This is a genomic window from Bacillus sp. MT94 (genome assembly GCF_058792475.1).
Genome location: NZ_JBXAEZ010000002.1, coordinates 880,987 through 937,100, shown reverse-complemented (window position 1 = coordinate 937,100; position 56,114 = coordinate 880,987). Strand labels below are relative to the sequence as shown.

Annotated in this window: 67 protein-coding genes, 1 pseudogene and 1 other annotated feature (2 of these 69 only partly in view); of the genes and pseudogenes, 44 read left to right on the top strand and 24 right to left on the bottom strand. The window is 36.1% G+C overall.

What is annotated here, in order from left to right:
• The 3 genes from AC1Q51_RS10605 to AC1Q51_RS10595 form a co-directional block, all read left to right on the top strand.
• Positions 1-544 carry the 3' portion of a HAMP domain-containing sensor histidine kinase gene (locus tag AC1Q51_RS10605; protein WP_000023857.1) on the top strand. Its footprint begins 911 nt before the window's first position, so only the last 544 of its 1,455 coding nucleotides appear in the window; its start codon lies beyond the left edge, outside the window; the stop codon is at positions 542-544.
• Between the two features lies 1 nt (position 545).
• Positions 546-1,235, top strand: coding sequence for a response regulator transcription factor (locus tag AC1Q51_RS10600; protein WP_090977622.1), 690 nt, complete (start codon positions 546-548; stop codon positions 1,233-1,235).
• Between the two features lie 122 nt (positions 1,236-1,357).
• A complete protein-coding gene (locus AC1Q51_RS10595) occupies positions 1,358-1,648 on the top strand; it encodes a hypothetical protein (RefSeq protein ID WP_090976884.1) in 291 nt (96 codons plus the stop codon).
• A 38-nt stretch (positions 1,649-1,686) separates the two neighbouring features.
• On the opposite strand, the gene AC1Q51_RS10590 is transcribed toward AC1Q51_RS10595, so the two are convergent.
• The 4 genes from AC1Q51_RS10590 to acuA form a co-directional block, all read right to left on the bottom strand.
• On the bottom strand, positions 1,687-2,574 hold the full coding sequence (locus tag AC1Q51_RS10590; RefSeq protein WP_369812828.1) for an alpha/beta fold hydrolase: 888 nt from the start codon (positions 2,572-2,574) through the stop codon (positions 1,687-1,689).
• A 142-nt stretch (positions 2,575-2,716) separates the two neighbouring features.
• Positions 2,717-3,883, bottom strand: a complete 1,167-nt coding sequence (acuC, locus tag AC1Q51_RS10585; protein ID WP_082187973.1) for an acetoin utilization protein AcuC — start codon at positions 3,881-3,883, stop codon at positions 2,717-2,719.
• Positions 3,880-4,524 (bottom strand): acetoin utilization AcuB family protein, encoded by a 645-nt coding sequence (locus AC1Q51_RS10580; protein WP_000634583.1) that lies wholly within the window; start codon positions 4,522-4,524, stop codon positions 3,880-3,882. Before AC1Q51_RS10580 ends, acuC begins: the two co-directional genes overlap by 4 nt.
• Before the next feature lie 17 nt (positions 4,525-4,541).
• The gene (gene acuA, locus AC1Q51_RS10575; protein WP_000581393.1) at positions 4,542-5,174 is read right to left on the bottom strand and encodes an acetoin utilization protein acetyltransferase AcuA; all 633 of its coding nucleotides are present in this window, start codon (positions 5,172-5,174) and stop codon (positions 4,542-4,544) included.
• Positions 5,175-5,350: 176 nt separating this feature from the next.
• Between acuA and acsA the strand changes: the two genes are divergently transcribed.
• The 4 genes from acsA (at position 5,351) to AC1Q51_RS10555 (ending at position 9,698) form a co-directional block, all read left to right on the top strand.
• On the top strand, positions 5,351-7,069 hold the full coding sequence (gene acsA, locus AC1Q51_RS10570) for an acetate--CoA ligase (RefSeq protein WP_000862049.1): 1,719 nt from the start codon (positions 5,351-5,353) through the stop codon (positions 7,067-7,069).
• Positions 7,070-7,151: 82 nt separating this feature from the next.
• Positions 7,152-7,712 carry a maltose acetyltransferase domain-containing protein gene (locus tag AC1Q51_RS10565; RefSeq protein ID WP_075718471.1) on the top strand — a complete coding sequence of 187 codons (561 nt, stop codon included), beginning with the start codon at positions 7,152-7,154 and terminating at the stop codon, positions 7,710-7,712.
• 176 nt (positions 7,713-7,888) lie between these two features.
• Positions 7,889-8,116: a binding site (T-box leader), on the top strand.
• A gap of 70 nt (positions 8,117-8,186) precedes the next feature.
• The gene (tyrS, locus tag AC1Q51_RS10560; protein ID WP_090976888.1) at positions 8,187-9,443 is read left to right on the top strand and encodes a tyrosine--tRNA ligase; all 1,257 of its coding nucleotides are present in this window, start codon (positions 8,187-8,189) and stop codon (positions 9,441-9,443) included.
• A 126-nt stretch (positions 9,444-9,569) separates the two neighbouring features.
• Positions 9,570-9,698 carry a hypothetical protein gene (locus AC1Q51_RS10555; RefSeq protein ID WP_000050940.1) on the top strand — a complete coding sequence of 43 codons (129 nt, stop codon included), beginning with the start codon at positions 9,570-9,572 and terminating at the stop codon, positions 9,696-9,698.
• An 87-nt stretch (positions 9,699-9,785) separates the two neighbouring features.
• Here the strand turns inward: AC1Q51_RS10555 and AC1Q51_RS10550 are convergent.
• Positions 9,786-9,905: pseudogene (locus AC1Q51_RS10550) on the bottom strand (type I restriction endonuclease); the annotation flags it as partial.
• Between the two features lie 176 nt (positions 9,906-10,081).
• Between AC1Q51_RS10550 and AC1Q51_RS10545 the strand changes: the two are divergent.
• The 3 genes from AC1Q51_RS10545 to AC1Q51_RS10535 all read left to right on the top strand — a co-directional run bounded on the left by AC1Q51_RS10545 (position 10,082) and on the right by AC1Q51_RS10535 (position 10,866).
• Positions 10,082-10,351, top strand: coding sequence for a hypothetical protein (locus tag AC1Q51_RS10545; RefSeq protein ID WP_090976890.1), 270 nt, complete (start codon positions 10,082-10,084; stop codon positions 10,349-10,351).
• A 61-nt stretch (positions 10,352-10,412) separates the two neighbouring features.
• On the top strand, positions 10,413-10,535 hold the full coding sequence (locus AC1Q51_RS10540; protein ID WP_258375778.1) for a hypothetical protein: 123 nt from the start codon (positions 10,413-10,415) through the stop codon (positions 10,533-10,535).
• A gap of 4 nt (positions 10,536-10,539) precedes the next feature.
• Complete coding sequence (locus AC1Q51_RS10535) at positions 10,540-10,866, top strand: hypothetical protein (protein ID WP_090976892.1); 327 nt, start codon at positions 10,540-10,542, stop codon at positions 10,864-10,866.
• Positions 10,867-11,143: 277 nt separating this feature from the next.
• Here the strand turns inward: AC1Q51_RS10535 and AC1Q51_RS10530 are convergent, their stop codons facing one another.
• The 6 genes from AC1Q51_RS10530 to rpsD form a co-directional block, all read right to left on the bottom strand.
• Positions 11,144-12,058 carry a hypothetical protein gene (locus AC1Q51_RS10530; RefSeq protein WP_098236704.1) on the bottom strand — a complete coding sequence of 305 codons (915 nt, stop codon included), beginning with the start codon at positions 12,056-12,058 and terminating at the stop codon, positions 11,144-11,146.
• A 310-nt stretch (positions 12,059-12,368) separates the two neighbouring features.
• Positions 12,369-12,821, bottom strand: coding sequence for an SMI1/KNR4 family protein (locus tag AC1Q51_RS10525; RefSeq protein ID WP_090976896.1), 453 nt, complete (start codon positions 12,819-12,821; stop codon positions 12,369-12,371).
• Positions 12,822-12,835: 14 nt separating this feature from the next.
• Positions 12,836-13,288: a YrhA family protein gene (locus AC1Q51_RS10520; protein WP_492331487.1), complete on the bottom strand. Its 453-nt coding sequence runs from the start codon at positions 13,286-13,288 to the stop codon at positions 12,836-12,838.
• A gap of 24 nt (positions 13,289-13,312) precedes the next feature.
• The gene (locus AC1Q51_RS10515; protein ID WP_255288284.1) at positions 13,313-14,626 is read right to left on the bottom strand and encodes a WXG100 family type VII secretion target; all 1,314 of its coding nucleotides are present in this window, start codon (positions 14,624-14,626) and stop codon (positions 13,313-13,315) included.
• Between the two features lie 196 nt (positions 14,627-14,822).
• Positions 14,823-15,251: a GNAT family N-acetyltransferase gene (locus tag AC1Q51_RS10510; RefSeq protein WP_098250727.1), complete on the bottom strand. Its 429-nt coding sequence runs from the start codon at positions 15,249-15,251 to the stop codon at positions 14,823-14,825.
• Positions 15,252-15,458: 207 nt separating this feature from the next.
• Positions 15,459-16,061 carry a 30S ribosomal protein S4 gene (rpsD, locus tag AC1Q51_RS10505; RefSeq protein WP_000135315.1) on the bottom strand — a complete coding sequence of 201 codons (603 nt, stop codon included), beginning with the start codon at positions 16,059-16,061 and terminating at the stop codon, positions 15,459-15,461.
• A 400-nt stretch (positions 16,062-16,461) separates the two neighbouring features.
• Here rpsD and megL point away from each other — a divergent pair, with 400 nt between their 5' ends.
• A complete protein-coding gene (megL, locus tag AC1Q51_RS10500; protein ID WP_098211551.1) occupies positions 16,462-17,637 on the top strand; it encodes a methionine gamma-lyase in 1,176 nt (391 codons plus the stop codon).
• Positions 17,638-17,699: 62 nt separating this feature from the next.
• Here the strand turns inward: megL and AC1Q51_RS10495 are convergent, their stop codons facing one another.
• On the bottom strand, positions 17,700-18,179 hold the full coding sequence (locus tag AC1Q51_RS10495; RefSeq protein WP_000494340.1) for a GAF domain-containing protein: 480 nt from the start codon (positions 18,177-18,179) through the stop codon (positions 17,700-17,702).
• 147 nt (positions 18,180-18,326) lie between these two features.
• Between AC1Q51_RS10495 and refZ the strand changes: the two genes are divergently transcribed.
• Positions 18,327-18,965 carry a forespore capture DNA-binding protein RefZ gene (gene refZ, locus AC1Q51_RS10490; protein ID WP_075718479.1) on the top strand — a complete coding sequence of 213 codons (639 nt, stop codon included), beginning with the start codon at positions 18,327-18,329 and terminating at the stop codon, positions 18,963-18,965.
• 11 nt (positions 18,966-18,976) lie between these two features.
• On the opposite strand, the gene AC1Q51_RS10485 is transcribed toward refZ, so the two are convergent.
• Complete coding sequence (locus tag AC1Q51_RS10485; RefSeq protein WP_098447193.1) at positions 18,977-19,921, bottom strand: DMT family transporter; 945 nt, start codon at positions 19,919-19,921, stop codon at positions 18,977-18,979.
• A gap of 124 nt (positions 19,922-20,045) precedes the next feature.
• On the opposite strand from AC1Q51_RS10485, the gene AC1Q51_RS10480 reads away from it, so the two are divergent.
• The 8 genes from AC1Q51_RS10480 to AC1Q51_RS10445 all read left to right on the top strand — a co-directional run bounded on the left by AC1Q51_RS10480 (position 20,046) and on the right by AC1Q51_RS10445 (position 29,614).
• The gene (locus AC1Q51_RS10480; RefSeq protein ID WP_090976905.1) at positions 20,046-20,885 is read left to right on the top strand and encodes a LysR family transcriptional regulator; all 840 of its coding nucleotides are present in this window, start codon (positions 20,046-20,048) and stop codon (positions 20,883-20,885) included.
• 210 nt (positions 20,886-21,095) lie between these two features.
• A complete protein-coding gene (ezrA, locus tag AC1Q51_RS10475; RefSeq protein ID WP_000377315.1) occupies positions 21,096-22,808 on the top strand; it encodes a septation ring formation regulator EzrA in 1,713 nt (570 codons plus the stop codon).
• Between the two features lie 230 nt (positions 22,809-23,038).
• The gene (locus AC1Q51_RS10470) at positions 23,039-24,181 is read left to right on the top strand and encodes a cysteine desulfurase family protein (RefSeq protein ID WP_000638982.1); all 1,143 of its coding nucleotides are present in this window, start codon (positions 23,039-23,041) and stop codon (positions 24,179-24,181) included.
• Between the two features lie 6 nt (positions 24,182-24,187).
• Entirely contained in the window at positions 24,188-25,402 is a 1,215-nt protein-coding gene (gene thiI / locus AC1Q51_RS10465; RefSeq protein WP_492331486.1) for a tRNA uracil 4-sulfurtransferase ThiI, read from the top strand.
• An 80-nt stretch (positions 25,403-25,482) separates the two neighbouring features.
• Entirely contained in the window at positions 25,483-25,680 is a 198-nt protein-coding gene (locus tag AC1Q51_RS10460; RefSeq protein ID WP_000091640.1) for an alpha/beta-type small acid-soluble spore protein, read from the top strand.
• Between the two features lie 173 nt (positions 25,681-25,853).
• A complete protein-coding gene (mbcS, locus tag AC1Q51_RS10455) occupies positions 25,854-27,440 on the top strand; it encodes an acyl-CoA synthetase MbcS (protein WP_098447192.1) in 1,587 nt (528 codons plus the stop codon).
• A 102-nt stretch (positions 27,441-27,542) separates the two neighbouring features.
• Positions 27,543-27,974, top strand: coding sequence for a VOC family protein (locus AC1Q51_RS10450; RefSeq protein WP_000600350.1), 432 nt, complete (start codon positions 27,543-27,545; stop codon positions 27,972-27,974).
• Between the two features lie 71 nt (positions 27,975-28,045).
• Entirely contained in the window at positions 28,046-29,614 is a 1,569-nt protein-coding gene (locus tag AC1Q51_RS10445; RefSeq protein WP_097821768.1) for an amidohydrolase, read from the top strand.
• A gap of 193 nt (positions 29,615-29,807) precedes the next feature.
• Here the strand turns inward: AC1Q51_RS10445 and AC1Q51_RS10440 are convergent, their stop codons facing one another.
• Positions 29,808-30,611, bottom strand: a complete 804-nt coding sequence (locus AC1Q51_RS10440; protein ID WP_065229433.1) for an NAD kinase — start codon at positions 30,609-30,611, stop codon at positions 29,808-29,810.
• A gap of 205 nt (positions 30,612-30,816) precedes the next feature.
• On the opposite strand from AC1Q51_RS10440, the gene AC1Q51_RS10435 reads away from it, so the two are divergent.
• The 5 genes from AC1Q51_RS10435 to ackA all read left to right on the top strand — a co-directional run bounded on the left by AC1Q51_RS10435 (position 30,817) and on the right by ackA (position 35,177).
• Positions 30,817-31,455 (top strand): DUF2953 domain-containing protein, encoded by a 639-nt coding sequence (locus tag AC1Q51_RS10435; protein ID WP_002094156.1) that lies wholly within the window; start codon positions 30,817-30,819, stop codon positions 31,453-31,455.
• A 12-nt stretch (positions 31,456-31,467) separates the two neighbouring features.
• Positions 31,468-31,863: a GerW family sporulation protein gene (gene ytfJ / locus AC1Q51_RS10430; RefSeq protein ID WP_000350007.1), complete on the top strand. Its 396-nt coding sequence runs from the start codon at positions 31,468-31,470 to the stop codon at positions 31,861-31,863.
• Positions 31,864-31,997: 134 nt separating this feature from the next.
• Positions 31,998-32,498 carry a thiol peroxidase gene (gene tpx / locus AC1Q51_RS10425; RefSeq protein WP_000024527.1) on the top strand — a complete coding sequence of 167 codons (501 nt, stop codon included), beginning with the start codon at positions 31,998-32,000 and terminating at the stop codon, positions 32,496-32,498.
• 199 nt (positions 32,499-32,697) lie between these two features.
• Positions 32,698-33,684, top strand: a complete 987-nt coding sequence (locus AC1Q51_RS10420; protein ID WP_000084365.1) for a class I SAM-dependent methyltransferase — start codon at positions 32,698-32,700, stop codon at positions 33,682-33,684.
• A gap of 299 nt (positions 33,685-33,983) precedes the next feature.
• Positions 33,984-35,177 (top strand): acetate kinase, encoded by a 1,194-nt coding sequence (gene ackA / locus AC1Q51_RS10415; protein ID WP_053563553.1) that lies wholly within the window; start codon positions 33,984-33,986, stop codon positions 35,175-35,177.
• Between the two features lie 23 nt (positions 35,178-35,200).
• Here ackA and AC1Q51_RS10410 read toward each other — a convergent pair whose 3' ends face one another.
• Positions 35,201-35,635, bottom strand: coding sequence for an NUDIX hydrolase (locus AC1Q51_RS10410; protein ID WP_016080077.1), 435 nt, complete (start codon positions 35,633-35,635; stop codon positions 35,201-35,203).
• 70 nt (positions 35,636-35,705) lie between these two features.
• A complete protein-coding gene (locus tag AC1Q51_RS10405) occupies positions 35,706-36,341 on the bottom strand; it encodes a DUF1796 family putative cysteine peptidase (protein WP_090976914.1) in 636 nt (211 codons plus the stop codon).
• A 137-nt stretch (positions 36,342-36,478) separates the two neighbouring features.
• Here AC1Q51_RS10405 and AC1Q51_RS10400 point away from each other — a divergent pair, with 137 nt between their 5' ends.
• Positions 36,479-37,312: an EcsC family protein gene (locus tag AC1Q51_RS10400; protein ID WP_001256853.1), complete on the top strand. Its 834-nt coding sequence runs from the start codon at positions 36,479-36,481 to the stop codon at positions 37,310-37,312.
• A 32-nt stretch (positions 37,313-37,344) separates the two neighbouring features.
• Here the strand turns inward: AC1Q51_RS10400 and AC1Q51_RS10395 are convergent, their stop codons facing one another.
• Positions 37,345-38,007 carry a YitT family protein gene (locus tag AC1Q51_RS10395; protein WP_043935401.1) on the bottom strand — a complete coding sequence of 221 codons (663 nt, stop codon included), beginning with the start codon at positions 38,005-38,007 and terminating at the stop codon, positions 37,345-37,347.
• Between the two features lie 855 nt (positions 38,008-38,862).
• On the opposite strand from AC1Q51_RS10395, the gene AC1Q51_RS10390 reads away from it, so the two are divergent.
• Positions 38,863-39,057 (top strand): hypothetical protein, encoded by a 195-nt coding sequence (locus tag AC1Q51_RS10390; protein WP_000910273.1) that lies wholly within the window; start codon positions 38,863-38,865, stop codon positions 39,055-39,057.
• A gap of 28 nt (positions 39,058-39,085) precedes the next feature.
• On the opposite strand, the gene AC1Q51_RS10385 is transcribed toward AC1Q51_RS10390, so the two are convergent.
• Positions 39,086-39,403, bottom strand: coding sequence for a hypothetical protein (locus tag AC1Q51_RS10385; RefSeq protein ID WP_000417218.1), 318 nt, complete (start codon positions 39,401-39,403; stop codon positions 39,086-39,088).
• A 166-nt stretch (positions 39,404-39,569) separates the two neighbouring features.
• Between AC1Q51_RS10385 and AC1Q51_RS10380 the strand changes: the two genes are divergently transcribed.
• Together AC1Q51_RS10380 and argH are read left to right on the top strand one after the other, a co-directional pair.
• Positions 39,570-40,775, top strand: a complete 1,206-nt coding sequence (locus tag AC1Q51_RS10380; RefSeq protein ID WP_000412315.1) for an argininosuccinate synthase — start codon at positions 39,570-39,572, stop codon at positions 40,773-40,775.
• Positions 40,772-42,160: an argininosuccinate lyase gene (gene argH, locus AC1Q51_RS10375; RefSeq protein WP_090976916.1), complete on the top strand. Its 1,389-nt coding sequence runs from the start codon at positions 40,772-40,774 to the stop codon at positions 42,158-42,160. Before AC1Q51_RS10380 ends, argH begins: the two co-directional genes overlap by 4 nt.
• Positions 42,161-42,232: 72 nt before the next feature.
• On the opposite strand, the gene AC1Q51_RS10370 is transcribed toward argH, so the two are convergent.
• Positions 42,233-42,412 carry a hypothetical protein gene (locus tag AC1Q51_RS10370; protein ID WP_000342760.1) on the bottom strand — a complete coding sequence of 60 codons (180 nt, stop codon included), beginning with the start codon at positions 42,410-42,412 and terminating at the stop codon, positions 42,233-42,235.
• Between the two features lie 95 nt (positions 42,413-42,507).
• Between AC1Q51_RS10370 and AC1Q51_RS10365 the strand changes: the two genes are divergently transcribed.
• Complete coding sequence (locus AC1Q51_RS10365) at positions 42,508-43,203, top strand: hypothetical protein (protein ID WP_090976918.1); 696 nt, start codon at positions 42,508-42,510, stop codon at positions 43,201-43,203.
• A gap of 41 nt (positions 43,204-43,244) precedes the next feature.
• On the opposite strand, the gene AC1Q51_RS10360 is transcribed toward AC1Q51_RS10365, so the two are convergent.
• Positions 43,245-43,703 (bottom strand): universal stress protein, encoded by a 459-nt coding sequence (locus AC1Q51_RS10360; protein WP_001066673.1) that lies wholly within the window; start codon positions 43,701-43,703, stop codon positions 43,245-43,247.
• Between the two features lie 147 nt (positions 43,704-43,850).
• Between AC1Q51_RS10360 and AC1Q51_RS10355 the strand changes: the two genes are divergently transcribed.
• From AC1Q51_RS10355 to AC1Q51_RS10315, 9 genes are all read left to right on the top strand, one after another.
• Positions 43,851-44,642: an SDR family oxidoreductase gene (locus AC1Q51_RS10355; protein WP_090977626.1), complete on the top strand. Its 792-nt coding sequence runs from the start codon at positions 43,851-43,853 to the stop codon at positions 44,640-44,642.
• 213 nt (positions 44,643-44,855) lie between these two features.
• On the top strand, positions 44,856-45,989 hold the full coding sequence (ald, locus tag AC1Q51_RS10350; protein ID WP_001219401.1) for an alanine dehydrogenase: 1,134 nt from the start codon (positions 44,856-44,858) through the stop codon (positions 45,987-45,989).
• 141 nt (positions 45,990-46,130) lie between these two features.
• The gene (locus AC1Q51_RS10345; protein WP_090976919.1) at positions 46,131-46,532 is read left to right on the top strand and encodes a hypothetical protein; all 402 of its coding nucleotides are present in this window, start codon (positions 46,131-46,133) and stop codon (positions 46,530-46,532) included.
• A gap of 44 nt (positions 46,533-46,576) precedes the next feature.
• Entirely contained in the window at positions 46,577-46,909 is a 333-nt protein-coding gene (locus AC1Q51_RS10340; protein ID WP_000450933.1) for a cupin domain-containing protein, read from the top strand.
• A complete protein-coding gene (locus AC1Q51_RS10335) occupies positions 46,906-47,694 on the top strand; it encodes a GNAT family N-acetyltransferase (protein ID WP_078400665.1) in 789 nt (262 codons plus the stop codon). Before AC1Q51_RS10340 ends, AC1Q51_RS10335 begins: the two co-directional genes overlap by 4 nt.
• Positions 47,695-47,696: 2 nt before the next feature.
• Entirely contained in the window at positions 47,697-48,041 is a 345-nt protein-coding gene (locus AC1Q51_RS10330) for a DUF6176 family protein (RefSeq protein ID WP_001100204.1), read from the top strand.
• Positions 48,042-48,161: 120 nt separating this feature from the next.
• On the top strand, positions 48,162-48,671 hold the full coding sequence (locus tag AC1Q51_RS10325; RefSeq protein WP_089171831.1) for an RNA polymerase sigma factor: 510 nt from the start codon (positions 48,162-48,164) through the stop codon (positions 48,669-48,671).
• Positions 48,652-49,665, top strand: coding sequence for an anti sigma factor C-terminal domain-containing protein (locus AC1Q51_RS10320; protein WP_071731420.1), 1,014 nt, complete (start codon positions 48,652-48,654; stop codon positions 49,663-49,665). Before AC1Q51_RS10325 ends, AC1Q51_RS10320 begins: the two co-directional genes overlap by 20 nt.
• Before the next feature lie 63 nt (positions 49,666-49,728).
• Positions 49,729-49,935 carry a hypothetical protein gene (locus AC1Q51_RS10315; RefSeq protein ID WP_001248905.1) on the top strand — a complete coding sequence of 69 codons (207 nt, stop codon included), beginning with the start codon at positions 49,729-49,731 and terminating at the stop codon, positions 49,933-49,935.
• A 13-nt stretch (positions 49,936-49,948) separates the two neighbouring features.
• On the opposite strand, the gene AC1Q51_RS10310 is transcribed toward AC1Q51_RS10315, so the two are convergent.
• A complete protein-coding gene (locus tag AC1Q51_RS10310; RefSeq protein ID WP_075718711.1) occupies positions 49,949-50,776 on the bottom strand; it encodes a DUF2785 domain-containing protein in 828 nt (275 codons plus the stop codon).
• Between the two features lie 191 nt (positions 50,777-50,967).
• Here AC1Q51_RS10310 and AC1Q51_RS10305 point away from each other — a divergent pair, with 191 nt between their 5' ends.
• Complete coding sequence (locus tag AC1Q51_RS10305) at positions 50,968-51,342, top strand: hypothetical protein (RefSeq protein ID WP_000816700.1); 375 nt, start codon at positions 50,968-50,970, stop codon at positions 51,340-51,342.
• 20 nt (positions 51,343-51,362) lie between these two features.
• A complete protein-coding gene (locus tag AC1Q51_RS10300; protein ID WP_090976921.1) occupies positions 51,363-51,728 on the top strand; it encodes a DUF3221 domain-containing protein in 366 nt (121 codons plus the stop codon).
• Positions 51,729-51,757: 29 nt separating this feature from the next.
• Here AC1Q51_RS10300 and pepQ read toward each other — a convergent pair whose 3' ends face one another.
• Positions 51,758-52,855: a Xaa-Pro dipeptidase gene (gene pepQ, locus AC1Q51_RS10295; RefSeq protein WP_000994037.1), complete on the bottom strand. Its 1,098-nt coding sequence runs from the start codon at positions 52,853-52,855 to the stop codon at positions 51,758-51,760.
• 149 nt (positions 52,856-53,004) lie between these two features.
• Here pepQ and AC1Q51_RS10290 point away from each other — a divergent pair, with 149 nt between their 5' ends.
• Positions 53,005-53,688, top strand: coding sequence for a metal-dependent hydrolase (locus tag AC1Q51_RS10290; protein WP_000868922.1), 684 nt, complete (start codon positions 53,005-53,007; stop codon positions 53,686-53,688).
• Positions 53,689-53,727: 39 nt separating this feature from the next.
• Here AC1Q51_RS10290 and AC1Q51_RS10285 read toward each other — a convergent pair whose 3' ends face one another.
• The gene (locus tag AC1Q51_RS10285; protein WP_000976017.1) at positions 53,728-53,889 is read right to left on the bottom strand and encodes a hypothetical protein; all 162 of its coding nucleotides are present in this window, start codon (positions 53,887-53,889) and stop codon (positions 53,728-53,730) included.
• A gap of 244 nt (positions 53,890-54,133) precedes the next feature.
• On the opposite strand from AC1Q51_RS10285, the gene AC1Q51_RS10280 reads away from it, so the two are divergent.
• Together AC1Q51_RS10280 and AC1Q51_RS10275 are read left to right on the top strand one after the other, a co-directional pair.
• Entirely contained in the window at positions 54,134-55,447 is a 1,314-nt protein-coding gene (locus tag AC1Q51_RS10280) for a CBS domain-containing protein (protein ID WP_000201579.1), read from the top strand.
• Between the two features lie 209 nt (positions 55,448-55,656).
• Entirely contained in the window at positions 55,657-55,920 is a 264-nt protein-coding gene (locus AC1Q51_RS10275) for a DUF3949 domain-containing protein (protein ID WP_000093046.1), read from the top strand.
• A gap of 7 nt (positions 55,921-55,927) precedes the next feature.
• Here the strand turns inward: AC1Q51_RS10275 and AC1Q51_RS10270 are convergent, their stop codons facing one another.
• Positions 55,928-56,114, bottom strand: the 3' portion of a protein-coding gene (locus AC1Q51_RS10270) for a YtpI family protein (protein ID WP_001144766.1). The gene runs 119 nt beyond the window's last position; 187 of the gene's 306 nt are visible here — the last part of the coding sequence; its start codon lies off the right edge, out of view; it ends in the stop codon at positions 55,928-55,930.

Sequence of the window (56,114 nt, the reverse complement as noted above, 5' to 3'; positions counted from 1 at the left end):
TATGGACACACTCATTGATGAACTCTTTTTGTTTTCAAAGCTCGATTTGAATCGAGTTCCATTCCAATTTGAGACAGTTGAATTAAATACGTTTATGCAAGAATTAATAGAAGAGATGCAGATGGATTTAAGTGAAGAAGGTATAGAAGTTAACTTACAATTACATTCATCGCCATTATATGTAACGGCTGATTGCGAAAAGATAAATAGAGTTATATCAAATTTAATTCATAATAGTGTGAAGTACATGGATAAAGAAGAGAAGAAAATTACTGTAACAGTATCGAGTGATAACAATAAAGTTATTGTGAAAGTGATGGACAATGGATCAGGTATAGAATCTGATACGCTACCGTATATCTTTGAACGTTTTTATCGTGCAGAACAATCGCGAAATTCTAGCACAGGTGGAAGTGGACTTGGTTTAGCAATAGCGAAGCAAATTGTTGAAGAACATGGCGGGGAAATTTGGGCGGAAAGCGAGCTTGGTAAAGGCACAAGCATTTTCTTCTCATTGGAAAAAGTAGAGGAATGTGGTGAGTAAATTGAAAAGAATTTTACTAATAGAAGATGAAGTAAGTATTGCAGAATTACAGCGAGATTATTTAGAAATTAATGATTTCCAAGTTGATGTAGAGCATTCAGGAGAAACAGGTTTACAAATAGCCCTGCAAGAAGAATATGATTTAATTATTTTAGATATTATGCTCCCGAAAATGAACGGATTCGAAATTTGTAAACAAATACGTGCTGTAAAAGATATTCCGATTCTACTTGTTTCAGCAAAAAAAGAAGATATAGATAAAATTCGCGGACTCGGATTAGGAGCGGATGATTATATAACGAAACCGTTTAGTCCAAGCGAATTAGTTGCAAGAGTAAAAGCACATATTGCCCGTTATGAAAGATTATCAGGAAATGTAAGTAAGCAACGTGATACGTTATATATTCACGGAATTTCTATCGATCAACGATCGAGGAAAGTTTTTATAAACAATGAAGAAGTGGCATTTACAACGAAGGAATTTGATTTATTAACATTCTTTGTAACACATCCAAACCAAGTATTAAATAAAGAACAGTTATTTGAACGCATTTGGGGATTAGATTCCGCTGGTGATTTAGCCACTGTTGTCGTCCACATTAGAAAGCTACGTGAAAAAATTGAAAGAGATCCTGCCCACCCGCAATATATTGAAACAGTATGGGGAGCTGGTTATCGTTTTAATGTGTAGGGAACCTGCCGAGTAATTGGCAGGTTTTTTTGTATGTTATTCGAATGAAAAGGAAGGAATAGGTAATTTATGTTAAAATGTAAAGAGAAACAAAACAGAGGAGAGCATGAGGGGCGTGCTATATGTTGGGGGATATATTAAAAGATAATAAATCAAACAAGGCTTTAAAGATTGGAACTAATATCGTACTTATCTTATTGATTATTGGTGCAATACAAATGTTTTATGATGAAGATTCTACGAATGATCATTTTGGTTGGTTCTTTTTTGTGATCTTTTGGGTAATTAAAAGCATTTCTAGCTCTAAGGTAAGTTTAAAAGATAGAGATAAAAAGTCGGTATTACTTGATGTGGGTTTAGTTGTTATTTCTTGTATTTTTTTAGTTGTTTTTAGTGTGAAATATTTCTTTTGAAAAAAGCTCATAGTCTTATAGAGGCTGTGAGCTTTTTGTCAGTGTTTAGGTTTTCTTAATAATAACGGTACTAACGATTTATAAAATGTTTGAGTAGTAGAAGTAAACTGAGTAGCCTCTTCTAAAAAAGGATAATGGTTGCTGTTTTCAAATGGAATGAAGATAGAATTACGTATCCCATCATGCATCTTGATAGAATACTGAATTGGGCACTGTACATCATATCTTCCGCATATAATAAGTGTCTTTGTTTGGATGGAAGGTAAATACTCTCTTAAATCAAATGAAGGATATTCATTGACGAAAGCATTCATCCGGCTAACGGACATTGTTTTTTTGATTGGTTTACAAAAATAAGAGTTGTAGTTTTCTGGTTTATACAATGATAATTTTGTTCTCTTAGTAGATAGTTCTTTCCGTTCTTCACTTGTAAGGTGAGGGCTTTTTAAGTTTTCGATGAGCTCTTGCATATAATGAAATTGTGAATGTTCGGGATGATAAATGCAAAATGGTGTTTCGGTATAGTTACTTGCTGCAGCTCCTACTACGGCTAATGATTGTAAGGAATTTGGATATGTAATCGTATATAAAAGTCCAAGCATACCACCTGTTGAATGGCCAGCGAAATGCCATGTTGGAAGTTGTAATGCTTCTCGTATGGCTTCCAAGTCGTGGATTGTTTCAATCATGCTTAATTCGTTTTCTGACTGGGCGGTTACAGAGCTACCAGTATCTCGTAAATTAATGAGAAATACACGATGCGTAGCAGTAAAAACATCCGCAAAGTAATCACCAGTTTCATTAAATTGTGAATAGTGATGTGTAATACAAAGCGATTCGCCATCTCCTTTTGTAAAGAGTTCAAATGTGCCACGTTTCGTGTGGATCATTTGTCGTTTCCACATAATATCACGACCTTTTCTCATAAAAGTTGGGCCAGGCTGTTATGAAATGAAAATATATCGGCGCATCTCGAAATATATCAGCGATTATTAAAATATATCGACTTACCGACAGAAACCGACAATAAATAAAAGGAGGCTATTCAAAAACGAGCCTCCTTTTCGTTTAGTACAAAGATTTTGTCATATTATTCCGAATAATTTCAAGGGATTTCGCTACAGTTAATGCGTTTTTTTCTTCAATTTCTGGTTTACGGGGGATAGGTTTATACATGTTGTCTGGATCTTCCCATGTGAGGGGAAGTTCTGTTTCTGCTTGTCCTTTCCAAGCTTCAATCCATTCTGGAGGGAGATAACCTGAGATGTTTTGGATGTTGTTCATTTCGAGCCAAATGAGTGCCCAAGCTCTTGGAACGACGCGCCAATGGTCATAGCCACCACCGCCGACAGCGATCCAGCGACCGTCGCAATATTCATTAGCAATTTCACGAGCGAGTTTCGGTATTTCGCGGTAAATATTCATGGTCGCACAAAGGTGTGTAAGTGGGTCATAATAATGTGCGTCAGCACCATTTTGCGTTAAAATAATATCCGGTTTAAAGTACGCTGCAACTTCTTTTACAACAGTTCGATATGATTCTAAGAACGATTCATCTTCTGTAAAAGCATCGAGTGGAACGTTAAAAGAATAACTATAACCATTACCTTGTCCACGTTCGTTTACAGCGCCAGTTCCAGGGAATAAATAGCGACCAGTTTCATGTAATGAAATGGTGCATACGTTAGGGTCATCATAAAATGACCACTGTACACCATCACCGTGATGAGCGTCTGTATCAATATATAGGACGCGTAAACCGTATTTCTTCTGAATATACTTCATTGCGATAGAACTGTCGTTATAAATACAAAAGCCAGATGCTTTACCACGGAAGCCATGATGTAAGCCGCCTCCTAAGTTAAGCGCGTGTTTTACTTTTCCGGAAAGAACAGCATCGACAGCTGTTAATGTACCACCAACGAGCAATGCGCTTGCTTCGTGCATATTTGGAAACATCGGTGTATCTTCTGTTCCAAGTCCATATGTCATCGCAATTGATTTTTCTAACTTTCCTTCTCCAGCACGTTTTACCGCATTTATGTACTCCTCTGTATGAACGTAGGCAATCTCTTCATCTGTAGCCATCCGTGGTGAGATGATTTGGGAAGAAGAGATGAAACCGCCCTTTTGTAATAAATCATACGTAAGTGTGACGCGCAGTTGGTTAAAAGGATGATCAGGGCTAAATGAATAGCCCCGAAAGTCATCCGAATAAATAAACGCGCTACTCATGCTTGCATCCCCATGATGTTCGGCCATAATACGCGATAGCCTTCTGCTTCAAGTGCATCAATCACTTTTAGAGGATTCATCGTTTGAATGCGGAAAACAAGTACTTTATCATTCTCATCTTTTGCTGGATAGACGAGAACGCTCACGATATTTATTTGTAAATCACTAAAAATAGCAACGACTTTTCCAAGAATACCAGGTTCGTTTTTTACTTGAATTTCAATTTGTGAACTCGGTTGATGTGCCCCTGTTAATTTCACTAACGTGTGCAGTACTGTAGATTCTGAGATGATACCAACTAACTTACCAGCCTTTGTAACAGGAAGGCAGCCAATTTTATTTTCAAAAAATAAAGTAGCAATTTCCTCAACGAAATCGAGAGGGTGGCAAGTCATTACAGGATGTTTCATAATAAGTTCAAGCGGTTGCTGTAGCATATCGAGTGAAACTTGTTCATCTAGAATAGACGGACTTGCATCTCTTACATCCCGATCAGAAATAATGCCTACGACGTGATTATTTTGATCGACAATTGGAATGTGCCGAATGCCTTTCGTGCGAATCGTTCGGATTGCTGTTTCGATTGTATCGTTTGGATGTAGTGTAACTACATTTTGATTCATAATTTCTTCTACAATCATTCCAGTTGCCCCCTTTATTAATACATAAAACGATTGTGAAAACGTAGACGATCAAAAGCTTGAATAGAATCCGTATCAACGCGTTTACCGATGCGGACCATTAAACAGTTGGCGGGATGTGAACAAATTTCAGGATCGTCTGTAGCCATCCATTGTAGCCCGCCGGCATTCATCATCTTTTCCATTACTTTTCGGTATTCCCACACATTCAATCCTGTTTGTTTCAAATCCCAGTGCCAATAATATTCAGTCGTCAATATAATGTAATCTTCCATATAATCGTCCATCATAGAAACCTCTAGTAAGTTCTTTCCGACAGAACTCCCGCGGAAGGCTGGGACTACTTCAATTGCCCCGAGCTCAATTAAGTTTTCCATTTTTCCTTCTGACCATCGTTCAAGTGGATCAGGATATAAATATGTAACATATCCAACAATCATTTGGTCATGTCTAGCAATAATGAGTCGAGCTTCTGGTAATTTAGAAATTTCGACAATTGCTTTATATTGCTGTTCAGCAGGACGAAATGCAACTAAATCTGGATGAAATTCATACATTTCAAGATTATGTGTAGAGACAGGACCTTCAATAATTAAAGTGCCTTTCGCTGTTTTTAAGTTTCTAGCATTGTATATTTTTTTATGAATCAATGTATTGCTCACCACCTTGAGGGTTTGTGAATCTATTAATATCGTACTTTATAATATATGCGATGTGAATCGAATTTTGTCATTAAAAATTTGTCTAAAAATCAACAAATATACTGAAAATTTTAAATAATATCATTATAATAGATAATAGAATACATAGGAGGGGGATGTAAAGTATGAAAGTAGAAACGCTTCCTGTCATTAAAGGAGAAAATAATTTGCCGAATTATGATGAGGCATACGCGAATTTTAACTGGGAAGAGGTTAATAAAAACTTTACTTGGAATGAAACAGGCCGAGTAAATATGGCGTATGAGGCAATTGATAAGCATGCGAAATCCGATCGAAAGAATAAAGTAGCTCTTTATTATCAAGATGGATCGCGAAAAGAGAAATATACATTTAAGGAAATGAAGGATTTTTCTAATAAAGCAGGGAATGTCCTGAAAAATTATGGCGATGTAGAAAAAGGCGATCGCGTTTTTATTTTTATGCCACGTTCTCCAGAGTTATATTTCGCACTTTTAGGTGCAGTGAAATTAGGAGCAATTGTTGGACCGTTATTTGAAGCATTTATGGAAGGTGCGGTTCGCGATCGTTTAGAAGATAGTGAAGCGAAGGTGTTAATTACAACGCCTGAGTTATTAGAGCGTGTACCATTAAATGATTTACCTGCTTTAAAAACAGTTTTCCTTGTTGGAGATAATGTAGAAGAAGGCGGTAAAACGGTAGCGTTCAATCCTTTATTTGAACAAGCTTCAAAAGAATTACATATTGAATGGTTAGGCCGTGAAGATGGTTTAATTCTTCACTATACGTCTGGTTCTACTGGTAAGCCAAAGGGTGTGCTTCATGCGCAAAATGCAATGGTTCAGCATTATCAAACGGCGAAATGGGTATTAGATTTAAAAGAAGATGACGTATATTGGTGCACAGCTGACCCGGGCTGGGTAACGGGAACTGCTTACGGTATTTTCGCACCGTGGTTAGTTGGAGCGTCAAATGTTATTTTAGGTGGACGCTTTAGTCCAGAAGCTTGGTATGAAGCACTGCAAGATTACGGTGTGACGGTTTGGTACAGCGCACCAACAGCGTTCCGTATGTTAATGGGAGCTGGACAAGACGCAATTAAAAAATACGACTTATCACAAGTTCGTCACGTATTAAGCGTTGGTGAGCCGTTAAATCCAGAAGTAATTCGCTGGGGTATGAATGCATTTGGACTTCGTATTCATGATACGTGGTGGATGACAGAAACAGGTGGACAAGTTATTTGTAACTACCCTTGTATGGAAATTCGCCCAGGCTCAATGGGTAAACCAATTCCAGGTGTGAAAGCAGCGATTGTTGATAATGAAGGAAATGAAGTTCCTCCATACACAATGGGTAACTTAGCAATTGCGAAAGGTTGGCCATCTATGATGCGCGGGATCTGGAATAACCAGCAAAAGTATGAATCTTATTTCATGCCGGGAGATTGGTACGTATCAGGTGACTCTGCCTATATGGATGAAGATGGATACTTCTGGTTCCAAGGACGTATTGACGATGTAATTATGACTTCAGGTGAGCGCGTTGGTCCGTTTGAAGTAGAAAGTAAATTAATCGAGCATGCTGCTGTTGCAGAAGCAGGTGTAATTGGTATTCCTGATCCAGTGCGCGGCGAAATTATTAAAGCATTTATCGCACTTCGAGCAGGATACGAACCATCTGATGAATTAAAAGAAGAAATTCGTCAATTTGTAAAGAAAGGCCTAGCAGCTCATGCAGCGCCAAGGCAAATTGAATTTAGAGATAAATTACCGAAAACGAGAAGTGGTAAAATTATGCGCCGCGTATTAAAAGCGTGGGAGTTAAACTTACCAACAGGTGACTTATCAACGATGGAAGATTAAGAGAGGAAGGTCTGAACGAAACAACGTTCAGACCTTTTTTTATGTTATTATTAACTTATATATATAAGTTGAAGGGGGGAGTATGATGAAAACAGAAAAAGAAAAGATGATACTAGGAGAAATGTACATACCGGCTGATCCAGTTTTAGTACAAGAAAGAGAGCAAGCACGTATATTAACGAGAAAATTAAATGATACGCCAGAAGAGCAATTAAAAGAGCGTAGCGAAATCGTAAAAGAATTATTTGGAACGACAGGAGATAATATTCATCTTGAATCTTCTTTTAGATGTGATTACGGTTATAACATTCACGTTGGCGAAAATTTTTACGCGAACTTTGACTGTACAATTTTAGACGTATGCCCGGTAACAATCGGAGTGAACTGTATGTTAGCTCCAGGTGTTCACATTTATACAGCAACACACCCGCTTGATCCAGTAGAGCGCATAAGCGGATCAGAATACGGAAAACCAGTTACAATTGGCGATAACGTATGGATTGGCGGAAGAGCAATTATTAATCCAGGTGTAACAATTGGAGACAATGCGGTGATCGCATCTGGTGCTGTCGTAACGAGAGATGTACCTAATAATGTAGTAGTTGGCGGGAATCCCGCAAAGATTATTAAAAAAATAAAATAATATGTGAACGAAGTGCCTTCCTCGTCTGTATACATTTGTGAAAGAATAGATGAGGGAGGCTTTTTTATGTCTAATAAATTACTTCTTGCGACGTTGTAAAGGATTGACAAGAAGAGAAACCGGACCTCTATTTGACACGCCTATATAAATGATGGTATAAAGAAAAGTATATGAATAATTGAGCGTGGAAAGGGAGAAGTAGTGATCATTTCCCTGTTTTAGAGAGCTGATGGTCGGTGAAAATCAGCACATAGATGATCGCGAATTACGCCCCTAGAGCATCTTTTTTCGATTGAATTGTATTCAAAAGGGAAAAGACGGTGCTAAGCCGTTATGTAAATAAGGTGGTAGGCTTTTTTGCCTGCAACTAGGGTGGTAACGCGATAATCAAAATCGTCCCTTATTTGAAGGGGCGATTTTTTTATGTTTTCAACCTTCACGCCAGTAATGAACTTAAAGGAGAGTATGTAGGATATGGGTATTTTACAAGATCTTGAATTTCGCGGTCTAATTAATCAGCAAACAGATGCTGAGGGCCTTGAGCAATTATTAGAAAAAGAAAGCGTTAAATTATACTGTGGTTTCGATCCGACAGCAGATAGCTTACACATCGGTCATATGTTACCAGTATTAATGTTACGTCGTTTCCAATTAGCTGGTCACCAACCAATCGCACTTGTTGGTGGTGGTACTGGTATGATTGGTGACCCAAGTGGTAAAAAAGCAGAGCGTACATTAAATACGAAAGATACAGTTGCTTACTACACAGAAAGCATTAAAAACCAACTTTCAAACTTCTTAGAGTTCGAAAACGTGGACAACCCAGCAACAATGGCTAACAACTATGACTGGCTTGGTAACTTAGATGTAATTTCATTCTTACGCGATATCGGTAAAAACTTCGGTTTAAACTATATGTTAGCAAAAGATACAGTAGCATCTCGTTTAGAAACTGGTATTTCATTCACTGAGTTCAGTTACATGATTTTACAATCATACGACTTCTTAAACTTATACCAACACCATAATTGCCGTCTGCAAATCGGTGGTAGTGACCAATGGGGTAACATTACAGCTGGTCTTGAATTAATCCGTAAATCAGAGGAAGATGCGAAAGCATTCGGTTTAACAATTCCACTTGTTACTAAATCTGACGGTACGAAGTTTGGTAAAACAGAAGGTGGCGCAATTTGGTTAGACCCAGAGAAAACAACTCCTTACGAGTTCTACCAATTCTGGATTAACACAGATGACCGCGATGTTGTTAAATACTTAAAATACTTCACATTCTTATCTCATGAAGAAATTCTTGAGCTTGAAAAGCAAGTAGCTGAAGCGCCAGAAAAACGTGCAGCACAAAAAGCATTAGGTTCTGAAATGACAAAACTTGTTCACGGCGAAGAAGCATTAGAGCAAGCAATCAAAATTTCAGCTGCACTATTCAGCGGTTCTGTAGCAGAACTAACTGCAAGCGAAATTGAACAAGGATTCAAAGACGTACCATCTGTAGAACGTACTGTAGAAGATACAGTATTAATCGACTTACTTGTAGAAAGCAAAATCTCTCCATCAAAACGTCAAGCACGTGAAGATGTAACGAACGGCGCAATCTACGTAAACGGTGAGCGTACACAAGCGTTAGACTACGTTGTAACAGAAAACGACCGCATCGAAGGTAAATTTACAATCATTCGCCGCGGTAAGAAGAAATATTTCTTAATTCGTTACTAATAAATAAAAAGCTTTGGGGAAATTCCTCAAAGCTTTTTGTTTTAATCTCCTTTTCGAGTTCATACGGAAATCACATGTAAGCGGTATGATAAATGTATAACAACTAGAAAGGAGTGGTAAAACAAAATGTCACTAGAAGCGCTCATTATTTTTTCTTTGCTAAATGCGGGTCAGCTTGCAGAGAATTCGAAGGTTGATATACATAAAGAGCAGAAAGATGCTTATGTATATGTTCAAAAAGAGGAAAATAAATAACTTTATTTTATATATAAACTTCAAAAGCCAATCCATTGGATTGGCTTTTTGTCAGGTTGTTGGAAAAAGAGCGTACATTTTTCTCTTTTAAACATTAGCTAAAATTTGATCATAGCACGAAGTAATAAGTGCTTCCAGATCTTTTAAGTCATTAACGTTATCAATAAAAATTCTACTCACTCCCTGTGATTTTGGGGCTTGCCGGATGCCCTTAAAAAGAACAAGAAGGCAATATTGAGTATCAGTTTAATGGTCATAGAGATGTTAATGGGCATGAACAAGAATACCATTGCAAAGATGGAGATGTGAAGTTTTGTCTTTATGATAAAATAAATCAAAAAGCGTTGTTTTCTATGGACTTCTTTAAAAAGAGGCCTCCAATTATGAAAAGTAAAGAGGATGAAAGGGCAATAAAATTAAATTTATTATATGTTATTGATGATTCGTTGAGAGACAAAAGAATATCCACTTTTTATGTTAAAAAACTTCAGAAGAATGCGCTTGATAAGGAAATGAATTGCATTCATGTAGACCCAAACGTTAAAGTTGATATATTTGAAAATAACATGGCTAACGCATTAAGTCTAAGGAAATCAGAAAAATTTTACGACAACTTAAGCACTCCCGAGATGCCTATTAAACGTAAATATTAGTAAAATAAAATAATATTGAAGCAATACGAGAGCATCTATTTGGTTGCTCTTTTTATTATGTATGGAAGATAGAAGCTGGAAAGTAGAATTAAACAAAAAATCTTTTTTTGAAAAAAAAGAAGGAGTCTACTTTTTTTCTGTAAATAGAAAGGGGCAAGTAATTTTATTTATAGAAAAGGGGTAATTACATGGAAAGTTTATTAGAAGGGTTTTACATGTCTTTATGGACAATAGCTTTTGTCTCATTTTTGGTTTTGACACTTTATTGCTACGGAACTAAACAAAAGGCAGGTATCAAGTTTCGAGAATACATGGATGTAATGGGAAGTTTGTTGACTAGCGGTGGAGGTACAATTACTGTAATTATTTCAGTAGTACAAAATAAAGGTGCTTTATTGATTTATGTTGGTTTAATCGGATTATATGTAGGGGCTTTTAATTCGTTTAAGAAAATGATGGACATGTACGATAAAGTATCAACGGTAAAAGAGGAAGAAGAGGAAAAGGGTTTGTAAGTAAAATAAAAAGCATCCATAACGGGTGCTTTTATTTTGGAAGGATTGAGATAAATGACATGGTGAACATTCTTTATAGGATGTAGCGTTGGTATGACATTAACTGTATTAATCATGAAAGGTGTTATCGAAGCGAACTCATCCATATTAAAAATGAAATGTGCAGGTGATGATAAATTTAAAACTCATATCCAAGGTTATGGGATGTGAATTCGAAGGTTATAAATAAAAAAACAGGCTCATGAAATCTTCAAGAGGGGGAGCATTTGAACTTTTATTAATCTGATAAAATAACAAGTTGATTTTTATGATACAAATGGGCATTAGTATTTAAAAATTCTCTAACTTTCCCGCCATTCATACGAGGTGAACATAGTGAGCATACCGCAATATGTTGTCCGGCTTTTATATCGTCTGGTGAAAGTGTTCCAGCATCGAAAAAAATAGATGGTGAAGGAATTTGTTCTATTCCTTTGCTGTTAATTCCCTTTTTTCCCCAGCGAAGGTTTATAGCATATTTATCTGATATTTCTATATACCGCACACTGTCTACAATACCCTCTATGCAAATAGGGTGTCTGTTTTTCCATTCTAGTTGTTTTATGTAATTGAATGCTTGTATATAACGATTTGGTTCGTAATAAAAATCACTCCACTTTATTCTTTTTCCATGCATTTCAATTTCAATAATAGAGTGTAGTTCGGTTTGTTTTTCTAGAATATTCCGTAACTCAATTATCTTTTTCATGGTTGATAAGTATGAGTTTAAGCTCCCGCTAGAATGATAAGTTCTATCTTTTTTATTCAGTGCCTTGTTTTGATCATTCTTTGGCTTTGTAGTTTGATTTTTCAATTCTTCTAAAGGCTCATGGATCATATTTAAGCGAAATAAAAAAGTTTTATCCTCTACACTTTTTAAAATGTCATCATCGGAATCACGTGCGATAACTTTAATCTGACCGAGTGTATTGTATGAACAGAATTCCTCGTGGTTTATGCCGCCTTTTCGGTAAAAAAGCGCTGGAATATCTACTTCATTTCTCATATGTCTTGTGCGATGCGCCACAGGTATTCTACAAACTCCACATTCTAATTCTTGTTTTAAATGCTTATTTACAGGTTCATCTATTTCTTGCGCTGAAACCTTTTCATTCAAAATTGTCGAGTAAGCTTCTTTCATTGTTACTGCCATTTTCCTCTCCTCCTAATAAAGAAAATTTAACACCATCATAAATTGTATTTATATAGGATATTTTACCATTATCAGCATTCGAAGTGGCTAAGTTTGGAATTTAATATTTGACGTATGAAAGAAATTTGGTATCTGAAGATAATCTGATTTTTATTACGTTATTTTGAAAAGAGGGGGGTTATTTAATTATAAGTAGATTCTTTTTGCGCTTTTTTTAGGGGTATTAATATAACTCAAAGAAAACTTATCCATATTCAAAATGAAAAAGAAGAACGTTAATCCTTATAATAAGGCGTTCTTCTTTTATTTTTTATTCCTCGTCTTCTAAATCGCGTAAGCTATTAAGTAATTCGGTAAAAGACGAACAAACAGGATAAATTGCTTTTTCGATATCTTCTTCTTCGTGTTCCCAAAATACAACAGTTGGTGATTCAGGATTGTTTCGATAGTCAAAACATAAGTGATTTCCAAATGAATCTTTACCAAAAGGATATGTTTTATTTGCTAATCGATCTTTTATATCTTCATAAACTTGAATAATTGAATTTCTACTTTCTAAATCAAAAGTTAAAAGCTTACTAAATACATTTTCATCCCGTCCAGGCACATCAAATATTTTAGGTCTCGGATAACCTCCATCGTATTTCTTTACACATGCAATGAAATCTTCAGGAAATTTAATACCAAAATATTTTTCTGCTTTTTGGATTTCTTCATCTGTAATTGGTGTTTTACTCATAAAGGACCATGTAATATTCTTCATTTTAATACTCCATATTAAAGGAGGGCTGTTTTCAATGCTTCTTCAAGCATTGTATTGAAATCATTATATGTGTTCATCACTGTTCCAGATGGTTTATCAAGTTCTAAATAAGTACTGTCAGATAAGTTTTTACAAAACCACGCAATATTTGAATCTCCAAAGAAAAGATACTCTTTTTGAAATTCATTTTCATACCAAATCTCATTCGTTTCTATAAAGCCGCAAATTTGTTCATCTTTTTCTGTTTCTAGTAAAGAAGAATCGACTCCATAAAGTACCAGCCCATTAAAATCTAAACCATTTACAGTTTTAAGAAACTCTACGTATTCACGCGGTAAATCAATACTAATTTTCTCTTTTGCATGTTCTCTTAATCTCTGAATTTCAGTATCCATTGCGGGTGTATTCAATTTATCATTAAAACTTTTCTCTATTTTTTCAATTTCTAAAACTAGATTTTTCCACATACAAAAACCTCTTTCTAAATTTATTTATTCCCCTTTAGGATAGATGTTGTATTTTGGGATAGGCCAGCTTATGTCTACACTATCTCCTGGTTGCAAGCCTTTAGTTAATGTACGTTGTGTATTAGTTATAACTTTATGATATGGATGATTTTGTATTAAAGTTAAATTTTCAAATGTATTTGTTCCTCCATCGTCTAAGGGGAGGTTATGATGTACCTGCCACCCTTTTGGGTTGTTTCCTCTTTTCATCCTTTCTATATCAGCATCTGTTATCCCCGCTTTTTTGAGTTCTTCCAATTTAACAGGGTCATTTACCAATGCATTAAGAAAATCTTTTCTCACACTTCTATCAAATTCCTTCCGAAGTTGTTCAGCTTCTTCTCTAGTTCTCTTAGAATAAGTAATATCTGCAACTTTGACATCGTCGAGATGTACATCTTTTCCATATAATTTACCAACAAAAGTGTCTCCATCTGTGTTGCTTTTAGTATATTGATAAGGCGATAGTTTATCCTTAGCTGTTTGATAAGTATCAACAAGGCTAGTTTTTAAAGAATTCCCCCCAACACCAGCATAAGCAAAACGGTTTCCGGTGTTCAATTTAAAATTATTTAATGTATACAATGCATCTCTGTATGCAGGGGCAGTAGTTAGAAGCGATTTTCCTTTTGTAAGACTTGTAACAGCTGCTATTTTTCCTACTTGTCCAACTTTATCCAGACCTTTGCTACCAATAAAACCTGTGAGTAGCGAGGTGACCGCATAAGCTGCATAATGTTCTCTACTTTTCATATCCCCATTCCATAATTCATTCATGAATGAATCGGATAGGGCATTCCATGCCACAGGTAGGGTTTCTTTATAATTTACGATTGCATCTTTCATGTTTAACCAGGTCTCTTTATCTCCTAAAGCGACAAATCCGTCCCATGCGTCTACAACCCCATCTACAACCCCAGTAGAAATCCCAGTCCACGCATCATTCAAGTCCTTTTTATTTCTATCCCAAAAGGTCTCTTCTGATTTTGGCGGAATTTTGCTACACATTGCACCTTCTTCTAGTGTAACATCTTGATTATCCGCATTGCGGAATTTTTCAGCAATCCTTTTCAATTCTTCTTCCACATTTGTGATTGCATTGATAGAGGTAAATGCTTTTGGTCTTGCATCATTGAACATTTGGATGAAATTTTGATTAGAAGCACCTATCCATTGATAACATAAATAATCAATTTGATTACATAAGTCGTTATGTATGGATTCTAACGCGTTTCTAGTGTTATTTGCACGGTTTGCAACTTCTTCTAGCATTTCGGGTGTTACTTTGATTTGAACCATATAGCCCCTCCTCTCCCTAAAATTTACCAATGAAATTATACCATATAGGCATTTTTCTGTTACAGGGATTTTGGGTGAAATCTAGTATGGCTCTTTATTATGTATTGGATGTAGAAGGAGCCGGCGATATTAGATAATTCACCTAATAAAAAAGTGAACGAGTGTGAAAAATATTCGTTCACTTTTATTTTACCCTTTATAAATGCAATTCATAATTTCCGTCCGTACTATCGGGCTTTCTAAAAATTTCCTCGAATGGATCAATCTTTTTTGAGAAACCATTTTTTAATGCAAAGTGGTAACCTTCTTCAGTTATAACTTCTTGTAATACTAATCGTTCGAATCCTTTTTCTTTAGCGAATGTTTTAAACCATTCAAGAACAATACTTCCCTTACCTTGATTACTTGGTGTAATGTTTATAGCAGTAATCGCCAAGTATGGATCGGGGAAAAATTCGCTTCTAAGGTTAATGGTGACTTTAGATTTTTTAGAAGAAATATCTAAAGAATACTTAGAAAGGCCTTCTATGAACATTATTTCATCTTGCACTAATTCTTCTAATAACAATTTAAATTTTTGAAAGTCTTGTACATGGAGAGGGATCTTGTTGGATTTTTCTTTCAAAACAAGTAACTCCTTTTACCATCTATTTTGTGTACTTATCCATTTCTATACACACGCCAGCCTTTTTTATTGTGACCCCAAACTAGCCCCAATTACATTCTTTTTTATGCCTTATCTTGCATTATTAAATAAAATAAAAAAAGCCCAGGCTCCTTGATAAACAAGGTTCCTAAGGCTTTTAATAATACTCTTTGCAGAGTACCGAGATTAACGAGAGTAGAACTCTACGATTAATGCTTCGTTGATTTCAGCTGGTAACTCAGCACGCTCAGCGTGACGAGTGTAAGTAGCTTCTAATTTGTCAGCATCGAAAGTTAAGTATTCTGGTACGAAGTTGTTAACTTCGATCGCTTCTTTAACAACAACAAGGCTGTTAGATTTTTCGCGAACGCTGATAGTTTGACCAGGTTTTACACGGTAAGATGGGATATCTACGCGAGCGCCATCAACCATGATGTGACCGTGGTTTACTAATTGGCGAGCTGCACGACGAGTGCGAGCTAAGCCCATACGGTAAACTAAGTTGTCAAGACGAGCTTCAAGAAGGATCATGAAGTTTTCGCCGTGCTTACCAGGCATTTTACCTGCTTGGTCAAATGTGCGACGGAATTGACGCTCAGTCATGCCGTACATGTGACGAAGTTTTTGTTTCTCTTGTAATTGTAAACCGTATTCTGAAAGTTTCTTACGTTGGTTAGGACCGTGAGGACCTGGTGCGTAAGGGCGTTTTTCTAATTCTTTTCCTGTGCCGCTTAGAGAGATTCCAAGACGACGAGACAGTTTCCAAGCTGGACCTGTATAACGAGCCATAGTTGACTCCTCCTTTAAAAATGTTTTTATTTACGTAAAATAAAAACAGACGTAATCGATATTTACGGGCATTTTGTTTTCATGTACCTTCGCTCCAGCAGCAGGGAGTTACGAGATACACCTCCGTAGAGGAACAAAATACAAACGATAAACTCACATTACAAGGCTGCCTTTTTATTTTACACAAACGCTATTATATCTTTTACCCAGAGTTTCGTCAAGCGAGTACGTTTTTGTTTTATGCATATAAATTTTGGAAATTAATATAAGAAGGAATTTAAAACAATATAAAAGAAGAGATAGAAACACAAATAAAACGCTTACATAAAATGTAGTAAAAACGTTCATCAGTTTTTTACTGGTGAATATGCGGTAATAAAAACATAAAGGGGATGTTTTTATGAAAAAGAAGCATATGGAGACAGCGTTAATTCATCACGGTTATACACCTGAGGAACATAAAGGAAGTTTAACACCACCTTTATTTCAAACCTCTACGTTTACATTTGAGACTGCGCAGCAAGGAGAGGCGAGTTTTGCGGGAGTGGATCCATCTTATATTTACTCAAGGCTTGGAAATCCGACTGTGAAATTATTTGAAGAACGTATGGCGGTGTTAGAAGGAGGAGAAGAAGCACTTGCCTTCGGATCTGGTATGTCAGCTATTTCAGCAACTTTAATCGGTTTTTTAAAGGCTGGAGATCATATTATTTGTTCAAATGGATTATATGGGTGTACGTACGGTTTTTTAGAAGTGTTAGAAGAAAAATTTATGATTACGCATTCGTTTTGTGAGATGGAGACAGAGGTTGATATTGAAAATAAAATTCGTCCAAATACAAAGCTTATTTTCGTTGAAACACCGATTAATCCAACAATGAAATTAATCGATTTAAAACAAGTTATTCAGGTTGCGAAGCAAAATGGTTTACTTGTCATTGTTGATAATACGTTTTGTTCACCTTATTTACAAAGACCGCTTGAGCTTGGCTGTGACGCTGTTGTGCATAGTGCGACAAAATATATTGGTGGCCATGGTGACGTTGTAGCGGGTGTAACAATTTGTAAAACGAAAGCGTTAGCTGAAAAGATTCGCCCGATGCGAAAAGATATCGGCGGCATTATGGCGCCGTTTGATGCATGGTTATTATTACGCGGGTTAAAGACGTTAGCGGTAAGAATGGATCGTCATTGTGATAATGCAGAAAAAATTGTATCGTTCTTAAGAAAACATGATGCGGTAGAAGGTGTTTGGTATCCAGAAGGGGAGTTAGCATCTCGTCAAATGAAGCGCGGGGGCGGTGTTATTTCTTTTTCAGTAAAAGGCGGAAAAGAAGAGACGCAAGCATTTATTAATGACCTCCACTTTATTACAATTGCGGTGAGTTTAGGAGATACAGAAACGTTAATTCAGCATCCAGCAACGATGACGCACGCTGCGATTCCAGCTGAACTAAGAAAAGAAATGGGCATTTTCGATAATTTAATACGCTTATCGGTCGGTTTAGAATCTTGGGAGGATATCGTTTCTGATTTAGAGCAAGCATTAAAGAAAATATCTACTGTTAATCAATAAAAAAAGAGTGAGCTATCGGTTTTGTACAGGACGTACTAAATCGATAACTCGCTCTTTTCTTTTTACATATGTTTTAGGAGTGTTTCCACAAACTTTTCTAAATAGCGCTGATCTACTTCATCAAAACGATTCTTTTCAGGACTATCAATGTCAAGTACACCAATGACAGCTCCTTCTTTCACAATCGGTACAACGATTTCTGAATTAGAAGCACTATCGCAAGCGATGTGACCTGGGAATTGGTGAACGTCCGCTACAAGCTGAGTTGTTTTCGTTTCAGCTGCTACGCCGCAAACGCCTCGTCCAAATGGAATGCGTACGCAAGCAGGCATTCCTTGGAACGGTCCAAGGACAAGCTGATTTCCTTCTGTTACGTAAAAGCCAACCCAATTAACGCGATCTAAAAATTGGTTTAATAATGCGGACGCATTTGATAAGTTTGCGACTACGTTTGATTCGCCAGTTAATAACGCATCCAGTTGTTTAATTACTGTCTCATATTGCTGCACACGAGATCCTGCATAACTTTCTTTAGTAAACATGGAAACAGCTCCTTTTTTATCGAGATGTGTAAAATATTAGCAAAATACGATGTATTTCACATGACTTTGTCGATAGAAAATTAAAGGAATTTGTCTTAAAAGTCAAGAAATTTAAACTATAGCTGTTCATTGAGAGGAAGTGAGCGCATGAAGCAGACGAAACAAAAAGTAATTGATGCGGCAATATCGTTGTTTAATACGAAAGGTTATGATGGAACGTCGGTGCGAGACATTGCAAAGCGAGCGGATGTGAATGTAGCGAATATTTCATATTATTTTGCTGGGAAGCAAGGTTTATTAGAACAGCTTATTACTGATTTTTTAGAAGGGTATATTCATGTGATTGAAATTTCGTTTGAACAGAGAGAGTATTTGTCGGCTAAAGATGTGATGGTGCAAATGGTGCGTGGGATGTTACGATATCAATTTGAAAATAGAGAACTAACACGTTTCTTCTACCGAGAGCTTTCGCTTGATACGACATTAATTCGTGAAGTGATGACCGTTTATTTTTCTAAAGAAAGATATTATATAGAGCAAATTATTAGACAAGGACAAATGAAACAAGAATTTCAGAAAGTATCATTTACAATGTTTATGACGCAATTAAAAGGCATGATAAATATGCCGTTTTTATATCCACAATATATATCAGAAGTACTGCATTCTTTCCCGTCCGAGACATTTTTCATAGAAATGTACACGAAAGAGATTGAGCAATGGATGGAACAAGCATTATGTAAAGTGAATATGTACCATGAATGGCCAAGAGCTGTTCATATGTGAAGAATCCCCACCTAACGAACTGAGGTGGGGATTCTTATGTTTACTTTTCTTTGCCATAAATTGTTACATAATAGCGCGATAATTGTTAATGCAGCTCCAGCAATTTCAATTTTATCGACTGTATAACCTCGAAACATAGAACCAATCAGTGCAAGGATAGGAACTAAATTCATAAATAATATGCCGTTAATAGATGAAATATAGCGATTTCCCATATTCCAGCAAAATACAGCGATAACCCCTGCGATAATCGACATATAAAAGAGCTCAAAACGAACACTCACAACTGTACGCAGTGACGGCATAGTAACTATATTTGTATACGTTAAGAAAGTAACAATAACGATGAGTGAAATGGAGCCAAATAAACAAGTTAATGTCGTATATCGAAGTGGTGACCAAGATTGAAAACGAGCACCCCCGTTTGTATAAATGACCCAGCAAGTAACGCCGCATAGCATCAATATATTTGTCGATAAGTGGCTTGCAGCTCCAAATAATAAGTGAATATTTCCTTTTGAAATGACGAGCATAACACCGAGTAATGCAACGAACATACAAAGGAATGTGTAGTTTTGTGGGCACTTGTTTTTTGTTATCCATTGTAATGATAAGGCAATTAGTGGCATGAGAGACTGAATCATCGCTGCATGGATTGCTCCAGAAGGCCCGGCAAGTTGTTGTCCGTAGAAAACGAGAAAACCATATCCTGCGAAACCGACTGTCCCGTAAAAGAACAGAGAAAGTGTTCTTTTTTCTAAGCGGAGTGAAGTCTTCCCTTCAGTAATTAATAGCAAAATAAGAAAAATAATAGCTGCTGATCCATAGCGAATCGTTGTGAAGAAGAACGGATCGATAAATTGCAGGGCATTTGCCATTACAGGAAACATAAATCCCCAGGCAGTGACGGCGAGTAAGCATAGAAAGGATCCGAGTAGCATTTGTTTTTTGTTCAAGAGTATCTTTCCCCTTTACATTTCGTTATAGTAAGTTGATGAAATAAGTATAAAGAGTAATTGTTTATAGGAGGAAATATCGATTTCTTATAACGGTTATAACTTTTTGTTAGAGGTGTGTACGATGGATTTGGAGGCAGTACGATCTTTTATCGAAGTGAAGCATACGCGAAGTTTATCAAAGGCAAGTAAGATTTTACATATATCTCAACCAGCGCTTAGTAAGCAAATTCAAAAGTTAGAAGCGGATTTAGAGGTTACTTTACTTAAGCGTTCTGCGCAAGGAGTGGAGTTAACGGAGGCAGGAGAGTTATTTATAAAAAGAATGCTACCGATTTTGGAACAAATAAATGAAGTGAAAACAGAAATGAGGGGGTATCAAGAGAACCGAAAGTTTTCAATTGGTATACTACCGAGTTTAGCAGAGCATTACATATTAGAGTGTAAAGATGTATTAGGTGATGAGTTCGAAGTAGAGTGGCAAATCGGACATACGGAAGTATTAAGAGATTTATTTAAAGCGCGGGAGATCGACGCGATGTTCATCGATTCAGTAGTAGAAGGTGCTACGTATATAAAAGAAGTGCAACAAGAGAAAATTGTTTGTGTCATTTCAAATAATCATCCGTATAAAGAGAAGAAAGTCATTCAAATAGAAGAGCTGCAAAATGAAAAATTAATTGTATATCCAGAAATATGCGATGTAAGGAAAATGATTATGAACATGTTTCATGAGAAAGGTGTAAAACCAACTATAGCTGTGGAAACATCTTACGCAGAACCGATGCTTGCAATGGTAAAAGCTGGCCTTGGCATCACTTTACTTCCAGAAAGGGCAGTAGAGCAGTCTGTAAGGCAGGGAAATGTACATGGAATTTCTGTTGAACCACCACTCATGCGGAAAATTTATTTCGTATCTCATACGAAAGATTGTTTGTTATTACAATCATTTGAGGATAGGTAGTGAGGTAGGCGGAATATTGAGAAAGATTACAATCGCATTGAAAGAAACATGAAATTTTAAAAAAAACTAGGTCAAAAACAAGCCATTACATGGTATGATTAGTACATTGTTAGTTGTTAAATATAGGGGAATTCCCTTTTTATACATAATGCCTTCCATTTCATAAACGGAACGGACAAAAAAAGAGATATAACTAGGAGGCTTTTTTGCATGGATTCTATCCTGACGATCGTTATCATTGTAGTAAGCTCTATTCTAGTGCTGCTCATGATAGAGCTTGTGATAAGAAATCGTTCATATAAAGATATTGAAGCACTGGAGCAGTGGAAACAAGAGATAAAAGATAAACCTGTGGCAGATGAACTAAAACGGGTAAAAGATTTAAACATGACGGGTCAAACAGAAGAACTGTTTGGTAAATGGCGTGAAGAATGGGATGAAATTGTATCAACAACCCTTCCGAAAGCTGACAAAGATTTAGCGCAAGCGCGAAAATTCGCCTCGCAATTCTCCTTCCGAAAAGCAAAGCATGCGATGAACGAATCCATAAGTGGTTTAGATGACGCTGATAATCGTATTACAGGTGTTTTAAATGAATTACAGCAATTGTTAGAAAGCCATGAGAAAAATAGCTCGGAAATTGAAGGGTTACGTGATACATATCGTAGTATGAAAAAGAGTGTTCTTGCTCATAGACATATGTATGGTGCAGCAGAGCAGAAAATCGAAGAGATGCTAGACGCTGAATCTAATAAATTTAAAAGTTTTGAAGAAGCAACAGATAATGGTGACTACTTAAAAGCGAGAGAAATTGTTATTAGTTTAGAAGAAGGTTTAGCTGGTTTAGAAATCATTATTCACCAAATTCCAGATTTATTAGTAGAGTGTCAAGCGACGCTACCAGTTCAACTGGAAGATTTATTACAGGGTCATAATGATATGGTAAGACAAGGTTATGTATTAGAGTATTTGGAAGTCCCTAAAGAAGTTCGTGATATGACGACACAACTAAACACATGTTTAATGGATATACAGGAGCTTCATATAACAGAAGCGGCTGAAAAAGTGGAAGACTTAAAAACTCGTTTAGATGGTTTCTATGATCAACTTGAGCAAGAGGTGCATGCGAGACATTATGTGGAGCAAAAAACACTTTCTGTTTATGAAGACTTAGAAGAAATACGTATCGAAACGATTGAAACGAAAACAGAAACACAACTTGTGAAACAAAGCTATCAATTGCAAGATAAGGATATTGAATCTCAAAAAGTAATTGAAAAGCAAATGCACATTTTAACGAAACGTTTTGAAATGCTACAATTACGCGTTGCTGAACAAGATATTGCCTTCTCTATTATTCGTGAGGAACTAGAAGAGGTTTATGAGCAATGTGAAACATTAAAAGTACTTCATGCAGAATATAAAGAAATGCTGCAAACGATGCGTAAAGAAGAATTTGAAGCGCGTGAGAAGTTACAAGAAATGCGAAATACTATTTTCGAAACGAAACGCTTTATGCAAAAGTCGAATTTGCCAGGTCTTCCAGAGAGTATTATGGAAGATTTAAAAAGAGGGCAAATGGCAATGCAAGCTGTATATGAACAATTAGAAGTGAAGCCGTTAAATATGAACGCTGTAAATAGCAGTTTAGAAGAAGCATACACAACTGTGAACGGTGTAGCTGAAATGACAGAAGAGTTAATTGGACAAGCGTATTTAGTTGAAAAATTAATTCAATACGGTAACCGTTACCGCAGTCATGATGAAAGCCTTGCAGAAAGCTTAAATTATGCGGAGAAATTATTCCGTGAATATCAATACGATGCAGCTTTAGAACAAGCAGCTTCTGTACTAGAGCAACTTGAACCTGGTGTTGTTCAAAAAATAGCTGAATATGTAGACAATGAACAAACCCTTTCATAAAAGGGTTTGTTTTTTTGTGTAATTTTGCAGGCGATGTTGCTATAATGAATAGCGGAATACAGTAAGGTTATTCGTTTCAAAATAAAGTGAAACTGTAATCAGTGGGGGTATCTCACTAATTATTATTATTCACTAATCGGGATAAAACGGAACCTTTGCGTAGTCTTAGCGTAATGACACGTATTTATGATATGATTATATGATGTGATAGCGCTGAAAGGGGAAGAACGATGATCTATTTTGATAATAGTGCGACGACGAAGCCATATCCAGAAGCTCTTCAATCGTACGTGACGGTTGCTGGGAAATATTTTGGTAATCCTTCTTCTATTCATTCGCTTGGAGGAGAGGCAGAGCGTCTATTAACACAATCAAGAACGATTGCAGCGCAGCTTCTTCACGTTAAACCTTCTGAAATTATTTTCACATCAGGTGGAACGGAAGGGAACAACCTTGCGATTAAAGGGATAGCGATGAGGAATCGTTCGCGCGGCAAACATATCATTACAACAAATATTGAACACGCGTCTGTGTTTGAGGCATATAAGCAATTAGAAGAACTCGGATATGATGTAACATATTTACCGGTTAACGAGCATGGTGTTGTATCGGTAGAGGATGTAAAACGAGCACTTCGTGAAGATACGATTCTTGTATCAATTATTCATGTGAACAACGAAACTGGAGCAATTCAGCCCGTTGCTGAAATTGGAACGTTATTATCGAATCATCCGAAAATAAGATTCCATGTAGATCATGTACAAGGGATAGGAAAAGTACCGCTTGATTTATATGCTTCTCATATTGATCTTTGCTCAATATCTGGACATAAATTCCACAGTGTAAAAGGAACGGGTCTTCTTTATATACGTGATGGCGTAAGATTAGATCCGATTTTATCAGGTGGTCAACAAGAGCTTAAGTATCGCTCTGGTACAGAGAATTTACCTGGCATTGTAGCAATGGTGAAAGCACTTCGCATGACAATGGAACAAGTGAAAGAAAAGGTAGCTCATTTGCAAAGTTTACAAGCAGAGCTTGTCAGCTTCTTTAAAGAGATGGAAGATGTGACGATTAATACATCGCTTGCATATGCAGCACCGCACATTTTAAATGTATCATTTGTTGGTTTAAAACCAGAAGTAGTCGTTCATGCTTTAGAAGAGCACGGTGTATATGTATCGACGAAGTCTGCTTGTTCTTCAAAAGCAAATGAAGTGAGCAGAGTGTTAGTGTCAATGGGAGTGCCGCATGCAGCAGCTGCAAGTGCTATTCGTATTAGTTTGGCACCAGACAACACGATGGAAGAAGTAAAACAATTTGAAGGTATTGTGAAAGAGACGATGCCAAAATTATATGAAGTGATGAGGTAAAGAAATATGATGACATATGAATATATTTTAGTGCGTTACGGAGAAATGACGACAAAAGGTAAAAACCGTTCTAAATTTGTAAGCACATTAAAAGATAACGTGAAGTTCAAACTGAAAAAGTTCCCAAATATTAAAATTGATGCAACGCATGACCGTATGTACATCCAGTTAAACGGTGAAGATCATGAAGCAATCTCTGAAAGATTGAAAGACGTATTTGGTATTCATAAGTTTAACTTAGCGATGAAAGTACCATCAGAATTAGAAGACATTAAAAAAGGTGCATTAGCAGCGTTCTTACAAGTAAAAGATGATGTGAAAACATTTAAAATTACAGTGCACCGTTCTGATAAGCGCTTCCCAATGAAGACGATGGAGTTACTTCCAGAAATCGGTGGGCACATTTTAGAAAATACAGAGGATATCACAGTAGACGTCCATAATCCAGATGTGAATGTACGTGTAGAAATTCGCAGTGGTTACAGCTATATTATGTGTGGTGAGCACATGGGAGCTGGCGGTTTACCAGTTGGCGTTGGCGGAAAAGTAATGGTACTTCTTTCTGGTGGTATTGATAGCCCAGTAGCAGCGTACTTAACGATGAAACGCGGCGTATCTGTGGAAGCAGTTCACTTCCATAGCCCACCTTTCACAAGTGAGCGTGCAAAACAAAAAGTAATCGATTTAGCACAAGAGTTAACGAAATACTGTAAACGTGTAACGCTTCACCTTATTCCGTTTACAGAAGTGCAAAAAACGATTAATAAAGAAATCCCATCTAGCTATTCAATGACGGTTATGCGCCGTATGATGATGCGTATTACAGAGCAGATTGCTGAGGAGCGTAACGCACTTGCAATCACAACTGGTGAAAGTCTTGGACAAGTAGCAAGCCAAACATTAGATAGCATGCATACGATTAACGAAGTAACAAACTACCCAGTTATTCGTCCGCTTATTACGATGGATAAATTAGAAATTATTAAAATTGCTGAAGAAATCGGCACGTATGATATTTCAATTCGTCCATACGAAGATTGCTGTACAGTATTCACACCAGCTAGCCCGGCGACGAAGCCGAAGCGTGAAAAAGCAAATCGATTTGAAGCGAAATACGATTTCACACCGTTAATCGAAGAAGCTGTAGCGAACAAAGAAACAATGGTATTACAAGCGGTTGAAGTAGTGGCGGAAGAAGAAAAATTTGAAGAACTTTTCTAAAACCATAAATTACCATATTTAAAACGTGTATGAAGTCATGTTATTTATCACACTCTATACTCACAAGGAGGTGATATAACATGTCACGTAGCACAAATAAATTAGCGGTTCCTGGTGCTGAATCAGCATTAGACCAAATGAAATACGAAATCGCTCAAGAGTTTGGTGTTCAACTTGGAGCTGATGCAACAGCTCGCGCTAACGGTTCTGTTGGTGGTGAAATCACTAAACGTCTAGTTTCACTAGCTGAGCAACAATTAGGCGGTTACCAAAAATAATCCCATATGATGGCTTAGAAAGAGCGGGTTCTCCCGCTCTTTCTTTTTGTTGTTCATATTAGTATAAATTCATTTCGACAAAAGCATAAAAAAATTGTCAAAAGAAGAGGGTTCAAAATTTACTGAAAATTCTTTATTATATAAGGGAGGCATAAAGAAAAAGGAGGATGTTTATGAAGAGAGAGGAATTGTTGGCACCACCATCTTATAATTTAGTTTCAGAAATAGAGAAATATACAGAAGATAAAGAGAAGCTTGCTTTAATTTGGCAAGATGATAAAGGGAATAGACGAGAAGTTACATATTTTGAATTAATGCAAGGGGCAAATAAAATTGGAAACGCTTTTATAAAAAGTGGCTTACAAAAAGGGGACAAGCTCCTTATTATGATGCCGCGTTTAATTGAAGCGTACATGACGTATATCGCTGCGATTAAAGCGGGATTTGTCGTAATTCCAAGTTCGGAAATGTTGCGTAAAAAAGATATTGAATATCGAATTGGACATGGCGAAGTAAAAGCGATAGTAAGCTATGAGCCGTACATTGGACAGTTTGATGATATAGAAGCAATGGAATCCCTTCAAAAATTCGTCCTGAGTGAGCAGTCAGTAGACGGGTGGATCAATTTAAAAACAGCATTAGAAACAGAAAGTGACATGTTAGAAATGGCGAAAACAGATAAAGAAGATATGGTCTTTTTATCTTACACGTCTGGGACGACAGGAAACCCGAAAGGTGTTGTTCATACGCACGCGTGGGCATACGCTCATTTACGTACAAGCGCCCCGAATTGGCTCGGAATTGAAGAGAATGATGTTGTATGGGCAACGGCTAGTCCAGGGTGGCAAAAATGGATTTGGAGCCCGTTTTTAGCAACTCTCGGTTCAGGGGCAACAGGATTTGTGTACAACGGTAAGTTTGAACCGAAAACGTATTTAAATTTATTAGACGATAATAAGGTGAATGTGCTTTGTTGTACACCGACTGAGTATAGATTAATGGCAAAGGTAGAAGATTTAAGCGAGTACAATTTAGAGGCGTTACATAGCGCTGTATCCGCAGGTGAGCCGTTAAATAGAGAAGTCATTGGAACATTCCAAAAGCACTTTGATATTACAGTAAGAGACGGCTATGGGCAAACGGAAAATACACTACTTGTTGGTGTAATGAAAGGGATGGATATTAGACCAGGATCAATGGGGAAACCAACGCCAGGTAACCACGTCGATATCGTAAATGAGGAAGGTATTCCAGTTAAAGTAGGCGAAGTTGGTGATATTGCAGTTCACATTGAAACGCCGGCACTCTTTAAACAATATTATAAAGACGATGAGCGTACAGCGATGCAATTCCGCGGTGATTATTATATTACAGGTGATAAAGCGAAGAAAGATGAAGATGGCTACTTCTGGTTTGAAGGGCGTGGTGATGATATCATTATTAGCTCTGGTTATACAATCGGGCCGTTTGAAGTAGAGGATGCGCTTGTAAAACATCCTTACGTAAGAGAATGTGCGGTTGTCGCAAGTCCTGATGAAATTCGCGGAAGTGTCGTGAAGGCATTTATCGTATTAAGAGAGAATATAGAAAAGAACGAAGAAACATTAATTCCAACACTCCAACAACACGTCAAAGAACTCACTGCACCATATAAATACCCTCGCAAAATTGAATTTGTAGATGAACTACCAAAAACGATTTCTGGAAAAATTCGCCGTATTGAACTTAGAAAACAAGAGATGGAGATTCCGTCAAAATAATTTTGAAAACAGTGAAGTAAATAGTTGAATGAAATGCAAAACAATGATAATATAAAAACGAACACAAGTTCGATTTTATAAACTTAAAAAAGAGGTGTCCGTATGATTTTAGGTATTAATCCGTACTTAGTTTTAGATGGTAGTGGGCAAGAAGCTGTACAGTTTTATAAAGAGGCTTTAGATGCAAAAGTAGAAGTCATGCAAACTTTTGGTGACATGCCTGAAAATCCAGAATACCCGATTCCAGCTGAAGCGAAAGAGCGCGTTTTACACGCTACTTTAAAAGTTGGTAATACGGATCTTATGATTTCTGATACATTCCCAGGTCAAGGGCATGCAATCGGATCTCAAGTAACAATCGCAATTCAAATTAGTAATGCAGAAAAAGCAAAAGAAGTATTCGATAAGTTACAAGAAGGTGGAGAAGTTATCATGCCACTTCAAGAAACATTCTGGAGCCCAGCATACGGACAAGTAAAAGATAAATTTAATATTGAATGGCAAGTTACAACGTCTACTACTGAACAAAAGTAATTTTTAGAAAAGCACCATGTTTTGAAATGGTGCTTTTTTTTATACAATAAAAAATAAAGGAGATGGGATATATGGGAGAAATTTGGTATGGCGGCACCATTTACACAATGAGAGAAGAAAATGAAAAAGTGGACGCTGTTTACGTTGAAAACGGTACGATCGTTGATTTTGGAAGTAAAGAAGAGTTAGAAAACCAATATGCCGCGGTTACATTGCACGATTTAAAAGGCAAAACAATGATCCCAGGCCTCGTTGATAGCCATATGCATCTTATTGGGCATGGAGAGAGATTACTCCGTCTAGATTTATCAAATTGTACATCTTATGGTGAAGTGCTTACTCTTGTTCAGAAGCGAGTGAAAGAAGCTCCAAAGGGCTCTTGGATTATTGGAGAAGGATGGAATGAAAATAACTTTACAGATACGAAAGATGTTCACGCGCGTGATTTAGATGAAATTTCGAAAGAACACCCCATTTTATTAAAGCGAGTTTGTCGTCACGTTACATGGGTGAATTCATACATATTGCAAGAAGCGAACATAACAGAAGCGACGCAAAATCCAAAAGGCGGGAAAATCGGTAGGGATTCATCAAATAAGTTGACAGGACTTTTATATGAACAAGGACAAGAATTAATTAAACATGTTCAGCCTGAAATTGATGAAGCGTATTTACAAAGAGCTTTGCAAACAGCGATTAAAGATTGCTGGAAATACGGACTTGTTGGCGGGCATACGGAAGATTTAAATTACTACGGTGGTTTTAGAAAAACATATAATGCGTTTTCTCACGTTATAAAAGAAATGCCATTTAAAGCACATTTGCTCGTTCATCATGAAGTAGCACATGAACGAAAAGAATATGAAAATGAACATTATATTGAATTTGGGGCAATGAAAATTTTTTCTGACGGTTCTTTTGGCGGAAGAACAGCATTATTAAGTGAACCGTATGAAGATGCGAAGGAAACGAATGGGGTTGCAATTTTCTCACGTGAAGAACTTGCGGAATTAGTGAAGAAAGCACGAGATTTACATATGCCAGTTGCGATTCATACTATCGGTGATTTATCGCTTGAATATGTCATTGATGCACTCGAATTATATCCACCAGCAAAAGGGTTACGTGACCGCATTATTCATTGTCAGCTTGCTCGTGAAGAGTTGATAGAAAGAATGAAAAACTTGCAAGCCATTATCGATATACAGCCAGTCTTTCTTTCATCAGATTTTCCGTCAGTCATTGAAAAACTGGGAGAACACCGTCTTCGTTATGCGTATGCTTGGAAGACATTACTGGAAGCAGGACTACATTGTAATGGTGGTTCAGATGCTCCTATTGAACAAGTAAATCCGTTTCTAGGCATATATAGCGCTGTTACACGTAGAAGTTTTATTGACGGTGTATGCTATATGCCTGAGGAAAGATTAACGGTATATGAGGCTGTTTCTTTATTTACAACAGGAAGTGCCTATGCAATCGGAAAAGAAGCGAAACGAGGGCAAATTACAAAAGGATATGAAGCAGACTTTACAATATTAGACCACAATATTTTTGAAATTGAGGCAGAAGAAATAAAAGAAGTACAAGCAGAAATGACTGTAATAGATGGCCGAGTTGTCTATAGAAAAGATGTGTAAAAATATATCAGCGATTTTCGGAATATATCGACCGTAACTCGAAATATATGAGCGATTATTAAAATATATCGACTTACCGACAAAAACTGACAAGAATAACGGCCGGATAGTAAGAGATTATTGTTCGCGTCAATCGGGGTAAATAAATAACCGCAGAATTATGGAATTCCATAATTCTGCGGTTATTTTAATTCTATAAAAACGTTCTCTGTACTTTTTCCCAGAACGAATTATTTTTTAATTTAACTGTTTTAATTTGTTTATCGCTTAAGCGTACAACAGCTTTTTCCACTTGTTTAATGCTAAGCGCTTCGTTATCCATGCCGATAACAGGATAATCGTTACCGTCTGGTCTTAGTTTTAAAGTTAATGTACGTTCGTGATTTAAAATGAACGGTGAACCGAGCGTACGGTAAGTGTTGTTGTTTAAAGATGCTAGTTCGCTTACTTGGAAACATGGAATAAGTGGGTCAACAACTGCACCATGCAATGATTTATTGTAAGCTGTACTTCCTGTTGGGGTAGAAACTACTAAACCGTCCCCTCTAAATGTTTCGAAATATAAATCATCAACGTGAACATCTACAACGAATGTTTTAATAATGCTAGAACGTAATGAGAACTCATTTAAACAATAGAAAGATGTACCATGATCTACATCTACCTGAATTGTTGGATATTTTCGCACTTCAATTTCATTTTTTGTAATTTCTTGAAGGGCTGTATCAATGTGATCAATGTGAAAATCGCAGTAGAACGAAGTTTCATCTTTCGTAGAAATCCCTGCGTATAAGCAATCTTCTCTAAAACCAGTTTTACGAACGGCTTGTAAGAAGGTTGCATCATCTCCAACACTGACGATAGCGTTTGCATTTTTTGGATAATCTAATATGGTAAATCCATTCTCTTCTAAAATACGATAGATTGGTTTCATTTTTTCAACGAGCGTTGCTTTGTCATCACCATAAAAGAAAAATAAATTGCGACGATCTGCCATTATGTATCCCTCCACTGCAGTTAAATTTTCTGTTTTTCGTGCTACATATCATTAGAGTCCGTTCCCTGATGATATGTTCAAATAATATATTTCGATACAAATTGTCAAAATCCCTTTTTATTTTTAGAAAAATTTTTATATTCAATCTTATGGAGCTCTGTTTAATGATGAATAAAGTTGTCGATAATGGGTACGGAGTGAAAGGATGATACGTATGAAGTGGCTCGTAATTGGAATAATAATTCTTCTCCTTTTTATTTTGCTTATACTATTGTCGAAAATATCGCTTAAGGTGACATTTTTATATTCAGAAATGGAAAAGCAATGTTTATTTCAAGTGAAAATATGGATGATTCGATATACATTTGATGTATTGGAAAGAATTGAAAAACAGCAGAAAAAAACAGGACAGAAAATCGAAAAAGCTGAAGAGGACGGCGGACTAGATAATAAAATTATGGCGCAACTTGACAGTATTGGGGAACTGATAAAAAGGCTTCAAAAAGTTCATACTATCGTTAAAGATTTTCTCAAACGAGTGAAAATCAATGGTTGGAAATGGCATACGCAAATTGGAGCAGGCGACGCAGCTAGTACTGGAATTGTCACTGGATATGCATGGGGGACAAAAGGAATGGCTGCTGGAGTTGTCGGACAATATATGCATATTGTCGATGTACCAGAATTTGAAATTACTCCTGTTTTTCAAGGGAAGGGATTTGCATCGAGATGCGAGTTAACAGCATCTTTTCGTATATTTCGTACTATAAAAACAGCGGTGAAATTGCTCATATTTATGAGGCAGCAAAAATCTGGTATGACAGAAAAATCTGTTCAAGCATAGGGGGGATATAGAATGGACCATCCAATTCAAGGTTTAATGACAACCGCAATGCAGCATTTAAAACAAATGACTGATGTAAATACAATTGTTGGTGACCCAATTAAAGCGGCAGATGGAAGTGTAATTCTTACTGTTTCGAAAGTAAGTTTCGGATTTGCTGCTGGTGGAAGTGAATTTGGTAGGGTAGAACATTCAGGCCGTCATCCATTTGGCGGAGGAAGTGGAGGAGGAGTTTCTATTAATCCTGTTGCCTTTCTTGTTATAAATGGAGATGGTGTAAAAGTATTACATTTAGATAAGCAAACGCATGTCATCGATAAAATAATTGAATTAGCGCCACAAGCTGTTGATAAAGTGAAAGAAATGATGGATAAACGAAAAGAAGATGATCCTGAATTTCAAATTTAACGAATAAAGAAGCTAATCAATAGGTTAGCTTCTTTTATTTTTTTGTAAATAAAGCGATTTTATTTGCATTATCGATAGGGACAAACTATCATTTACATTGTACATATTTTGTTTAAATAAGGGAGGATTTTCAAGTGGCAAACGTAACTTTTAAAGGTAATCCAATGACTTTAGTTGGAACAGAAGTTAAAGTTGGCGATCAAGCGCCAAACTTCCAAGTATTAGCAAACGACTTATCTCCAGTAAGTTTAGAAACATACAAAGGCGAAGTAAAATTAATTAGTGTTGTACCTTCAATCGACACAGGTGTGTGTGATGCACAAACACGTCGTTTTAACCAAGATGCAGCAGGTATTGAAAACGCAAAAGTATTAACAATTAGCGCTGATTTACCATTCGCTCAAAAACGCTGGTGTGCAGCAAACGGTTTAGAAAATGTTGTAACACTTTCTGACCACCGTGACCTTTCATTCGGTGAAGCTTACGGCTTAGTAATGAAAGAACTTCGTTTACTTGCTCGTGCAGTATTCGTAGTAGATAGCAACGACAAAGTAGTTTACGTAGAATACGTAGGCGAAGGTACAAGCCATCCAAACTATGAAGCAGCATTAGAAGCAGCTAAATCTGCAAAGTAATGTGAAGGAAATGACCTCTTATAAAGAGGTCGTTTTTTCTCATATATCGCTGCGTAACGGTGCCGATATATGAGAAAAAACGTTATATCATATATAACTTGAGAGGGAGCTCTTTACAGGAGGTCGCTTTTTCTTTTTGGAAAAAATCACTTTGTGGTATGATATAAGTTATGTGTAAAAGAGAGAAGGAGGAATGTACGTGAGTCAGACAGTGGAAACATTATTTTCTATTTTTGATTCTTCTGCGGTAGTTTTACGTAAAGAATTAGATGTGACATATTTAGAGGCGCTTGTAGAAACAGGTGATAACTTGTTTGAAGGAGCGATTTTACAAGAGGAATTATCCGAATCAGCAATTGAAAGGCTGAATCGTGAATATAGTACGTTTAATGAAGAAACATATAAAGGTGAAGAAATTCGTAAAGCATTTCAGTTAGCCATCTTAAAAGGAATGAAAGAAGGCGTACAAGCCAATCATGAAATGACGCCTGATGCAGTTGGGATGTTCATGAGTTACTTATTCCATAAATTTATGCAAGGTCAAAACGAAATTACAGTTTTAGATCCTGCAATTGGAACAGGAAATTTAATGACTACAGTGTTTAATAGCGCCAAAGAAGGACTAACAATGAGTGGATTTGGTGTAGAAGTGGATGAAGTGCTAATTAAACTTGCTTTAGTAAATGCAAATTTACAAAAGCATGCAATCGAATTCTTCCATCAAGATGGACTAGCACCACTTTATATCGATCCAGTTGATGCAGTCGTTTCAGACTTACCGATTGGTTACTATCCAAACGAAATCGGTGCCAGTGAATATAAATTAAAAGCAGATGAAGGAATGTCGTATGCTCATCACTTATTTATTGAACAAAGTGTGAAACATACGAAAGAGGGCGGGTACTTATTCTTCTTAGTACCAAACTTCATTTTTGAAAGTGACCAGGCACCAAAATTACATGCATTTATTAAAGAAACATGCTTTATTCAAGGGTTATTACAGCTACCTGTTTCCATGTTTAAAAACGAGAAAAATGCAAAAAGTATATTTGTTCTCCAAAAGAAAGGCTCTAATGTAACAATGCCAAAACAGGCGTTATTAGTGGAGTTGCCTAAATTCTCTAACATGAAGGCGATGGAGAACATTATGGATCAATTAAATACTTGGTTTGCAACACATAAATAAAGCTGGGTATATGTAACAGAGTTAGTGATTCATGTAGTACAGTTTTATATAATATGTCATATTTTTAAATATATACTAGATTTAACTGAATTTTTTTGAAATCTGTAATATATATTTTTTCTTGGTGTTACAATTTTTTCACTTGAAATATATGTCGGACGATGTTTAAATTAAAATCGTGAGTATAAAATTTGCTAATGATGAAACGTTTTCATATTTAGTAAATTTGATTAGATAAAATCGAGCGGTTTGTGGAAACATCCACACAACTACCAAGAGAAAAAGGGGCGAAAGACTAGATGTCAAAAATCATCGCGATTAACGCAGGAAGCTCTTCCTTAAAATTCCAATTATTTGAAATGCCAAGTGAAACAGTATTAACAAAAGGTTTAGTAGAACGTATCGGTTTAGAAGATAGTATCTTCACTATTACTGTAGATGGCGAAAAACAAAAAGAAATTACAAACATTCCAGATCACGCAGTAGCAGTTAATATGCTTCTTAAAAAATTAACTGAAAACGGAATCGTTAAATCTCTAGATGAGATTGGCGGTATCGGTCACCGTGTTGTTCACGGCGGCGAAAAATTTGCTGACTCTGTTTTAATTACTGATGAAGTATTAGCTGATATCGAAGAATTAAGCGATTTAGCACCACTTCATAACCCAGCAAACGTTGTTGGTATTAAAGCATTCCAAGAAGTATTACCAAACGTACCAGCAGTAGCAGTATTCGATACAGCATTCCACCAAACAATGCCGGAATCTGCATTCCTATACAGCTTACCATATGAGTACTATGAAAAATTCGGCATCCGTAAATACGGTTTCCACGGAACTTCTCATAAATATGTAACTGAGCGTGCGGCTGAATTATTAGGTCGTCCAATTGAAAGCTTAAGCTTACTTTCTTGTCACTTAGGTAACGGTGCAAGTATCGCAGCAGTAGAAGGCGGTAAATCTATCGATACTTCTATGGGCTTCACTCCACTTGCTGGTGTAACAATGGGTACACGTTCTGGTAACCTTGACCCTGCGTTAATTCCATACATCATGGAAAAAACAGGCCAAACAGTAGAAGAAGTAGTTAACGTATTAAACAAGAAGAGTGGTATGTTAGGTCTTACTGGTTACTCTAGTGACCTACGTGACATCATTGCGAAAGAAGAAGAAGGCGACCACCGTGCGAAAGTAGCACTTGATGTATTCGTAAGCCGTATCCACAAATACATCGGTTCTTACACAGCTCGTATGAAAGGTGTAGACGCAATCATCTTTACAGCTGGTGTAGGTGAGAACAGTGCGATTATTCGTGAGCGCGTATTAGAAGGCCTTGAGTACATGGGCGTATACTTCGATGTAAAACGTAATAACGTATTCGGTGAAGAAGCATTCATCAGCTTCCCACACTCTCCAGTAAAAATTATCGTAATTCCAACTGACGAAGAAGTTATGATTGCTCGTGACGTACTACGTCTTGGAGATATTGGTTAATATATGAAAAGAAAGACGAGATCCTACAGGATTTCGTCTTTTTTCTTTTGGATGTATTTTAAAACACCATCCGGATATAATATTTTTTCTTTCTGAATGAATGCCGTAATAGGAATCCATTTCGCATACGCTACTGTTTGCTCATCTTGTATATTTAATATTTTCATTTCATATAGTGATGTGTCTAATAAACGCAAAGAATATAGTTGAATGATTTCATGACCAATGCCCCCATCTAGATGAAAGACATTTTCTAAACAACCTAAATAATTGATGATTTCTATCTCCGTATGAAGCTCTTCTGTAAACTCCCGAATAACAGTATGTGCTGATTTTTCACCAAGTTCAATGGAACCGCCAAGAGGACGATAATATGTTTCGCCTTCTGTATGATATTCTTGTACGAGAAGGCGATCTTGGTGTACAGCAAGACCGAAAGCTTTTGCACGTGGATACATATAGAATCACTCCTTATTTGTTTTGTATAAGGACGATTATAATGTATGGTGTGATAAAAGTATCGTGTATTTAAGTGTGTGGTCTAACTGTAATTCCATCAAATAAGTCTTTCCAAAATGCTTCATTATATTGGTATACATCCATAATAGGACATTTCATAATGCAAGTACGTTGTAATCCCCAATCTTCTTGGGTGATAGTTGGTATATCGGCAGGAATTAGTAATAGGACAGAGAATGTATGTGTAACGATTTGAGATAAAATTTGTTCTAGGGAACATGCTTCTTCATATGTTCCTCCAGTTCGAATAAACAATATGGATTCTGCCGTTTCAATTGTAGTTAGAAAACGATTAATTCGATGTTCATAGTTTAGCTTAATTTCTGTATAAGAAGGCCAATAATTTGGTGTGTTTACATCTGTTTTAAAGTCATGACAGGAGTCAATTTCATAAAGGTTGTCCCTTAATCTTAATTTGGCATCATCATCCCAAAATGAGATGAAGGATAGATTTTCGAAATTTAAAAAACGGTCAAATCGATTTTGTAATAATAAATTTACTTTCGTTAATGAAGGACTTAGCATAAAATCAATAACGCCAAAAAATGGTGATAATTCTAATTGATATAATGCCCAAGCAGGCCAACAGTTTTGTCCTAAGCTGAATACTGCGTTATAGTTTTGTTTTAGATTGGATAGATTCATGTGAAGTATCTCATCCTTTTTGCTATTATTTTATGTCACTCATAAAGGGTATGTGAAAAGAGATATACAAGCATATTTGTAAAGAATAAGCAGAAATATGTTACAATAGAAAAAAATCGAACGAGGTGGTTGTTACGATGCGATCGAAGCGAGAACAAGCCATTTTAGACAATATAAAAGAATGGGAAGCGCAATTAGTTGAGCAAGAAGCGACCGATTTTCAAAAAGTGTTTGATAAATGGTTACATACTACAGTTGCGAAATTACCTGAGAAAAAGCGAAAAGAATTCTTCACGAAAGCAGATGGATGGCTCTTTCATTTGCATGCATTTATTCAAAGTTCACAAGCACAGTTAGACGCACGTAATCGGATTTTAGGAACATCGAGATTATTTGATGAATCGATTGAACAGCTTGAAGATTTGAAAGCATTATCTATTGATCAGTTAACATACATAGCAGAGCAGCAAACAGCACGTCATCGTCTATATTCATTTGTGCAAGGCGGGGCGACAGGTGCTGGAGGTTTATTATTATTAACGGCGGATTTTCCGGTTATGATCGCGTTAAATGTGAAGGCGGTCCAACTTATTGCAACATCATTTGGACATGATGTGAACAAGCCATATGAAATGATGCTTGCGTTAAAGGTGTTTCACGCGTCATTACTACCAGGAAGACTTCAGCAATACGCATGGTACAATTTATTGCAAGAGCTGGAACAAGAAGATTCGTTCTTTTATGAAGGAGACGAAGCAGTGTTACAAACAGCTTCTACTGAAGTTGTGTTAAAACAAATTTTGAAGACATTTTCGATTTATGCTCTTCGTCGTAAATTATTCCAAGGTATTCCGGTAATTGGAATGGCAATTGGATCTACAGTGAATTATCGTTTAACAAGAAACGTTACTGAATTTGCAAATAGATTTTATCAAGTGCGCCATATAGTCGAGAAAGAAAAAAGAGCATAAAAAAAAGCGAGAGGCCGAAGCCTTTCGCTTTTTTAATTTGTTGCATGTTTTTTGGACATTGGAACAGATACTGGCTGTTTTTCTGCTGTTTTTTCTGTTTTTGGATAATAAATTAAATCCAATGTTTTTGCCTGTACGGCAATCGAAAGAATAGTAAAAGCAATTTCAGTCCAATTTAAATAATATAATGAAAGCGCAAGAACAATCGCGTCAAAGACGAAGAAAATTTGCCCAATTGTAAAACGAGTTCGTTTACTTAATACAATTGTTAAAATATCGTCTCCACCGGTTGCACCGCCAAATCGCAATATAAAACCGAGTCCAATACCAGCTAACGCACCGCCAACTACTGCAGCTATAAATAAGTTATTTGATAAATCTACCGTAAATGGAGAATAATTTTCCATAAAGGAATAAAATACTCCGAATGAAATTGAACCTAAGAATGAATAGCCAACCATTTTTTTACCTAAAAATGAAGCACACAGTAAAATAATTGGGATATCCATTAATACAGTTGAAATAGATGGTGAAATATCATAAAAGTTTTGAATGAATAGTGCAATTCCTACAAATCCACCTTCTGTTAAGTGGTTTTGAAAGTGAATATGATATAGCGCTGCTGCTAAAATAAATGAACCGATTAAAACCATAAAAATTTCTTTAATAATTTGCCGACTTTGGATGTTCCTCATCGTTATTCCTTCTTTCCGTAGTTAGTAGTCCTTTTTGTGTTGTAAACTAACTACGAGCTCACATGTAGCTTTCAGTTAGTTTACGAAAAAACTAACTACGCTATATGTCGCTGAAGAAATAACGAATAATCCTCTCGTCCATCAATTCTCCCTACCTTCGTTTTAGTTTAAGTCTTAAAACGACTAAACAAAACGTGGAGTAGGATTCGTCATTTAGCAATCCTGCTCTTCTTTGTTTTGTTTAGTTAGTAACAATTAAGTCCTAAACAAAACGCTATGTGTAAGAAGAGTCTTTTTTTTGCCAAATTATCCTTCGGGCAATCATAATTTCCCCACTCTCGTATTTTTTTCGCTAGACTAAAGTATCTGAGCTGAAAAATACGCTACGTGTATGATTCGTCAATACGATGCCACATGCTCCTTCGAGCGATCATGATATCAAAATCCCTTCCTTCAAGATTTATACTATTATATCATACTTTTAAAAAATGTATGCGGATGGAAACCGACAATAAACGGAGGGAATCTACAAAAAATGTTATGTTTAAATATTTTTGTAGAAAAGCCTAAGTTATTTCGGAGGATTGGACAGTTTGTAACGGTTTGTCCAATAAGTAAGAAAAAAAGGGTTTTATTCAGTTGTATTCTTTTCATCACTTTTATCTTTAAAAAACGCATCCCAACTAATCACACTTAAAAAAGTTAAAGCGATAATAACGAAAGCACGCATAAGCTTTAGCCCCCCCTTTTGTACATAGTATATGAATCATTCGATTCGGAATGTGTCATTTTTTTACAAGTCTTAACTATTATGAGAGTATATTAATATAGATAGATGAAGGGGAGAGTGAAGATATGCTAAAAGACATGTTCAAAAGAAAAGAATTAATATGCATTTCATGTCAGAAAAAAATTCAATATGAAGAAGAGCTTGTTGCTTTTGTAAAGTTGCCGAAAGAAAGAAGTATATTAGTTGGTCCATTCGATGTATGTTTGGCAAAAACAGCACAAGAAATATATTGTAAATCATGTTACGACAAAAAAGCATGACCCAAAGTAATTGAGGGGCATGCTTTTTTCATTGGTGTGCTTTCCCCTCAGATACATTTTGAGTGAGTCGATACCAAAGCCAAAGGTCATTAATGATGGAAGCAAGATCGGCAATTTCTGAATTTAGTTTACAAGAAACTTCGAAATCTTCTTCGTTATTTAAATAATGTTGTTTTGTATTAATATAGTGCTCAAGTTCTTTTATACGATCAGGAATTTTCCCGCGAACTTGTTCCCATTTTAGTAAAATAGCATGTTGCATTTTTTCGGGGATTTCTTCCCAGTCTTCTTGTAAATGCGGAATTTCAATTCCTAGATGTTCGTCGTATAAGAAATACTTTTCCATAAGTTCACCCCCGTTTTCCTGCTTATATTGTACAGAAAAACAGAAAGAAGTTCGACGAAATTGTTTGAAAAAATTTGAAAATGACTCTTGATACATTTTGTGAAAGGTGGTAAAGTGTGAATTATTATAAAATAAAATGAATATTTATTCTTTAGGGGGATGCAAAATGGAGAAGAAAAAAGTTGTATTAGCATATTCCGGAGGTCTTGATACTTCCGTTGCGATTAAATGGTTACAAGAGAAGAATTATGATATTATCGCGCTTTGTTTAGACTTAGGGGAAGGTAAAGACTTAGCATTTGTAAAAGAAAAGGCACTTTCAGTAGGTGCAATTAAATCATATATGATTGATGTTCAAGAAGAATTTGCAAACGAATATGCATTGATGGCGATGCAAGCACACACATTATACGAAGGGAAATACCCTCTTGTCTCTGCATTATCTCGTCCGCTTATTGCGAAGAAATTAGTGGAAATCGCAGAACAAGAAGGCGCAACTGCAGTTGCACACGGATGTACAGGGAAAGGAAATGACCAAGTTCGTTTTGAAGTTTCTATCCAAGCATTAAATCCTTACTTAGAAGTGATTGCGCCTGTACGTGAATGGAAATGGTCACGTGAAGAAGAAATTGCATATGCAAAAGAAAACGATGTACCAATTCCGATTAATTTAGATAGCCCGTTTTCAATCGATCAAAACTTATGGGGACGCAGCAACGAATGTGGAATTTTAGAAGATCCATGGGCAGCGCCGCCAGAAGATGCATATGAGATGACATTGGCATTAGAAGATACACCGAATAAACCAGAGTTTGTAGAAATCGGATTTGAAGCAGGAGTACCGACTACTTTAAATGGCACTGCATATTCACTTGCAGAATTAATTAAAACGTTAAATGCGCTTGCTGGAAAACACGGCGTTGGACGTATTGATCACGTAGAAAATCGTCTTGTCGGTATTAAATCTCGTGAAGTATACGAATGCCCAGCAGCAATGACGTTAATCACTGCGCATAAAGAGTTGGAAGATTTAACACACGTAAAAGAAGTAGCGCATTTTAAACCAGTGATTGAACAGAAAATAACAGAACTTATTTATAACGGTTTATGGTTCTCACCTTTAAAACAAGCGCTTCATGCATTTTTACAAGAAACGCAAAAGAATGTAACAGGTACAGTGCGTGTGAAATTATTTAAAGGTCATGCGATTGTAGAAGGACGTAAATCTGAATACTCTTTATACGATGAAAAATTAGCAACATATACTGCTCAAGATGAATTTAATCATGATGCAGCAGTTGGATTCATTTCATTATTCGGTTTACCGACGAAAGTATACAGCCAAGTGAATCAAAAGAAGGTGGAAGCGTGAGCAAACTTTGGGGCGGACGTTTTACAAAAGAAGCGGAAGCATGGGTTGAAGAGTTCGGAGCATCCATCTCCTTCGATCAACAATTAGTAAATCAAGATATAAAAGGAAGTATTGCGCACGTCACGATGCTAGCAAAGCAGGGCATCGTGACGAAAGAAGAAGCAGAGAAAATAAAGATAGGTCTTCAATATTTATTAGAAGAAGTGAAACAAAATAAATTACATTTTTCGGTTGAAGCTGAAGATATTCATTTAAATATTGAAAAGATGTTAATTGAAAAAATCGGTGAAGTAGGAGGGAAACTTCATACAGGCCGAAGTCGTAATGATCAAGTGGCGACAGATATGCATTTGTATTTAAAAGAAAAGGTAGAACATATTATAAAAGCTACAAAACAATTGCAAACTGTTCTTGTTCAACAAGCAGAAAATAATATTGAAACCATTATGCCGGGCTATACGCACTTGCAGCGTGCCCAGCCGATTTCATTTGCTCATCATATTCTTGCTTACTTTTGGATGTTAGAGCGTGATGTGAATCGTTATGAAGATTCATTAAAGCGTATTAATATCTCCCCATTAGGAGCAGGAGCGCTAGCTGGGACGACATTCCCGATCGACCGAGAATATAGTGCGGAACTTCTTGGGTTTAATGGAATCTATGAAAATAGTTTAGATGCAGTAAGTGATCGTGATTTCATACTGGAGTTTTTAAGTAACTCATCTATGCTTATGATGCACTTATCACGCTTTTGTGAAGAACTTATTTTATGGAGTAGCCAAGAGTTTCAATTTATTGAAATGAGCGATCAATACGCGACAGGAAGCAGCATTATGCCGCAAAAGAAAAATCCGGATATGGCGGAACTAATCCGTGGTAAAACAGGCAGAGTATACGGTAATTTATTCAGTTTACTTACAGTAATGAAAGGATTACCACTCGCTTACAATAAAGACTTACAAGAAGATAAAGAAGGAATGTTTGATACAGTCAAAACAGTAGAAGGATGCCTTCATATTATGGCGGGCATGCTTGAAACGATGACTGTAAACAAAGAAAAAATGGGGCAAGCTGTGACGCAAGATTTCTCCAACGCAACAGAAATTGCCGACTACTTAGCAAACAAAGGACTACCATTCCGTCAAGCTCATGAAATTGTTGGGAAGTTAGTGCTACATTGCACACAAAAAGGAATTTATTTATTAGATGTCCCGCTTGAAACATATCAAGAAATGAGCTCTTTATTTGAAGAAGATTTGTATGAAGTTCTTTCACCATATGCGGCTGTAAAGCGTCGTAACAGTGCTGGTGGGACAGGGTTTGAACAAATCAAAAACGCTTTGGAGAAGGCGAAGGGGTTAGTTGGAGAGTTTGTTAGAAGTTGATTGATTTTATAGGGAAGAAGGTACGCTAATCTTGATGGAGAGAAGCTTACCTTCTTTTTTTATAGCCCAAAATTAATCATACTTATGTCGATCTTCTGTAATTCGAATATACTCAATATCCATCAAATCACGAAGCAATGCACCATTACTTAGTTCAACGCCATGTTTCTCTTTAAAATGAGTGCGAATTGTATCTAGCATTTCAATTTCTTTTCCGTTCACGTCTAAAATAATGCGTTCAGAATCATCCATATAGCATCCTCCTTTTTTACACATATATATTTTGTCCGTCTATTTCTAAAAAATGTATGTTAACGTAATGTTAGGAAATAAGAAAGGGATGAAAAATGAGACGTATTTATTTTATAGGGCTAATCTTGTACACGCTAATTGTATTGCATGTTGCATTCCCAAATATCTTTTCATTTGAGGATTTAGAAACAGTACACGTTGCGATATTTATTTTTGCTCTATCTGTAGTAGATTGCTTTATTTCTATATGGATTTCGAAAAGAAAAGATATACAAGGCAAAAAAGAAATGGAACGGAAAAAGAGAAAACGTTCATTTTGGATGATGACATACTGTTTGTCTGTAGTGCTTACTGCTGCTTTTTTTAGTGAGCATATTCCATTAGAAAGATTAAATATTGGATTTGGAGCGTTCGTATTCGCATACTATTTTTTTATGCACTTTCTTCCTTATATAAAAGAAAAGCGAGGAGAAGAGGAAGACCCACTTGTAGAAGAAGCGAAAGAACAAGAGCATAAGAGAATAGAAGGGGATATAAAGAAACTTGGAGAACAAAAATGGTATTTAAAATCAAAAATCATATATGTTCTTTGCTTCATTACGCCGCCAATTGGCTATTTGTACGTCTTCTTACTTCGTAAAAAAATGACAGAAGATGCAAAGCAAACGTATTTAACAGTTGCGACAATCATGATGGCATTATGGTCTTTGAAGTTTCTGCCGCCTTATGTATTGGCAATTACCGTTGTTGTCGTAGCATGTCTTGTGTTTATAGTGAAGTTGATAAAATGAAAAACACCAAGCCTATGTGGACTTGGTGTTTTATCTATAAATTAAAGCTCACCTTGCTCCTCATCACCACGAACAACAAGGACATCGCATTTCGCATAGCGAATAATATGTTCAGAGACGCTACCGATTAGGAAGCGTTCAACAGCATTTAAACCAGTCGCGCCACACATAATTAAATCTACTTTATGGTTTGGAGCGATTTCTTTTGAAATTTTAGATTTAGGATTACCAAATTCTAATACAGTTTCAATTTTTTCAAGACCAGCTTCAAGCGCAGTTTTTTTGTAGTCTTCTAATAAGTCTTCTGCAAATAGATTTGCACGTTCAGCAATTGCACGGCTATAAGCCTCTACAGCTGAGTACGCTTTTACATCAACGATATGAGCAATTGTTAATGTTGCATTGTTGCGCTTTGCGACTTGGATTGCTTTTTTAAAGGCTTTTTCTGCTTCTTTAGAACCATCCACCGCGATTAAAATATTTGTATATGTATTATTCATAGTAAATTCCTCCCAATCTGTTTTATAACTGTTTACAACTTAATTATAAAACAAATTTTGGTAACGTGCTTGCCAGAAACGTTACAGAATTTTGAAAACTCTGTTTCAATTCATTTTAGTTGTAATTGGAGCGAGAACTTGTTACATATGAAGTATAGCAATTTAAAAGGGGGCAGTTTTGTGAGACATGCGCTCATTACAGCCGGTACGAAAGGTTTAGGAAAGCAAGTAACAGAAAAGTTATTGGCTAAAGGCTATTCAGTAACAGTAACGTATCATAGCGATATCACGGCTATGGAAACGATGAAAGAAACATATAAAGATGTGGAAGAGCGTCTACAATTCGTGCAAGCAGATGTCACGAAAAAGGAAGATTTACATAAAATAGTAGAAGAAGCGATGAGCCGTTTTGGCAAAATTGACTTTTTAATTAATAATGCTGGTCCATATGTATTTGAACGAAAAAAGTTAGTTGATTATGAAGAAGATGAATGGAATGAAATGATTCAGGGAAATTTAACAGCGGTATTTCATTTATTAAAACTTGTTGTTCCGGTCATGAGAAAACAGAACTTTGGCCGTATTATTAATTACGGATTTCAAGGGGCGGATAGTGCACCGGGATGGATTTATCGTTCAGCTTTTGCCGCAGCGAAAGTAGGACTTGTTTCATTAACGAAAACAGTTGCTTATGAAGAAGCGGAGTATGGTATTACTGCGAACATGGTATGTCCTGGTGATATTATTGGCGATATGAAAGAGGCAACTATTCAAGAAGCACGTCAGATGAAAGAGCATAACACACCGATTGGTAGATCTGGAACAGGTGAAGATATTGCAAGAACCATTTCGTTTTTATGTGAGGACGATTCCGATATGATTACCGGTACAATTATTGAAGTGACTGGTGCAGTGGATGTTATTCATAGACATCGATAGAATAAAATAAGATGAAGTTTCGAATAATTGGACAGTTTATCCATTGTGCTGAGAGGTGCGGATAATACTGTCCTTTAATATAAAATTAAATCTATCGGAAAACTTGTATTATTTTTTGTCAAATATTGAGATATTATGTTAAAATATAAGAGCGTAGAAAGCGCTTTAAAAAATGATTCAGGGGTCATTTCATAACTCAAGGGGGAACTAATCATGCGTATCGGTATTCCAACAGAAATTAAAAACAATGAAAACCGTGTGGCAATGACGCCAGCGGGAGCAGTACATTTAGTACAAAATGGTCACGAAGTTTTTGTTCAAAAAGGAGCAGGTTTAGGATCTGGATTTACAGATGAAGAATACGTACAAGCTGGTGCGAAACTTGTAGAAACTGCTGAAGAAGCATGGAATCAAGATATGGTTATGAAGGTAAAAGAGCCAGTAGCAAGTGAATACGGCTATTTCCGTGAAGGTTTAATTTTATTCACATACTTACACTTAGCTCCAGAACCAGAATTAACGAAAGCATTAATCGATAACAAAGTTGCATCAATCGCATACGAAACAGTACAATTAGACAATCGTTCTTTACCATTACTTGCACCTATGAGTGAAGTAGCTGGTCGTATGTCTGCACAAATCGGTGCACAATTCCTTGAGAAAAACAAAGGCGGTAAAGGTATTTTACTTGCAGGCGTTCCAGGGGTAAAACGCGGCAAAGTAACAATCATCGGCGGTGGTCAAGCTGGTACAAACGCAGCTAAGATTGCAGTAGGTTTAGGTGCAGATGTAACAATCATTGACTTAAGTGCAGAACGTCTTCGTCAATTAGATGATATTTTCGGTAACCAAGTAAAAACATTAATGTCTAATCCATACAACATTGCAGAAGCTGTTAAAGAATCTGACCTTGTTATTGGAGCAGTATTAATTCCAGGTGCAAAAGCGCCAAAACTTGTAACTGAAGAAATGATTCAATCAATGGAACCGGGTTCTGTCGTTGTAGATATTGCGATTGACCAAGGTGGTATTTTCGAAACAACTGATCGTATTACAACTCATGACAACCCAACTTACGAAAAACATGGCGTTGTTCATTATGCAGTTGCTAATATGCCAGGTGCGGTTCCACGTACGTCAACTCTTGCATTAACAAACGTAACAGTACCATATGCAGTACAAATTGCGAACAAAGGCTATAAAGATGCTTGCCTAGGCAACTCTGCATTATTAAAAGGTATTAACACATTAGATGGATATGTAACATTCGAAGCAGTTGCAGAAGCTCACGGCTTACAATACGCTGATGCGAAAGAGCTACTTGAAAAAGCTCCTGCTTTATCATAATAGAAATACATTTGAGACCTTCCTTTTCATAAGGAGGGTCTTTTTTATATGGGGAAATAACATGTGAATAATTGTTATTTATTGGTGTAAATCGATTTATATTATGATAATTTAGAATTATATAATAAAAGAGGGGATTCAATGGGGAGTAAAAAAAGGAAGCAAAAGCAAGCTAAAAGACAAAAGTACATAAAGAAAAAACAGAAACAGAACATACCTTTTTCACAAAAAGTAGTCATTATGATAGAAAAAACATTCCGGTATATTTGTATGGCTCTGTATGTAATTTTGTGTATGTATTCATTTGGAGTGTTTTACAGTTTTGGGATAACTCCCAATATTATTGAGAGCATTCTAGAATTTATACTTGTTGTAATAGAATTAGCCTTATTCGTTATACTCTTTGCTACAGTATGGCCTAGTCATGAAAGTAAAAAAGATAGAAAAAGAAGCAAAAGATCTTCATACACTTCAAGCTCATCAAGTGGATTCGGTCACTACAGTAGTAGTGATTGTAGTAGCTCAAGTGATGGTGGAGGTTAAGTTAATTTTTCAGAAGAACGACTAACGAAAGGATGGGATGAAATATGGAAACTGTGAACTTAATAGAATTAACAAAAGACATTCAAGATCAACATAAAAACTTCGTCGTTTCAAATATAAACAGTCATTGTTTACGAATCGCTGTATTTACTGGTGAATATGATTGGCACTATCATTCTAATTCGGATGAATTATTTATTGTGCTAGAGGGAGAATTACTTATTGATTTTGAAGATGGAGAAACAGCGGTTTTAAAGCCAAATGATTCTATTTTAATTCCAGCATGTACGATTCATAGAACGAGAGCATTAAAGAGAACGGTAAATCTTTGTTTTGAACATATAGAGGCTGATACGATTAAAGTGGAGCAATTATGAAAAAATTATCTGTAGCCGATTATAGAAAAGTTCTTCCGGTTTTAGAAGGTAATACAAGAACGACGACGTTTGCTTATGCGGTATGTGATCAAATGATAGATGGCGAGGTTTTTATAAACGGGCAATTAACAGCAGGATTAATTATTACAGCTAATGGTATCTATTATTTATTTGGTGATACGGATGATCAAAATTATAACGAAGAGTTATTTTCATATTTAAAAACGGCTATTGAAAAAACAGAGAAGAGATTTACACTGTTCACTTCGAGTGAAGAGTGGGAAATGATGATAGAAGAGCGTTTTAGTAATGTACTTCGGGACATCCCGCGAATGAAATTTCAAAGCGTAACCTTTGAAGAGAGTCAACGAGATTTTAACAAAAATACATATGAAGTGAAGCGTATTGATAGAAGAGATATAGAGCGCAGCAGTGAATTTAAAGAGGAGTACTACAAAGAGTATTGGGGATCAAAAGAAACGTTTTTGAACAGTGGTTTTGGATTTTGTATAGAACAAGATGGGATAATTGTAGCTGAATGTGTCTCAATATTTAGCGGGAATGGTTTTGCTGAAATAGATATTGCAACACATGAAGCACATCAAGGGAAAGGATTAGCTCAAGCTGTTGCAACAAGGTTCATTGAACATTGCATGCAAAATGACATTATACCGAGCTGGGATTGTTATGTAGACAATATTCCTTCGCGAAAATTAGCTAGTAAATTAAGTTTTTATCATCCAATAGAATATAGTTTGTTTGTACGTAAGAAAACGGGGGAATAAAAATGAATGTAGAATTAACAAGATTTAAAGTTAAGCCTGGTAAGAGTCATCGAGTAGATGAATGGATGCAGCTTCTTAATGACAATTTGAAAGAAGTGCTTTTGACATTAAACGACGAAAAAATGTACGTTGAGACAATTTTCCGGGAAATAAGAGATGGAGAAGAGTACTTATATTGGTATTCTGTGCAAGGAGAAGGTGGTATTTTTGTCGAAAATTCGCATCATGAAATTGATAAAAAGCACTTAGCATTTTGGTATGAATGTATCGATGAAGAAGCACCGTCTATTGATATGAAAACAGAAGTTGTTATGATTCAAGATGTTGTGAAGGAAGCGATGAAATAATAGAATAGTATTTCAGAGAAGCGCATCAAAATGGATGTGCTTTTTATTATGGGATTTTTTTTTGAAAAGCTGTATACATTTTACGCTCTCAAACGTTGAGTATATAGAGAGGAGAGCCGAATGAGTCATGATACGTTTGAATCGTTATTAATAGAGAAATCAAAAGCTGTGTTTGGATATTTAATTAAGATTGGAGCTGATAGAAAAGAAGCAGAAGATATTGTGCAAGATACGTTGTATAAAGCTTTATTGCTTATGGAGGAAATACCGTTAGGACATTTAGCACCGTGGCTATTTAGAGTTGCAATCAACCAGCACCGAGATTTGCACCGGAAAGAAAAAAGACTAAATCCAATCGCAATTGAATCAGTCGTTCTTATTGGGCAAAAGTCATTAGATGAAGTGCTTTTAACAAGTGAGTTACAAGGAGAAGTACAAGAAATATTGGAGACGATGACGGAGGAATATCGTCATATTTTACTGTTGAAATATGAGTATGAACTATCTTATAAGGAAATTGCCATTTTATTAAGTATGAAAGAAGATACAGTAAAAACAAGCTTGTACCGTGCAAGAAATCAATTTAAAAAACTGTATAGGAGGAGAAATGATGAGTCGGAAGGACTTTGATTTGAATATGAATGATAAGCAGATGAAGACTTTGATGAAGAGAGCGAAGAGGAAGCAGTTTTGGAGAAACTGGCTTATTTCTATTTGTGCGTCCATTATGGTTATAGTAACTTTGTTTTTGGGTGCAACTTACTTTTCTCAGCAAACATTTAGAAAAATGGAAAGAGAAATGAATGCACTACATATGGTTCAAGGGCCTAATATCCGTTTCAGCGGAAGCATGTATTTAAGTCTTGGTATGACAGGAAGTACAGTAATATATAACTCTTATAAAAATATAGCTGGTCAACCAGTGAAATGGGTAAATGATATATACGAATCTGGTATATGGAGTTATAGTATGAAGCATTACAATGGTGAACTTGTTAGTCTAGATGAGGAAAAAAGGGGTGAAGAGGCTGTTACGATACCAGATTATAATGTGCAAACAATGCAGAGGGAAATGAGGTTTTATTTACCTTTCGTTACTTATAAAAATTATGTGGATGACCTGAAAAATATTGGAGATTTGCAAAATAAAGTTGCAGAAGTAGCCTTATCTTTTGATAAATCGTATACAGCTGAACAAATTATTGAGATGCTTCCGAAAAGTGTACAGCCAGTTTGGTTTTGGGTAGATACATATAATGAAAAGAAAAGTGATTCTTATGTAGGGTTAAAAGATCCTAAAAATGGCGCAGTATTAAATGCGGAAATGGCTAGAAATGTTTTTGGATTTGAAGGAAGTTATGCAAAAGTAAAAGAAGATGTGAAAAACGATTTAACAATAAACTCAAAAGAGTTTCTGTACCAAATGAAGTATTTAACAAAAAATAGTGAAGGTATACCAAGTGATTATTTTGAACAATATTATAAAGAAATAAAAAACACCAAACCAAAAGACCTACCAATATACGGTATAGTCGTAACAGGAAAAACAGAGGATTTACAAAGTTTACAAGGGTCACCGTATATTAAGGCTGCTGTAAGAGGTGTAACAGTTGAGAAATATTGATTACAAGCAATTAATGTGAATAATCAGAAAATTTATGTTATAATATGGGAAAAGGAGGTTTATATGAGGCAAATACATGGAGCAATTTATATTTACATAACAATGTTTTTCGTGGCGATATCCTATGGATTGGGGCACGTGTATTCGCATCCTATACTAACTTTTTTAAGTGGAGCATGTATGGCGTTTGCGCTTCTTGTCCACCTTTTCTCAGTTTGGATCGTGAAATTTCAATTAAATATTAGTGAAATAGAAGAAGGCACTTTTTGAGTGGCCTTCTTTTTTAATAATATTTTGGAAGCTCTTGTAGCAATTTTTCAATTTCGAATTCGGTTTCTTCACATATAGAAAGTGTGCGTAGTCTGAAAAATAAGCTACGTAAGAAAGATTTTGTATTTCCATATAAAAACTCGTACGATTCAATAGGTAGTGCTTGTTTTTGGACCGGTAATTGAGCTACTAAGTCACGAAGGGCTAATATGAGTATTTCTTCTTTTAGGCCATTTTGCAGCATTGCGACAATCGGATAAACGAGACGCTCGTCTTCTTCGTATTTATAGTAAATAGAATGGACAAAAACTTTGTTTAACAAAGTTTTTAATATCTCTTCGTAATGTAAAGTTTCTAGTTTAGGACTATGAACAAGCGCCTCAAATGTATCGGAAGCATGTGCGATACTATGTGCCCATCCGTGGTCTTGCACATATCCGCGGAAATCATGTTCATTGTTCATATATAGAATTAATTGATCTTTTACAGTTAAAATATCATTCTGTGATAAGAAATTATGAGTTGTATCTGCATCTATAATGAGCGCAATTAATAAGGTTGTAAATGCACGAGTAAATACAGCATCTTCATCATCTGAATGAATCTTATACAATAAATATTTTTCACCGATGCTTTCTAATAATAGTTTCTGTAATTGTGTGTGTGAAAGATAGCGATTTTTGATGAGATGATAAAAAGTAGAGTAGATGAGTTTGTCCCTTAAGTAGCTATCAGTAACACCGATATGTTCAAGCATACTGGAACTTAAAGAATCAATATGAAGTGTGTTATCTATGATGTAATTATTATTACGAATTTTTTCTAACTGTTGTTGTAACATATAAACCTCCTGTTTTAGAAAATTATGTATTTTAATAGTATAATAAAAGGAAGGAATAGGCAATGAAGTGAAACTTTAATTAGTGGGGGGGATTCCCCACCTAACTTCTTTGCTTTCACCGAATTTTGATGTGGGGATCTTACTGTCCGTAAATGCGGGATAAATAAGTGCATTTGAATGGAGAGGGCATTATGAAGAGAGCATTATTCTTTTTTATTAGTATTTTCTTTTTAGGAAGCTGTTCCATTTCGTATGTTAATTTTTCTAGCGAGAGCAAAAGTTGGACTGGACAATATAAAGGGCATATTAAGGATGACAGTGAAGATGGAATGTTTACGTTTCAATATAAGGGTGGGGATGGAAAGACAGAATTTAAAAACTTAGAGATTGCTATTAATGGAGCCTTTAGTACAATGACACAAACGTCAGAAGTTCATAAAGGAGCAAGGGTTGAAATAAAATCTTCTTGTGTAAGTTGTGCACCTCTATCTAAAGATGAACCGATAGAAGTTGTAATTAAATGGGATGATAAGTATGAGGAGAAGATGGTGTTAAATTTGAAATAGCCTAAAGTAAGGAGTTAAAAATGAATAGGCATGTGAAAATTGTTATGTTTTTAAATGTATTTCTAGTCATATTATCAGCTTGTACTACAAAACAAGTAGAGCAGGTAACGGTAAAAGAAGTCCCTAAAGAAGGGTATATCATATTAAGAAATGACACGGTATTTTTTGTCGATGATAAAACGTTTAACACAAAAGTAGAGTTACAAAATTATATAGAACAACAAATGAATAAAGAGCATCCATCACATATAGTCTTGAGCTTTAAGGACAAAGACGCATATAAACAGTTAAAAACAGGGGATAAAATAAAAGTATGGTTTTCTCAAATACTTGAAAGCTATCCAGCAAGAATGATTGTAGAGAAATTTGAAATAGTAGAGGAATAAAAAAAGGCAGCATTCACGCTGCCTTTTTATTATTTTACAAATTGTAATTCTTTCGGGAATTTCGTTAAAATTTCTGATCCGTCTTTTGTAATGTAAATATCATCTTCAATACGAACGCCACCTACGTTTGGTACGTAAATACCAGGTTCGATTGTGAAGACCATACCTTCTTTTAATGGAGACTCGTTACCAGCTTTTACATCTGGATATTCGTGTACGCTAATTCCAAGTCCATGACCAAGTCGGTGCGGGAAGAAGTCTCCGTAACCTGCATCTGCGATAACAGAACGAGCAGCGTTATCGATTGCGCCAAGTGTAACACCTGGTTTACATGCTTCAACTGCTTGTAGTTGTCCAGCAAGTACAGTGTTGTAAATGCGAGTTTGCTCTTCAGAAATCTCACCGAATGCTACTGTACGTGTAATATCAGAGCAATAACCTTCAATGATTACACCTAAATCAAATAGTACGAAATCACCGCGCTTCATTTTGTTTGCGCCAGGAATACCGTGTGGAAGAGCGGAGTTTGCACCCGCTAATACCATCGTATCAAATGACATCTTATGTATGCCTTTTGTTTTTAATTCGTGTTCAATAATTGCTAATACTTCTAGCTCGCTACGGTTTTCTTTAATTGCATTTACACCAACTTCAACAGCGTAGTCCGCCATTTTAGCTGCTTCGCGTAAAATAGAAAGTTCTTTTTCATCTTTAATTAAACGAAGTTCGCGAACTTTCTCCTCAGCTGATTTGAAAGCTGCATTTGGGAATAATTTCGTTAATTCTTCGTAGCGCTCTACGTTTAAATGTTCTTTTTCAATTGCAACTGCATTTGCATTGATGCCGCGGTCTTTAATTGCTTTTGCAATCATATCCCATGGTCTGTCAGTATCAGTAAATCCGATAATTTCATGTGCCCAGCCAGCGTTACGTGCTTGACCTTCTTCCATTTTAGGACAAATTAAAATAGGTTCTTTTTCTTGGAATACAAACATACCAAGTAATCTTTCATGCGGTTCACAGTGGAAGTTCGTCATGTAGAAGACGTTCGGTGTAGAAGTTAAGAACGCAGCTTCTACGTTTTTTTCTTTTAGCCATTGCATTAAATTTTCTAATCTAGCATTCATCGATTGGCACCCCCGAGATATTTAATTACAAATATAACTTTAACTCGGAAGAAAGCGTTATGACAAGTAAATAGATGTTAGAAAAGACAGGGAATTGAAAAATCATGTAGAATAAAAAGTGAGAATGTGAATAGGGGAGGAATGTAATAATGAAAGTATCTTATCATGGGCATTCAGTTGTGAAAATTGAGGCGAATGGAAAAGTTATTTTAATTGACCCGTTTTTAACAGGTAATCCGAAAACAGATTTAAAAGCTGAAGATGTAAAAGTGGATGCAATCCTTTTATCGCATGGACACGGTGATCATGTTGGAGATACAGTAGAACTTGCGAAGAAAAATAATGCAGTTGTTGTAGCGCCATTTGAACTAGCAACATTTTTAAGTTGGCAAGGTGTAAATACACATCCGATGCATATTGGTGGTTCACATGAATTTGACTTCGGAAAAGTGAAGTTTACACAAGCATTCCACGGCTCTAGTTATATTGATGAAGCAAATAAGACGATTACATATACAGGTATGCCAGCAGGTATTTTATTTACAGCAGAAGAGAAAACAGTGTACCACGCAGGAGATACTGCACTATTCTCTGATATGAAGTTAATTGGGGAATTAAATAAAGTTGATCTAGCATTTTTACCAATTGGTGATAATTTCACAATGGGACCAGAAGATGCTGTACTAGCGGCAAAATGGATTAATGCGAAAACTGTTGTACCGATGCATTACAATACGTTCCCAGTTATTGAACAAGATCCATATCAATTTGTAGAAAAGCTACAAAATTGTACAGGGAAAGTATTAGAAGCTGGAGAAAGTATTACACTATAGAAAAGAAACCCTTCATTTGAAAAGAAAAGTGAAGGGTTTTTACGTGTGTAGAACAGCTTTTAATGCTTGTATTTGTTTTGGTGATTCTTTTCTTTTGGTACGTGGTTGTTCAGGTGTTTCATTCAATTCCATTGCAACTTTTTTCCCATCTACGAAAGCTAAAAATACAGCACCTACAACCTCTAAAAATTTTTTCATCATGTGTCCGCTCCTTTGTTTTATTTCTTGTCTTCATTGTATAGGGAATCAAGTGGGCGAACTATCGAATGAGATGACAATAGCATTACATTGTTGTAATAGAATGACTGGTGGAATGTAAGAGTCATTTTGTTATAAAAAAAATAGTACAGGTATGCAAAGAGAGAGTGTAACAGTTTTGAAAATATAGTATACTGAAAGTACAACACATGAAGAATTTAGGGAAAAGAAAGTATGGTGAAACCATTTGGCTACCAAGCATAACCAAATTTTAGAACATATTAATAGCCTGCCAGTAGGCCATAAAATTTCTGTAAGACAAATTGCGAAAGATTTGAGTGTAAGTGAAGGGACAGCTTACCGTGCAATTAAAGATGCAGAAAATAAAGGGTATGTTAGTACAATTGAACGTGTCGGAACAATTCGAATTGAACAAAAGAAGAAAGAAAATATCGAAAAACTGACATATGCAGAAGTCGTTAACATTGTCGACGGTCAAGTACTTGGGGGCAGAGAAGGACTACATAAAACATTAAATAAATTCGTAATCGGAGCTATGAAATTAGAAGCGATGATGCGCTATACAGAAGCTGGGAATTTACTCATTATTGGTAACCGTACGAATGCACATCAATTAGCGCTAGAAACTGGAGCTGCTGTATTAATTACGGGTGGATTTGATACGGAAGATCATGTGAAGAAATTAGCAGACGAATTAAAGCTGCCGATTATTTCAAGTAGCTACGATACATTTACGGTCGCAACGTTAATTAACCGTGCAATTTATGATCAACTGATTAAGAAAGAAATTGTACTTGTTGAGGATATTTTAACACCAATTGAAGAAACGTTATATTTAAAGCCACATGATACAGTACAGCAATGGCATGCATATAATGAAGAGACAATGCACGGAAGATATCCAATTGTAGATGAAAATAAAAAAGTGCTAGGAATCGTAACTTCAAAAGACATGATCGGTGTAGCGAAAGAAACACCAATTGATAAAGTAATGACAAAACACCCAATTACAGTGAATGGTAAAATGTCTGTCGCAGCTGCGGCACGTATGATGGTGTGGGAAGGAATTGAATTACTTCCTGTCGTTGAGGAAGGAAATAAACTGCAAGGTATCATTAGCCGTCAAGATGTACTTCAGGCACTGCAAATGATTCAACGTCAGCCACAAGTTGGAGAAACAATTGATGATATTGTAACGAATCAATTTATGACGCCAAAAGAAGCGAAAAATGAGCATCTATATCAATTTTCAGTGACGCCGCAAATGACGAACTCAATCGGAACGTTATCGTACGGTGTATTTGCAACAATTGTGACAGAAGCGACAAATCGCGTTATTCGTGCGCAAAAGAAAAGCGATTTAATTGTTGAAAACTTAACAATTTATTTCGTAAAGCCGGTTCAAATTGATAATGTTGTATCCGTTCATCCGAAAGTATTAGAAATTGGGCGTAAATTTGGTAAGGTTGATGTAGAGGTGCATCATGAAGGTAATGTCGTTGGAAAAGCATTACTTATGGTTCAGTTAATTGATAAATAAAAAGATGGAACAAATCGTTTTGATTTGTTCCATTTTTTTTGTTGTTTTAAATTTGAAAGGCATGATTTTAGATGAGAGTTTTAGTGAAATATGTATGGGGTGGAGTGGAAAAGTAACGCAAGAAAAGACAGAATAGTAATTCAATTTGGTTGTATATTGTGTTATGATTATATTGTAAGAAAATGGATTTGTGGAAGGTGGTATACATTATGTCGTCAGCCGTACTCTTTTTTGGTAGTATCGCACTATTTTACTTTCTTGTAATGATACCGATCCAATATTTATATTTACAAGGTTTACATGAAAAAAAGGAAAAGACAGGATTATCTCAGCGAGAGCTATATGAAAAAATGTCTTTTGGAGAAGAACAATTACATTTTCACGTACAAGGTAACCCATTTAATATACCATCTGCGTTTGTCGCATATATGATTTTAAAAGTTAGAGGACGTAAAAAAGCATCACAATTTTGATGCTTTTTTACGTTGTTTCATAGACTTCTGCTTCTTTAACTGCTAATGGTAAGAAATGTTTGTATTGGCGAAATCCATTAAATACACTTGCACTACCAAATAGAACGAATAAGATACCAACGATAATACGAGCGGTTGAAAGTTCTAAAAAGAATTGGTTTATCCCGAAGAATAAGACGAATGAACCGAGTGCC

Coding starts and splice junctions, on each gene's coding strand:
- acsA (WP_000862049.1), top strand. CDS start 5,351: ATGAAAGTAGAAACGCTTCCTGTCATTAAAGGAGAAAATAATTTGCCG.
- AC1Q51_RS10355 (WP_090977626.1), top strand. CDS start 43,851: ATGAAGTATAGCAATTTAAAAGGGGGCAGTTTTGTGAGACATGCGCTC.
- AC1Q51_RS10325 (WP_089171831.1), top strand. CDS start 48,162: ATGAGTCATGATACGTTTGAATCGTTATTAATAGAGAAATCAAAAGCT.
- AC1Q51_RS10320 (WP_071731420.1), top strand. CDS start 48,652: ATGAGTCGGAAGGACTTTGATTTGAATATGAATGATAAGCAGATGAAG.
- AC1Q51_RS10580 (WP_000634583.1), bottom strand. CDS start 4,524: ATGATTGTAGAAGAAATTATGAATCAAAATGTAGTTACACTACATCCA.
- AC1Q51_RS10565 (WP_075718471.1), top strand. CDS start 7,152: ATGATGAAAACAGAAAAAGAAAAGATGATACTAGGAGAAATGTACATA.
- AC1Q51_RS10540 (WP_258375778.1), top strand. CDS start 10,413: ATGGAAGATAGAAGCTGGAAAGTAGAATTAAACAAAAAATCTTTTTTT.
- AC1Q51_RS10285 (WP_000976017.1), bottom strand. CDS start 53,889: ATGATGAAAAAATTTTTAGAGGTTGTAGGTGCTGTATTTTTAGCTTTC.
- AC1Q51_RS10520 (WP_492331487.1), bottom strand. CDS start 13,288: ATGTGGAAAAATCTAGTTTTAGAAATTGAAAAAATAGAGAAAAGTTTT.
- tyrS (WP_090976888.1), top strand. CDS start 8,187: ATGGGTATTTTACAAGATCTTGAATTTCGCGGTCTAATTAATCAGCAA.
- AC1Q51_RS10400 (WP_001256853.1), top strand. CDS start 36,479: ATGCGATCGAAGCGAGAACAAGCCATTTTAGACAATATAAAAGAATGG.
- AC1Q51_RS10275 (WP_000093046.1), top strand. CDS start 55,657: ATGTCGTCAGCCGTACTCTTTTTTGGTAGTATCGCACTATTTTACTTT.
- refZ (WP_075718479.1), top strand. CDS start 18,327: ATGAAGCAGACGAAACAAAAAGTAATTGATGCGGCAATATCGTTGTTT.
- ald (WP_001219401.1), top strand. CDS start 44,856: ATGCGTATCGGTATTCCAACAGAAATTAAAAACAATGAAAACCGTGTG.
- ackA (WP_053563553.1), top strand. CDS start 33,984: ATGTCAAAAATCATCGCGATTAACGCAGGAAGCTCTTCCTTAAAATTC.
- mbcS (WP_098447192.1), top strand. CDS start 25,854: ATGAAGAGAGAGGAATTGTTGGCACCACCATCTTATAATTTAGTTTCA.
- AC1Q51_RS10530 (WP_098236704.1), bottom strand. CDS start 12,058: ATGGCAGTAACAATGAAAGAAGCTTACTCGACAATTTTGAATGAAAAG.
- AC1Q51_RS10390 (WP_000910273.1), top strand. CDS start 38,863: ATGCTAAAAGACATGTTCAAAAGAAAAGAATTAATATGCATTTCATGT.
- AC1Q51_RS10445 (WP_097821768.1), top strand. CDS start 28,046: ATGGGAGAAATTTGGTATGGCGGCACCATTTACACAATGAGAGAAGAA.
- AC1Q51_RS10335 (WP_078400665.1), top strand. CDS start 46,906: ATGAAAAAATTATCTGTAGCCGATTATAGAAAAGTTCTTCCGGTTTTA.
- AC1Q51_RS10380 (WP_000412315.1), top strand. CDS start 39,570: ATGGAGAAGAAAAAAGTTGTATTAGCATATTCCGGAGGTCTTGATACT.
- AC1Q51_RS10315 (WP_001248905.1), top strand. CDS start 49,729: ATGAGGCAAATACATGGAGCAATTTATATTTACATAACAATGTTTTTC.
- AC1Q51_RS10305 (WP_000816700.1), top strand. CDS start 50,968: ATGAAGAGAGCATTATTCTTTTTTATTAGTATTTTCTTTTTAGGAAGC.
- AC1Q51_RS10470 (WP_000638982.1), top strand. CDS start 23,039: ATGATCTATTTTGATAATAGTGCGACGACGAAGCCATATCCAGAAGCT.
- AC1Q51_RS10385 (WP_000417218.1), bottom strand. CDS start 39,403: ATGGAAAAGTATTTCTTATACGACGAACATCTAGGAATTGAAATTCCG.
- megL (WP_098211551.1), top strand. CDS start 16,462: ATGAAAAAGAAGCATATGGAGACAGCGTTAATTCATCACGGTTATACA.
- ytfJ (WP_000350007.1), top strand. CDS start 31,468: ATGGACCATCCAATTCAAGGTTTAATGACAACCGCAATGCAGCATTTA.
- AC1Q51_RS10535 (WP_090976892.1), top strand. CDS start 10,540: ATGGAAAGTTTATTAGAAGGGTTTTACATGTCTTTATGGACAATAGCT.
- AC1Q51_RS10590 (WP_369812828.1), bottom strand. CDS start 2,574: ATGAGAAAAGGTCGTGATATTATGTGGAAACGACAAATGATCCACACG.
- AC1Q51_RS10340 (WP_000450933.1), top strand. CDS start 46,577: ATGGAAACTGTGAACTTAATAGAATTAACAAAAGACATTCAAGATCAA.
- AC1Q51_RS10515 (WP_255288284.1), bottom strand. CDS start 14,626: ATGGTTCAAATCAAAGTAACACCCGAAATGCTAGAAGAAGTTGCAAAC.
- AC1Q51_RS10450 (WP_000600350.1), top strand. CDS start 27,543: ATGATTTTAGGTATTAATCCGTACTTAGTTTTAGATGGTAGTGGGCAA.
- AC1Q51_RS10290 (WP_000868922.1), top strand. CDS start 53,005: ATGAAAGTATCTTATCATGGGCATTCAGTTGTGAAAATTGAGGCGAAT.
- acuC (WP_082187973.1), bottom strand. CDS start 3,883: ATGAGTAGCGCGTTTATTTATTCGGATGACTTTCGGGGCTATTCATTT.
- AC1Q51_RS10460 (WP_000091640.1), top strand. CDS start 25,483: ATGTCACGTAGCACAAATAAATTAGCGGTTCCTGGTGCTGAATCAGCA.
- AC1Q51_RS10495 (WP_000494340.1), bottom strand. CDS start 18,179: ATGTTTACTAAAGAAAGTTATGCAGGATCTCGTGTGCAGCAATATGAG.
- AC1Q51_RS10300 (WP_090976921.1), top strand. CDS start 51,363: ATGAATAGGCATGTGAAAATTGTTATGTTTTTAAATGTATTTCTAGTC.
- thiI (WP_492331486.1), top strand. CDS start 24,188: ATGATGACATATGAATATATTTTAGTGCGTTACGGAGAAATGACGACA.
- AC1Q51_RS10595 (WP_090976884.1), top strand. CDS start 1,358: ATGTTGGGGGATATATTAAAAGATAATAAATCAAACAAGGCTTTAAAG.
- AC1Q51_RS10555 (WP_000050940.1), top strand. CDS start 9,570: ATGTCACTAGAAGCGCTCATTATTTTTTCTTTGCTAAATGCGGGTCAG.
- AC1Q51_RS10480 (WP_090976905.1), top strand. CDS start 20,046: ATGGATTTGGAGGCAGTACGATCTTTTATCGAAGTGAAGCATACGCGA.
- AC1Q51_RS10435 (WP_002094156.1), top strand. CDS start 30,817: ATGATACGTATGAAGTGGCTCGTAATTGGAATAATAATTCTTCTCCTT.
- AC1Q51_RS10395 (WP_043935401.1), bottom strand. CDS start 38,007: ATGAGGAACATCCAAAGTCGGCAAATTATTAAAGAAATTTTTATGGTT.
- AC1Q51_RS10360 (WP_001066673.1), bottom strand. CDS start 43,703: ATGAATAATACATATACAAATATTTTAATCGCGGTGGATGGTTCTAAA.
- AC1Q51_RS10330 (WP_001100204.1), top strand. CDS start 47,697: ATGAATGTAGAATTAACAAGATTTAAAGTTAAGCCTGGTAAGAGTCAT.
- AC1Q51_RS10405 (WP_090976914.1), bottom strand. CDS start 36,341: ATGAATCTATCCAATCTAAAACAAAACTATAACGCAGTATTCAGCTTA.
- AC1Q51_RS10365 (WP_090976918.1), top strand. CDS start 42,508: ATGAGACGTATTTATTTTATAGGGCTAATCTTGTACACGCTAATTGTA.
- rpsD (WP_000135315.1), bottom strand. CDS start 16,061: ATGGCTCGTTATACAGGTCCAGCTTGGAAACTGTCTCGTCGTCTTGGA.
- AC1Q51_RS10370 (WP_000342760.1), bottom strand. CDS start 42,412: ATGGATGATTCTGAACGCATTATTTTAGACGTGAACGGAAAAGAAATT.
- ezrA (WP_000377315.1), top strand. CDS start 21,096: ATGGATTCTATCCTGACGATCGTTATCATTGTAGTAAGCTCTATTCTA.
- AC1Q51_RS10545 (WP_090976890.1), top strand. CDS start 10,082: ATGAAAAGTAAAGAGGATGAAAGGGCAATAAAATTAAATTTATTATAT.
- pepQ (WP_000994037.1), bottom strand. CDS start 52,855: ATGAATGCTAGATTAGAAAATTTAATGCAATGGCTAAAAGAAAAAAAC.
- AC1Q51_RS10345 (WP_090976919.1), top strand. CDS start 46,131: ATGGGGAGTAAAAAAAGGAAGCAAAAGCAAGCTAAAAGACAAAAGTAC.
- AC1Q51_RS10525 (WP_090976896.1), bottom strand. CDS start 12,821: ATGAAGAATATTACATGGTCCTTTATGAGTAAAACACCAATTACAGAT.
- AC1Q51_RS10310 (WP_075718711.1), bottom strand. CDS start 50,776: ATGTTACAACAACAGTTAGAAAAAATTCGTAATAATAATTACATCATA.
- AC1Q51_RS10440 (WP_065229433.1), bottom strand. CDS start 30,611: ATGGCAGATCGTCGCAATTTATTTTTCTTTTATGGTGATGACAAAGCA.
- AC1Q51_RS10410 (WP_016080077.1), bottom strand. CDS start 35,635: ATGTATCCACGTGCAAAAGCTTTCGGTCTTGCTGTACACCAAGATCGC.